Annotated in this window: 48 protein-coding genes (1 of these 48 running past the window's edge); 37 read left to right on the top strand and 11 right to left on the bottom strand. The window is 43.9% G+C overall.

Going from position 1 to position 57,671, the window contains the following annotated elements; genetic code table 11:
• A protein-coding gene (gene fabF, locus IE164_RS06175; RefSeq protein ID WP_189629347.1) for a beta-ketoacyl-ACP synthase II crosses the window boundary here: on the top strand, positions 1-781 show its 3' portion. The gene continues 461 nt to the left of window position 1, outside the view; only the last 781 of its 1,242 coding nucleotides appear in the window; its start codon lies off the left edge, out of view; it ends in the stop codon at positions 779-781.
• Positions 782-950: 169 nt separating this feature from the next.
• Here the strand turns inward: fabF and IE164_RS06170 are convergent, their stop codons facing one another.
• From IE164_RS06170 to IE164_RS06150, 5 genes are all read right to left on the bottom strand, one after another.
• The gene (locus IE164_RS06170; protein ID WP_189629346.1) at positions 951-3,386 is read right to left on the bottom strand and encodes a leucine-rich repeat domain-containing protein; all 2,436 of its coding nucleotides are present in this window, start codon (positions 3,384-3,386) and stop codon (positions 951-953) included.
• Positions 3,373-4,209, bottom strand: coding sequence for a hypothetical protein (locus IE164_RS06165; RefSeq protein ID WP_229838556.1), 837 nt, complete (start codon positions 4,207-4,209; stop codon positions 3,373-3,375). Before IE164_RS06165 ends, IE164_RS06170 begins: the two co-directional genes overlap by 14 nt.
• Positions 4,206-4,787 (bottom strand): hypothetical protein, encoded by a 582-nt coding sequence (locus IE164_RS06160; RefSeq protein WP_229838555.1) that lies wholly within the window; start codon positions 4,785-4,787, stop codon positions 4,206-4,208. Before IE164_RS06160 ends, IE164_RS06165 begins: the two co-directional genes overlap by 4 nt.
• A 7-nt stretch (positions 4,788-4,794) precedes the next feature.
• The gene (locus IE164_RS06155; protein WP_189629344.1) at positions 4,795-5,274 is read right to left on the bottom strand and encodes a nucleoid-structuring protein H-NS; all 480 of its coding nucleotides are present in this window, start codon (positions 5,272-5,274) and stop codon (positions 4,795-4,797) included.
• 309 nt (positions 5,275-5,583) lie between these two features.
• Positions 5,584-6,366 carry a DUF6503 family protein gene (locus IE164_RS06150; RefSeq protein WP_189629343.1) on the bottom strand — a complete coding sequence of 261 codons (783 nt, stop codon included), beginning with the start codon at positions 6,364-6,366 and terminating at the stop codon, positions 5,584-5,586.
• Positions 6,367-6,507: 141 nt separating this feature from the next.
• Here IE164_RS06150 and IE164_RS06145 point away from each other — a divergent pair, with 141 nt between their 5' ends.
• From IE164_RS06145 to IE164_RS06120, 6 genes are all read left to right on the top strand, one after another.
• Entirely contained in the window at positions 6,508-6,825 is a 318-nt protein-coding gene (locus tag IE164_RS06145) for a hypothetical protein (RefSeq protein WP_189629342.1), read from the top strand.
• Between the two features lie 106 nt (positions 6,826-6,931).
• Positions 6,932-7,540: an alpha-ketoglutarate-dependent dioxygenase AlkB family protein gene (locus IE164_RS06140; protein WP_189629341.1), complete on the top strand. Its 609-nt coding sequence runs from the start codon at positions 6,932-6,934 to the stop codon at positions 7,538-7,540.
• Between the two features lie 84 nt (positions 7,541-7,624).
• Positions 7,625-8,800 (top strand): trans-sulfuration enzyme family protein, encoded by a 1,176-nt coding sequence (locus tag IE164_RS06135; RefSeq protein ID WP_189629340.1) that lies wholly within the window; start codon positions 7,625-7,627, stop codon positions 8,798-8,800.
• A gap of 1 nt (position 8,801) precedes the next feature.
• A complete protein-coding gene (locus tag IE164_RS06130; protein WP_189629339.1) occupies positions 8,802-10,049 on the top strand; it encodes a competence/damage-inducible protein A in 1,248 nt (415 codons plus the stop codon).
• Positions 10,050-10,124: 75 nt separating this feature from the next.
• Positions 10,125-11,447, top strand: coding sequence for a dihydrolipoamide acetyltransferase family protein (locus tag IE164_RS06125; RefSeq protein WP_189629338.1), 1,323 nt, complete (start codon positions 10,125-10,127; stop codon positions 11,445-11,447).
• A gap of 141 nt (positions 11,448-11,588) precedes the next feature.
• Positions 11,589-12,374: a WG repeat-containing protein gene (locus tag IE164_RS06120; RefSeq protein ID WP_189629337.1), complete on the top strand. Its 786-nt coding sequence runs from the start codon at positions 11,589-11,591 to the stop codon at positions 12,372-12,374.
• Between the two features lie 693 nt (positions 12,375-13,067).
• Here IE164_RS06120 and katG read toward each other — a convergent pair.
• On the bottom strand, positions 13,068-15,305 hold the full coding sequence (gene katG, locus IE164_RS06115) for a catalase/peroxidase HPI (protein ID WP_189629336.1): 2,238 nt from the start codon (positions 15,303-15,305) through the stop codon (positions 13,068-13,070).
• A gap of 286 nt (positions 15,306-15,591) precedes the next feature.
• Here katG and IE164_RS06110 point away from each other — a divergent pair, with 286 nt between their 5' ends.
• The 5 genes from IE164_RS06110 to IE164_RS06090 all read left to right on the top strand — a co-directional run bounded on the left by IE164_RS06110 (position 15,592) and on the right by IE164_RS06090 (position 18,403).
• Positions 15,592-15,972 carry a GyrI-like domain-containing protein gene (locus tag IE164_RS06110; protein WP_229838553.1) on the top strand — a complete coding sequence of 127 codons (381 nt, stop codon included), beginning with the start codon at positions 15,592-15,594 and terminating at the stop codon, positions 15,970-15,972.
• Positions 15,911-16,564, top strand: coding sequence for a type II secretion system protein GspG (locus IE164_RS06105; protein ID WP_189629334.1), 654 nt, complete (start codon positions 15,911-15,913; stop codon positions 16,562-16,564). The genes IE164_RS06110 and IE164_RS06105 overlap by 62 nt, the downstream gene beginning before the upstream one ends.
• 23 nt (positions 16,565-16,587) lie before the next feature.
• The gene (locus IE164_RS06100; RefSeq protein ID WP_189629333.1) at positions 16,588-17,193 is read left to right on the top strand and encodes a short chain dehydrogenase; all 606 of its coding nucleotides are present in this window, start codon (positions 16,588-16,590) and stop codon (positions 17,191-17,193) included.
• Between the two features lie 195 nt (positions 17,194-17,388).
• Positions 17,389-18,030: a hypothetical protein gene (locus tag IE164_RS06095; RefSeq protein ID WP_189629332.1), complete on the top strand. Its 642-nt coding sequence runs from the start codon at positions 17,389-17,391 to the stop codon at positions 18,028-18,030.
• Positions 18,031-18,097: 67 nt separating this feature from the next.
• Complete coding sequence (locus IE164_RS06090; protein ID WP_189629331.1) at positions 18,098-18,403, top strand: SemiSWEET family sugar transporter; 306 nt, start codon at positions 18,098-18,100, stop codon at positions 18,401-18,403.
• Here the strand turns inward: IE164_RS06090 and IE164_RS06085 are convergent.
• A complete protein-coding gene (locus IE164_RS06085) occupies positions 18,400-19,323 on the bottom strand; it encodes a LysR family transcriptional regulator (RefSeq protein ID WP_189629330.1) in 924 nt (307 codons plus the stop codon). The genes IE164_RS06090 and IE164_RS06085 overlap by 4 nt on opposite strands.
• 87 nt (positions 19,324-19,410) lie before the next feature.
• On the opposite strand from IE164_RS06085, the gene IE164_RS06080 reads away from it, so the two are divergent.
• The 5 genes from IE164_RS06080 (at position 19,411) to IE164_RS06060 (ending at position 22,519) form a co-directional block, all read left to right on the top strand.
• Positions 19,411-19,671, top strand: a complete 261-nt coding sequence (locus IE164_RS06080; RefSeq protein ID WP_189629329.1) for a hypothetical protein — start codon at positions 19,411-19,413, stop codon at positions 19,669-19,671.
• Complete coding sequence (locus IE164_RS06075) at positions 19,668-19,958, top strand: hypothetical protein (protein ID WP_189629328.1); 291 nt, start codon at positions 19,668-19,670, stop codon at positions 19,956-19,958. The genes IE164_RS06080 and IE164_RS06075 overlap by 4 nt, the downstream gene beginning before the upstream one ends.
• A 33-nt stretch (positions 19,959-19,991) precedes the next feature.
• Complete coding sequence (locus tag IE164_RS06070) at positions 19,992-20,954, top strand: sodium-dependent bicarbonate transport family permease (protein ID WP_189629327.1); 963 nt, start codon at positions 19,992-19,994, stop codon at positions 20,952-20,954.
• 120 nt (positions 20,955-21,074) lie between these two features.
• Complete coding sequence (locus IE164_RS06065) at positions 21,075-21,434, top strand: nuclear transport factor 2 family protein (protein WP_189629326.1); 360 nt, start codon at positions 21,075-21,077, stop codon at positions 21,432-21,434.
• Between the two features lie 26 nt (positions 21,435-21,460).
• Positions 21,461-22,519 (top strand): adenylate/guanylate cyclase domain-containing protein, encoded by a 1,059-nt coding sequence (locus tag IE164_RS06060; protein WP_229838611.1) that lies wholly within the window; start codon positions 21,461-21,463, stop codon positions 22,517-22,519.
• A 53-nt stretch (positions 22,520-22,572) separates the two neighbouring features.
• Here IE164_RS06060 and IE164_RS06055 read toward each other — a convergent pair whose 3' ends face one another.
• Entirely contained in the window at positions 22,573-24,024 is a 1,452-nt protein-coding gene (locus IE164_RS06055) for an NADP-dependent isocitrate dehydrogenase (RefSeq protein WP_189629324.1), read from the bottom strand.
• Between the two features lie 165 nt (positions 24,025-24,189).
• Here IE164_RS06055 and IE164_RS06050 point away from each other — a divergent pair, with 165 nt between their 5' ends.
• From IE164_RS06050 to IE164_RS05980, 15 genes are all read left to right on the top strand, one after another.
• Positions 24,190-24,975, top strand: coding sequence for an enoyl-CoA hydratase/isomerase family protein (locus tag IE164_RS06050; protein ID WP_189629323.1), 786 nt, complete (start codon positions 24,190-24,192; stop codon positions 24,973-24,975).
• Positions 24,976-25,077: 102 nt separating this feature from the next.
• Complete coding sequence (locus IE164_RS06045; RefSeq protein ID WP_189629322.1) at positions 25,078-26,562, top strand: oligosaccharide flippase family protein; 1,485 nt, start codon at positions 25,078-25,080, stop codon at positions 26,560-26,562.
• A gap of 33 nt (positions 26,563-26,595) precedes the next feature.
• Positions 26,596-28,335 (top strand): tetratricopeptide repeat protein, encoded by a 1,740-nt coding sequence (locus IE164_RS06040; protein ID WP_189629321.1) that lies wholly within the window; start codon positions 26,596-26,598, stop codon positions 28,333-28,335.
• Complete coding sequence (lolB1, locus tag IE164_RS06035) at positions 28,313-29,086, top strand: lipoprotein insertase outer membrane protein LolB1 (protein ID WP_189629320.1); 774 nt, start codon at positions 28,313-28,315, stop codon at positions 29,084-29,086. The genes IE164_RS06040 and lolB1 overlap by 23 nt, the downstream gene beginning before the upstream one ends.
• On the top strand, positions 29,070-30,272 hold the full coding sequence (locus IE164_RS06030) for a murein hydrolase activator EnvC family protein (RefSeq protein WP_189629319.1): 1,203 nt from the start codon (positions 29,070-29,072) through the stop codon (positions 30,270-30,272). The genes lolB1 and IE164_RS06030 overlap by 17 nt, the downstream gene beginning before the upstream one ends.
• 257 nt (positions 30,273-30,529) lie before the next feature.
• Entirely contained in the window at positions 30,530-30,730 is a 201-nt protein-coding gene (locus tag IE164_RS06025; RefSeq protein WP_189629318.1) for a Sec-independent protein translocase subunit TatA/TatB, read from the top strand.
• Between the two features lie 6 nt (positions 30,731-30,736).
• The gene (gene gatA / locus IE164_RS06020) at positions 30,737-32,158 is read left to right on the top strand and encodes an Asp-tRNA(Asn)/Glu-tRNA(Gln) amidotransferase subunit GatA (protein WP_189629317.1); all 1,422 of its coding nucleotides are present in this window, start codon (positions 30,737-30,739) and stop codon (positions 32,156-32,158) included.
• A gap of 8 nt (positions 32,159-32,166) precedes the next feature.
• A complete protein-coding gene (locus tag IE164_RS06015; protein WP_189629316.1) occupies positions 32,167-33,504 on the top strand; it encodes a lytic transglycosylase domain-containing protein in 1,338 nt (445 codons plus the stop codon).
• Between the two features lie 85 nt (positions 33,505-33,589).
• Positions 33,590-34,696, top strand: a complete 1,107-nt coding sequence (locus tag IE164_RS06010) for a DUF4837 family protein (protein ID WP_189629315.1) — start codon at positions 33,590-33,592, stop codon at positions 34,694-34,696.
• Positions 34,697-34,797: 101 nt separating this feature from the next.
• The gene (gene ruvA / locus IE164_RS06005) at positions 34,798-35,391 is read left to right on the top strand and encodes a Holliday junction branch migration protein RuvA (RefSeq protein WP_189629314.1); all 594 of its coding nucleotides are present in this window, start codon (positions 34,798-34,800) and stop codon (positions 35,389-35,391) included.
• A 63-nt stretch (positions 35,392-35,454) separates the two neighbouring features.
• Positions 35,455-42,531, top strand: a complete 7,077-nt coding sequence (gene sov, locus IE164_RS06000; protein ID WP_189629313.1) for a T9SS outer membrane translocon Sov/SprA — start codon at positions 35,455-35,457, stop codon at positions 42,529-42,531.
• 55 nt (positions 42,532-42,586) lie between these two features.
• Positions 42,587-42,967: a glycine cleavage system protein GcvH gene (gene gcvH, locus IE164_RS05995; protein WP_189629312.1), complete on the top strand. Its 381-nt coding sequence runs from the start codon at positions 42,587-42,589 to the stop codon at positions 42,965-42,967.
• A gap of 70 nt (positions 42,968-43,037) precedes the next feature.
• The gene (locus tag IE164_RS05990) at positions 43,038-43,370 is read left to right on the top strand and encodes a VanZ family protein (protein WP_229838552.1); all 333 of its coding nucleotides are present in this window, start codon (positions 43,038-43,040) and stop codon (positions 43,368-43,370) included.
• 25 nt (positions 43,371-43,395) lie between these two features.
• A complete protein-coding gene (locus tag IE164_RS05985) occupies positions 43,396-44,070 on the top strand; it encodes an energy transducer TonB (RefSeq protein WP_189629310.1) in 675 nt (224 codons plus the stop codon).
• A gap of 82 nt (positions 44,071-44,152) precedes the next feature.
• Positions 44,153-44,818, top strand: a complete 666-nt coding sequence (locus tag IE164_RS05980) for an energy transducer TonB (protein ID WP_189629309.1) — start codon at positions 44,153-44,155, stop codon at positions 44,816-44,818.
• Positions 44,819-44,988: 170 nt separating this feature from the next.
• On the opposite strand, the gene IE164_RS05975 is transcribed toward IE164_RS05980, so the two are convergent.
• Genes IE164_RS05975 through IE164_RS05965 form a run of 3 tightly spaced genes read right to left on the bottom strand, consistent with a single transcriptional unit; the run spans position 44,989 to position 50,275 of the window.
• Positions 44,989-45,870, bottom strand: a complete 882-nt coding sequence (locus IE164_RS05975; RefSeq protein WP_189629308.1) for a YicC/YloC family endoribonuclease — start codon at positions 45,868-45,870, stop codon at positions 44,989-44,991.
• Between the two features lie 46 nt (positions 45,871-45,916).
• Entirely contained in the window at positions 45,917-49,201 is a 3,285-nt protein-coding gene (locus tag IE164_RS05970; RefSeq protein ID WP_189629307.1) for a TolB-like translocation protein, read from the bottom strand.
• A 21-nt stretch (positions 49,202-49,222) separates the two neighbouring features.
• Positions 49,223-50,275, bottom strand: coding sequence for an NAD(P)/FAD-dependent oxidoreductase (locus IE164_RS05965; protein WP_189629306.1), 1,053 nt, complete (start codon positions 50,273-50,275; stop codon positions 49,223-49,225).
• 75 nt (positions 50,276-50,350) lie between these two features.
• Between IE164_RS05965 and IE164_RS05960 the strand changes: the two genes are divergently transcribed.
• Genes IE164_RS05960 through IE164_RS05940 form a run of 5 tightly spaced genes read left to right on the top strand, consistent with a single transcriptional unit; the run spans position 50,351 to position 57,541 of the window.
• The gene (locus IE164_RS05960; RefSeq protein WP_229838550.1) at positions 50,351-50,989 is read left to right on the top strand and encodes an MBL fold metallo-hydrolase; all 639 of its coding nucleotides are present in this window, start codon (positions 50,351-50,353) and stop codon (positions 50,987-50,989) included.
• Entirely contained in the window at positions 50,986-51,702 is a 717-nt protein-coding gene (locus IE164_RS05955) for a CDP-alcohol phosphatidyltransferase family protein (RefSeq protein ID WP_189629305.1), read from the top strand. The genes IE164_RS05960 and IE164_RS05955 overlap by 4 nt, the downstream gene beginning before the upstream one ends.
• Before the next feature lie 26 nt (positions 51,703-51,728).
• The gene (gene porU / locus IE164_RS05950) at positions 51,729-55,088 is read left to right on the top strand and encodes a type IX secretion system sortase PorU (RefSeq protein ID WP_189629304.1); all 3,360 of its coding nucleotides are present in this window, start codon (positions 51,729-51,731) and stop codon (positions 55,086-55,088) included.
• Between the two features lie 31 nt (positions 55,089-55,119).
• Entirely contained in the window at positions 55,120-56,271 is a 1,152-nt protein-coding gene (gene porV / locus IE164_RS05945; protein ID WP_189629303.1) for a type IX secretion system outer membrane channel protein PorV, read from the top strand.
• A 1-nt stretch (position 56,272) separates the two neighbouring features.
• Entirely contained in the window at positions 56,273-57,541 is a 1,269-nt protein-coding gene (locus tag IE164_RS05940) for a M16 family metallopeptidase (protein WP_189629302.1), read from the top strand.
• Positions 57,542-57,671: the final 130 nt, after the last annotated feature.

Below are 57,671 nucleotides of genomic sequence, written 5' to 3'. Positions count from 1 at the left end.
CATCAACTTTACCTGTATTTCGGCCTGCGCCACAGGCACTACCGCCATAATCGATGCTTTTAACTACATCCGCTGGGGCAAGGCCAACATGATAATTACCGGTGGCTCTGAAGCACCGATAACCGCAGCCGGACTCGGTGGTTTTACTGCCTCCAGGGCCTTAAGTACCAACAACGAGCAAGCAACCACAGCTTCCAGGCCTTTCGATAAAACCCGCGATGGTTTTGTGATGGGCGAAGGAGCCGGGGCTTTGATTCTGGAGGAGTATGAACATGCCCGCGCTCGCGGAGCCAACATAATTGCCGAAGTGGCAGGGGGCGGAATGGCTGCAGATGCCTATCACCTCACCGGCACACACCCTGAGGGTGAAGGAGCCTTTCTGGGCATGAATGAAGCACTGGAAGATGCCGGAATTACCGCCAATGACATTGACCATATTAACCTTCACGCCACCTCCACCCCTATTGGAGACCAGAGCGAGTTAATAGCCGTTGAAAGAGTTTTTGGAACAGAGCCAAACCTAAAGCTATCGGCCACTAAATCTATGACAGGCCATTTGCTTGGAGCAGCGGGAGCCATAGAGGCAATTGCCAGCATTAAGGCAATTGAAGACGGTACTGTTCCTCCGACCATTAATACCAAAGAAGTAGATGAGGACTGGGACAAGAAATTCGATCTGACCTTAGGCAAGGCGCAGGCTCACGATATTCGTTACGCCATGAGCAACACATTTGGCTTTGGCGGTCATATTGCCACCGCTATTTTTAAACGCTTCGAATAATCGCTTGTGCACCTTCTCTCTGGCGGCTGAACCAGGCCGCCAGGGCCGTGTAAGGCACATCAAATGTAGAAACCCTCTACATCTCCGGCTTTTTAAAAGTCCGCCCGGAATAATGGGTGCCCAACTGTTGGCAGGTAATTCGCTGTAAACAAGCACGATGAACGGTGCCTTAATAGAACACTACTTCCACATTGGGGAGGCTTTCCAGAAGTTTATCAATATCGTTTTGACGCAACCCGGTATTAAAGCAGGTAATTTTCTCAAGCTTCTTAAGGGCGGTAAGTTTATCCAACTTGAAAACTTTGGTGTTGGAGCAATCTATTTCTTTTAGATTAGTCAGCTTTTCCAGTCCTCTGAATCGTTTGACGGGTGTTCCGGAAAAATTGATATACTCCAGACTAACCAACGATTCCAAAGGTCGTAAATCCTCCACGGCCGTGTTGGTAATGTTGAGTCGTTTAAGCTGCGGGTATTTTGCTGAAAGCCCCGTTAAGTCTTTAATAGGCATTTGCAAAAGCGCCAACTCCTGCAATGCAGGCAACTGCGGCAAATCAGCTACTTGCGACACTCGAGACTGCTGAAGGGTTAGGGACTTTAAACGGTAGAAATGATCAAGGCTTGCTTGAAAGCTCTCGGTCAACGCTATGTTTTGGAAAACAAGCTGCTCTCTGGCAATTAGTGCATGCAACTCGTCCGGATTTGGCTTATCGTCCAGAGCAGCCTGATCTCTCAAAGACTTTTTTACACTTTGCGGCATAGACGACCACCAGCTCACTAGTTCTTTGGTCTTAAAGCGTATATTCACCTGTGGCCTTCGGGCCAATAGTTCGGCCACTTCTTTAGTACCTGCCTGAGCACCATCTACATCTATCAACCTGATTTTTGGAGTCTCCACAAACGGCTTTAGGTCTTTCAGCGCGGTGTTCCTTGCTTCAAACACTTCCAGTTGCGGTAGCCTGGACAAGTTTACCAGGGCATTCAGGTCGGTATTATTCATTTGAATTTCCACCAGGCGACTCGATAACCTCGCTCCATCCAGTTGATTGATTCGGTTTCCGCTCAGGTTAAGGTATTGCAAGGATTGAAATCGCTCCAAAAATTCCAGATTTTGAAGACCGGCATCTTCGGCATTCAAAGAGTCAATGCGTGTGAGAGCCGATAGTTCTTCTACTGAAGGAAACATGGTATCGAGAAGTGGTTGCAATCTGGCCTTCAAACCCACGGGCATGTTTTGCCACCAGGCAAGGAGTTGATCTGCGTTGGTGATGAGTAATGCCTTGCTCTTTGCTGTAAATTCAGCCACCATTTCGTTAGTCATGCTGGTTCCATTGGCGTACACACGCTTTAATTGGGGCAACCCCATGAGAGGAGTGATATCGTGAATTTCGGTATTATCCAACCGAATGGTTTTTAGTTGCCTGAGTTGACCCAGCGCATCAAGGCTTTGCACCTCTGTACCTGAAATATCCAGTTCCTCCAACAGGGTAAGTCGCTCAAAACCATTGAGACCGGTGAGATCGCTGTTCTTTAAATAAAGAGCCTTCACCTTCGCGAGTCGGCCGAAATCAAATCCATTTAAGCCTTTGGCGTCTTGAAGTCTGACAACCTCCAAATTCTTAAGATCGCCCAAAAATGTAAGGTTGGTCCCGGCTATACCATTCAGATTGAGCTCTGATAGCTTTTCGAACTGTTTGAGAACACCGAAATCTTCTACATGGCAGTTGCTCAAATTGAGTTTTCGAATGTCTTTGTGGTATTTGAGGTATTGCAGATCGAAAACTGAGGTATTGGAAACATCGAGCGATTGCAGCTTATTAATGGACAGCAATGGCCGCAGGTCGTTCACCCAGGTATTACTTATCTTCAGGTGTTTTAGTGCGGTAAGCTGGTAAATGGGCTCTATATCCAGAATAAGATCATTACCACTTATATCGAGTGAATCCATGGTAACCAGCGAAAAGAGTTCATCATTGGAGAGGCTATCATAAAAAACACCCAATTTCTTTTGAAAAACCTTTTTCCAGGCAAGAGTTAAGCCTGCCCACCACTCGCGCAATTGCTTCTCTTTGCTCATTTTGGTGGTGTATATACTGGCAATTTTTAGTTCCTGTCCTTTGGTGTCGAGATTGAGTTCTATGTACCGTTTGCGTGTGGTATTTACCGAATCGCCCAATAAACTAACAGCGCTTAGGTTGCGTATGAGTTCCACCCGATAGTAAGGGGTGCTATCGGCTTTGAGCAGGCGCTGCACAGTATCGATTTCAAACTCAAAAAGGGCATCTTCAAAAAAGAAGTCAATGTCTTTCAAATATGCCTGAACATCTTTGTAGATAACGGTAGACCTGTCTTCCTGCAAATCATCTTCTATCTGCACTTTTTCATTGGCAAACAGTTTAAGGTAGCTGGAATTGATTATGGTCTCTTTTTCGGCCAGAGAGGTTCGCTGGCCTCCAATAAGGTTGAAATAATAGGCCAACGTATTGACCATACCCTTGGCCTGTTCGATCTTAGGATCGGACTGAGCTCCGGGACCAAATTCCTGTGCCTGAAGACCAGGAAAGCCCAGCATCAGTACTAGTAAAGCAAAAACCTTAATTCTTGTCATACAACAACTTTAACAGATCTTGTTTCTGCTGTGCATTAATTTTTAGCAGGTCTGAAATGAGCCAACCGGTATTGTAGCCCGGCCTGTTGAAATTGCTGAGTGAGAAATACCAGCCATCAACGGTAAAGAAATGAAAATTAACCCTGTTTACGGTTTCGAATACAAGGTGACCCATCTTAACCTCATAGAGAAAAAGGGTTAAAAAATCGGGTTTAAAGTCTGCGAGTGTATAGGACTCAGGGCTTCCGTTTTTTACCATAGCCTTGCGCAGATTCATAAAGTCCAGCTCGTGACTCATGGGGTGTAAAAACTCCTTAGTTTGACCACGCTGTTTGTTAAACAGGCTCTTGTAAGGTTCGAAAGAAAGGTCGGAAATCACCCACTCATACCCCAGCCCTTCTTGCTGAATTTGCATATAGAGTGTGAGCGGAACGGACTTTCCCTTGTAGGCAAAAGTGGTATTGACCACCGCAAACCAGTTGTCTGAGCGTAAGCTCAAAAAAACCGGATCAGCATCACTGGTTACCCTATCTACAAACTCCTGAAAGAGAGATTCAGAAAACCCGGCATTCTCTTCATCGAAGAGAATGCTCAGGTATCTTTTTCTTAATCTTGAATTTCGATATTGCCTGTCATCCGGTTCAAACTCTCTTCCCCTGGTATCTTCTTCACCATTAAAGCGGCTGAAGAACTGATTGAGCTGCTTTGTACTTGCCAGTAATTGCTCCTCCACTCTTTGATTATCGGTAATAATCTGTGCAGATAGTGGTTGAATGGCCAGGAAAATGAATATGCCCGAAATGAGCAGTACTTGCTTTATCATATGGTTGTTTCAGATACTCGAATATCACCCAAAATTACATCCCAGAACTCAATAGTTCGTCCGGCAATCTGGGTCTCTTTTTTCTCCACATAGATGGTAATGTCCTTTTTGGTGGTATCCTTATAGGCGAGTTTATCACCATTTCTACCTTCAAACTTCTGGTAAATGGTTACCACCCCTACATAACGACCATCGGGTTGTCTTTCCAACTTAGAGATGTAGTGAATATCGTACCATTCAATGGTCACTTTGTCGTAGTTCAGAGCCATCAGGCGTCTGAAGTACTCTCTCACCTTATAGTATTCAATCTCTTCTTTGGCTAAAGACGAAACCCCCATTTCACTGCCCGGAGCAAAGAGCTCTTCTGCCCTGTCCATCACACGGGTAGCTTCGGTATAAGGAGTGTTTTTGTTGCCAATAATTTTAATGTACTTACCCAAATCTCTAACCTTTTCTAAGGCTAGTGAATCGATGGCCTTTTCCCTGTTAGGATCTACTGCATTTTGAGCTACAGCCGAAAATGCTGTAAGCACTGTCAATAAGGCAACGGCCAATATTTGATTATATCGTCTGTTCATCTTCATTTTATTTTCTCACTAACACCAATTCTTTGATTTTTCCGCTCGGGTCGCGAACCACTTCTTTCACTTTGTGCACATTGTTACCTGTGTCTTTAATGTAATTGAGGTACTTGGTAATGTCCGTTGGCTCGTCATAGTCTTCAGTACCATTGGCCTGATAAAAAATAATGAGAACAGGGGCATTGCCACTGTTAAACAACCCTAGTGCTTCACGAATATTTCGGTTGGCCACATCGGTTGAACTGGCATTGGCAATGGCTTCAAAGTAATTATTGAGGCGCATGTCCAGCGAAGGTTCCGGAGCACTTCTTACATCTTTTTTGGGTTCGGGCTCCGGTTCCGGCTTAGGGTCTGGTTTAGGAGCAGGTTGTTCTACTTCCGGCTCATCCGGAGTGGCATCTACCACTGCTTTCTGGCTCTTACAAGAAGCCACAAAAACGAGGAGAAGCGCAAGTAGCGCTAGGTTTCTGATTGTTTTGTTCATCTGAATTTAATGGGTTTTAGAATTGCTCTTTTTTTTCATTTTTCTGTTTCGATCGGACAAATAGTGTTCCAATCAGCGCGTTAAACGTAAAAGGCACTGAAAGTGGATGTCGAAAATGAAAATATTTTCTAAATGAGAAAATCATTGTCAGTTTGACAATGAAAATGCTTTTATCGGAGGTATAAAAGTGTAAGCTGAAATTGACAGGAAAGTTTGGCAGAAATAACTCCCACCACTCTTGGTTGTGGGGCCTCGACCTTCCACACAAATAAAACAATAACCCCTCCGGGCAGAGGGGGTATTACAAAACTATTCTCCGGCCGGGTCTTTGGCCACCACAGCACCTTCGGGCATTCTAAAATTATCCATCGAAGGGTACTCTACCGATACGCGCACATTTTCAAACACCGTGGCCGAACCGCGAGGGGCTCCGGCTACGCCATCGGCAAACCGATGCCACTGCAAAGACGTAGCTAACTTAACACCCCCCACTTCTTGCCATCCACTATAGCGAATTAGGTTGAACCGGTCGCTAGGCTCTCCTCCAAAAGTTGCGGTATACATTAGCCATTCCATCTGGTTGGTCTCCTGATCGGAAAGAATGATGTATTGATCATTCGGGGCATCTCCAACACCTGCGTTATAGGTTATTTTCACTGCGTTATAAGTCTGTCCGGCAAGCTCTATTGGCTCCAAAGGCTCATAATTCACTCCGGGGTCACCAACCACAAACGGGAAGGCATAGAAGTAAAACATCAGGTTGTAAGTCATGCGCTGACGGTCAGCATTTTCGCTGGGCGGATTTACCCATACCTTTTCGCCATCAAAACCTACTGTCTGGTTTTCCGAATCAATACGAGTATAGCGGTTTTGCAAATCAACCAGAGTTTTGCTTCCGCCCATTTCGTAAGCAAGGGTTTTGAGCTTGCTCCATTGCTCATAGCCACCATGAGCTTCAAATACTTTATCTATGGCTTCAACGTGGTGCGCGGTATAGTCTACCTTAGCTGTTTCTTCCTTTTTCTGCTCTACTTTTGTCCCTTCACAGGCCCATAGCAGCGTCATTAAAGAAAAAAGCACAATCTTTTTCATAGTTTAACTTTTTACAAAGTTGAAGTTCTTACCACTCATAGTGTGTCAGTTAGCCAACATACAGCCCATTATTCTACAAACGGTTGATGCAGGCAACCAAACACAGCGGAAGAACAGCATATTTTACTCATACAATGTAATATGAATAAGGCAGAACAATTTTTCGAAACACTCGTCAGTCACTTTGCTACCCAAGCTGACGTGACGGAGGGCAAAATGATGTCGTCTCGTGGCCTGCAATACAAAGGCAAAAACTTTCTATTCAACTGGGACAACAAAATGTGTTTCCGGCTCGGGAGAGACTTCGACCCGGCTTCCGAGGGTATTCATCACTATACTCTTCTCAATCCTTTCAAAACCAAACCGCCACTAAAGGACTGGTTTGTTTTGACCACCGACATGGACAAATGGATTGCTCTGGCCGAAATTGCTCTAGCCAGAATGAAAAGCGGCCGATGACTTCTTTGGCCTCCCGGGCACATGAGTTGTTTAAAAACCGAACCGATTTCACGCATTTTTTGATCAACTTGCAACCATTCAATTGGCAAACCCCTGAACACGAGCGATGCAATTATTTGACTTCACTCCCGAACCGGAAGAAAACATATTGCCGGAAGACGGTATAGTTCATTACTACCGGGCTCTCATACATCCTGACGATGCCTACCGTTATTTTCGCAAATTGCTCGAGAAAATAGCCTGGAGAAACGATGAGTTGCTCATGTTTGGCAAGCGGATTACCACTAAACGAAAAGTAGCCTGGTATGGAGACAAACCCTTTGACTACACCTACTCTAAGACCACAAAAAAGGCCTTGCCGTGGATTAACGAACTCATTGAGCTGAAAAAAAAGGCTGAACTGGCTACCGGAGAAACATACAACTCCTGCTTGCTTAACCTGTATCATTCGGGAGAAGAGGGCATGAGTTGGCACAGCGACAACGAGCCCGAATTAAAACGAGAAGGCGCTATAGCTTCTATAAGCCTGGGAACCGAACGAAAGTTTGTATTCCGACACCAACACTCGGGCAACAAAGTAGAACAACTATTGGAAAATGGAAGCCTGTTACTCATGAAGGGATCTACACAAGACTATTGGCAGCATGCCCTGCCTCCCAGCAAAAAAGCCGATGGTGCACGAATTAATCTCACCTTCAGAACCATAGTCGGTTAGACAAGCTATTTTTGAGCAAACAACAATGCTTTTGTCTTAGCATAACTATAAAACTCAATTAACTTTGAACACACAAGCACAGCCATGAGCAAAGACCAGAAATTCGAAACACAGGCCATAAGAACTCAGATTGCACCCACCCATGCACAGGAGCACTCCACGCCCATGTATTTGACTTCCAGCTTTATTTACAATGATGCCGAAGAAATGCGGGCTGCCTTTGCCGGTGAAAACGACCGCCATATTTATAGCCGGTTCAGCAATCCCAATTTTGGGGAATTGGCCGACAAGTTATGTCAAATGGAGGGTGCAGAAGCAGGCTATGTTTTTGCTACAGGTATGGCTGCCGTGTTTTCTACTTTTGCAGCCCTGGCCAATGCAGGAGACCACATCATAAGCTGCCGTTCGGTGTTTGGCTCTACTCATACCGTTTTCACCAAAATATTGCCTAAGTGGAAAATAGAAACCACCTATGTAGAGGTAAACTCCACTGCCGACTGGGGAAATGCCGTGCAGCCCAACACCAAGTTGTTTTACCTGGAAACACCAACCAACCCGGGTGTAGATTTGGTGGACCTTGAGTTTGCCGGGCAATTCTGCAAAGAGCATGGACTAATACTTATTGTAGACAATTGCTTTGCTACCCCTTACCTTCAACAGCCTATCCGCTTCGGAGCTGATTTGGTGATTCACTCTGCCACTAAGTTTATAGATGGTCAGGGACGCGTTTTGGGAGGAATTACGGTTGGTCGAAAAGACCTTATTGAAGAAATTTACGCCTTTAGCCGAAGTACGGGACCAGCTCTCTCGCCTTTCAATGCCTGGGTCCTTTCCAAAAGTCTGGAAACACTGGCTGTGCGCATGGAACGACACTGCGAAAATGCACTTGCTCTGAGTGAATTCCTGGAAGCTCACCCCAAGGTAAACTGGGTTAAATACCCCGGCCTTAAAAGCCACCCTCAATTCGATATTGCACAGAAACAAATGAGTAAGGGCGGAGCCTTGGTTGCCTTTGGTATTCAGGGTGGGTTAGAAAACGGACGCAATTTCCTGAATCACCTTAGCCTTTGTTCACTCACTGCCAATCTGGGCGATAGCCGAACCATTGCCACACACCCATCATCTACCACCCACGCCAAGCTAACCGAAGAGGAGCGATTAAAAGTAGGAATCACGCCAGAACTCATTCGCGTTTCGGTGGGTTTAGAACACATTGACGACATTATTTCAGACATTCAACAAGCTTTAGAAAAAGCATAAAATGAAACAGATACTGGCCGAGATTCTCACCATTGGAGATGAAATTCTCTATGGGCAAATCACAGATACCAATGCACAATGGATTAGTGCAGAGTTGGATCAATTAGGGGTTAGAGTAGTGCGAAAAACAACTGTTGGCGACCAAAGAGAGGCCATTTTAACGGCTTTTGCCGAGGCCGAAAAAAGAGCCGACATGGTGATAATTACCGGTGGCCTTGGCCCTACCAATGACGACCTGACTATGCCCATGTTGGCGGAGTATTTCAATAGTGAAATTGTACTCAACGAATCGGTCTTAAACCATGTAAAAAACTTCTTTGAAAGAAGGGGCAGACAGTTCACTGAACTTAATAAAAGACAGGCCCTGGTGCCTAAAGTAGCCCAGGTATTGCACAATGAGCTTGGAACTGCGCCCGGCACATGGTACGAACGCAACGGAAAAGTCTTTGTCTCGTTGCCCGGTGTTCCGCACGAGATGAAAAATCTTGTGAAGCAATTGGTGCTGCCTAAGTTATCCCGTCACTTTCAAACCCCGGTTATCTATCATAAGCTCATCAAAACGGTGGGTATTGGCGAGTCGTTTTTGGCCGATATTATAAAGGACTGGGAGGCCAACCTACCCGAACATATTTCATTAGCCTATCTACCGAGTGTAGGGCAGGTAAAACTAAGACTGACAGCCGTAGGTGAAAACAAGCAACAATTGGTAGAGGAAGTCGGGCAGCAGGTTGAAAGGCTTCTTCCGTTGGCAGGGGAATTTATTTACGGCTACGATGAAACCTCTCTGGAAGAAGCCGTAGGCCAATTGCTCAAAACCAAAAACAAAACCATAGCATTGGCCGAAAGCTGTTCTGGAGGCTACGCCCAACACAAACTAACCACAGTGGCCGGTTCTAGTAATTATTTCCAGGGTGGAGTTGTACCCTATCACAACCAGTTTAAAATGCAAATACTTGGTGTACGGCAAGAAACTCTGGAGGCCTATGGAGCCGTAAGCGAGGCCTGCGTAAAAGAAATGGCTGAAGGCGTACGCAAGCTATTTAATGCCGATATTGGTGCTGCTTCGAGTGGAATTGCCGGCCCAGGAGGGGGAACAGACGAAAAACCAATAGGTACAGTTTGGATTGCTTTTGCCGATGGCGAAAAAACCATCACCAAAAAACTGCAATTAACTCAGAACAGACTATTAAATATTGAATTGACAGAAATTGCAATATTAAATTTGGTTAGAAAAAGTTTAAGCCAATAAAACTTTGATAATATTTGGTAATTCGTTTACTTTTGCGAGTTAGTGCAAACGTTTTAATTCACTAAAAATAAGGAAATGGCTATAGTAGAAATGGTAATGCCAAAAATGGGCGAGAGTATAATGGAAGGTACTGTGCTCACCTGGCTAAAGAAAGAGGGAGACACCATAGAACCCGATGAATCGGTTTTGGAGGTGGCCACCGATAAAGTAGACACAGAAGTTCCTGCAACTCACGGAGGAATTCTTAAAGAAATTTTAGTGAAAGAGGGCGATGTGGTGGCCGTAGGTGCTCCCATTGCTAAAATTGAAACGGATGCCGCAGTGGAAACCGAAAGCCAGCCGACTACTGCTCCCGCTGCCACGGCTTCAGCACCCCAACCTCAAGCCGAAGCTCAACCAGCAGCAGTTTCAGCCTCCAGCAACGGACAATCAAGTAATGGACAAACCAGTTCAGACCGCTTCTATTCTCCACTGGTAATGAGCATTGCTCGTCAGGAAAACATCTCCATGGCAGAGCTTGAGTCGGTACCGGGTACCGGACGCGAAGGCCGTGTGACCAAAAAAGATATTCTGGCCTATGTGAAAAATAGACCAGCGGCCGGACAGGCCACTTCCAGCCCGGCACCTGCTGCCCAGCCTGCAGCCGCTCCGGCTCGTACCCCTCAACCAATGCCGGTAAGCATCTCTGGTGAAGATGAGATCATTGAAATGGATCGTATGCGTAAGATGATTGCCGAGCGCATGGTCGATTCAAAGCGCATCTCTCCTCATGTTACATCATTTGTTGAAGCAGACGTAACTAATATTGTGTATTGGAGAAACCGCGTAAAACAGCAATTCAAAGAGCGCGAAGGAGAGCCAATCACCTTTACCCCCATCTTTATAGAAGCCGTAGTAAAAGCCATTAAGGACTACCCAATGATGAATGTGCAGGTAGATGGTACGCGGATAATCAAGAAGAAAGACATTAACATAGGTATGGCTGTAGCCTTACCCACCGGCAACCTCATTGTTCCTGTAATTCACAATGCCGATCAGTTAAGCCTTGTGGGTATCACCAAAAAAGTAAATCAGCTGGCTAAGAAAGCCCGTGAAAACAAGCTTTCGCCAGACGACTTGCAAGGAGGCACTTACACTGTTTCTAACGTTGGCTCTTTTGGCAACGTAATGGGAACCCCCATCATTATGCAACCACAAGTGGGTATTCTGGCACTTGGAGCCGTAGTTAAAAAGCCTGCGGTAATAGAAACACCAAATGGAGATGCTATTGCAATCAGACACAAAATGTTCCTATCCCACTCCTACGATCATCGGGTTGTAGATGGCTCATTGGGAGGAATGTTCGTTCGAAGAGTAGCCGACTACCTCGAAAAGTTCGATTTAAACAGAGGGCTATAAATACAAGCACTCTTTAAGCTATAGACCGAATTAAGCAGGGTTTCATGTCACATGAAGCCCTGTTCTTTTAAGGAGCAATATCAAATGACCATTTGTACTAAAAAAAATGTGTTAAATTATGGTTTTAAAACTGATCTCCTTATGAAAATAAAACACACCAATTGGCTACCCGGCCTATTCATGCTGGTCATTTCCGCCCAAATCTTTGCGCAGGAAGAAAACCTCAAAACACTCAAACAGTTCGACAGAATCTATGATTTTGGAGCAAATGGTATTTCCTGGGCTATGGTTGAGTCTGAAAATAAGTTCGGATTTATAGACGCCAACCACAAGTTGATTGTTGAGCCCAAATACGACAGGATTTTCGTCTTTGGTTCTAATGGTATTTCCTGGGCCAAGGTAGAAAAGAACGGTAAGTTTGGTTTTATCGATAGCCAGGGCCGGGAAGTTGTTCCCCCTATATATGATCGAGTATTTTATTTTGGTTCTAATGGCATTTCATGGGCCAAAGTGGAAAAAGGAGGTAAAATAGGTTTCATAAATGCCCAGGGAGTAGAGGTTGTGCCCACAGTTTATGACCGAATCTACAATTTCGGAGCTAATGGAATCTCATGGGCTAAAGTAGAGAAGGGTGGAAAGTTTGGTTTCATCAATTCATCAGGTATAGAAGTAGTCGCCCCAATCTACAGCCGAATTTTTGATTTTGGCACTTGCGGTATATCATGGGCAAAAATAGAAAAGGATGAAAAGTATGGATTTATTGATTCATCGGGAAAAGAAATTGTGAAGCCAATCTATAACCGCATTTTCGATTTTGGGTCGACAGGTCTCTCGAATTATGCCAAATACGTGAAAGGTAACAAGGAAGGACTAATAGACTCCAACGGTAAGGAAGTAGTCTTTTCGTCCGCCAACAGAAAAAAGTAAAACCACCTGAACGGCAGCCCGTCATAAAACACTGACACATGCTCTAAAAAGGTGATATCGGTAGCCACCTATTCTCGATGGCCCCGGTCTTCTGCTAACTATAGTTTTTTAACAGGGTGTCTGAACGGGTTATAGAGACAATTAAAAAATTCCCGATCGAAGCCGGGAACTAGAGGTAGTCAGGAGCTTTAAGGCTGCTAACTATTGTTATGTTTTACTAATGGCTACGCCTGCGGAGCCCAGCTAGAACAGAGCATGCCCTCACTCGCTTTGTTTGGATGTGCACATGCATCGGTTTGATGACGGGCACAGTTGCCGCAATGCCTGGAAGTATCAAGCTTTGGTATGAGTGAAAACCTATCGCAGGTATAGTTTTCATTGACTTTAAGCTTATGAACCGAACATATATTATCTGAAGTAAGAGACTCACAATGAGAACAACTGGAAGCTAATCGTATAGACATATCATTATTTCGTTTACGCTACTCTCAATATACCTCAATAAGACTTTAAATGTTTGATAATCAGTCAATTTCAATTTAGACTGAATTCAATCTATGCAATGAGTCGTGCATAAAAAGGATCCACTCCCCCATACATGACTGTACAGCCAACCACCAACGACCAAACAAAAAAGGTGTCTTTCAGGCTTTACCCCTCGAGACACCTTTCGCTCTAGTTCTGTGCCGTTTTTCAGGCAATATCGAACCGGTCATTCATCATTACTTTATTCCAGGCTGCTACAAAGTCTTTGACAAACTTCTCTTTGCTATCGCCTTGACCATATACTTCGGCCAACGCCCGTAGCTCGGAGTTTGAACCAAACACAAGGTCTACCCGGGTACCGGTGTATTTCACTTTTCCGGTAGATCTGTCGCTACCTTCAAATAAATCCTGATCGGCACTGGTTGCCTTCCAGCTAATGTTCATATCGAGAAGATTGACAAAAAAGTCGTTGCTCAACACTCCGGGCTTGTCGGTAAACACTCCGTGTTTAGAGCCATCATAGTTTGTATTGAGCACACGCATTCCACCCACCAATACTGTCATTTCCGGAGGTGTAAGCTTTAGCAATTGTGCTTTATCGACCAACAGCTCTTCGGCCGATACGGAATACTTCTGTTGCTGATAGTTTCTGAAACCATCGGCTCTTGGTCTTAGCCACTCAAACGATTCGGCATCGGTCTGCTCTTCCAGAGCATCTCCCCTGCCCGGGGTAAATGGCACCTCAATGGTTACGCCTGCATCTTTGGCCGCCTTTTCGATAGCCGCGCAGCCACCAAGCACTATCAGATCGGCCATAGAAACCTGCTTATTGCCCGACTGTGCACTATTAAACGCTTTTTGTACCTCTTCCAGAGCATTGAGCACTTTATTTAATTGCTCGGGATTATTTACCTTCCAACTTCTTTGAGGTTCAAACCTAATTCTGGCGCCATTGGCTCCTCCACGGTTGTCGGAACCTCTGAAGGTAGAAGCCGAAGCCCAGGCTGTCGACACCAACTCAGAAACTGACAGACCTGTAGCCAGTATTTCTGCCTTCAGGTGCTTAATATCAGCCGCATCGATAAGATCATGTTCAACTGCCGGAATGGGGTCTTGCCAAATCAAATCTTCGGTGGGTACTTCCGGCCCCAGGTATCGGTTTTTAGGCCCCATATCTCTGTGCAATAGTTTGAACCAGGCTCTTGCAAATGCATCGGCAAACTCATCGGGATTTTCTAAGAATCTGCGTGAGATTTTCTCATATTCCGGATCCAAGCGCAAGGACAAATCGGTGGTGAGCATAAATGGTTGATGAAACTTGCCTTCTATGTGAGCATCGGGTACGGTTCCTTCGCCACCACCATTCTTAGGCCTCCATTGGTAGGCTCCTGCCGGGCTCTTGTACAGCTCCCACTCATATTTAAAGAGATTTTCAAGGTATTTCATGCTCCACTGGGTTGGTGTATCGGTCCAAATACCTTCTAAACCAGAGGTAATGGTATTTTCGGAGTGTCCGCTGCCCAAAGTATTTCTCCATCCAAAACCCTGCTCTTCCATAGTGGCTCCTTCTGGCTCAGGGCCAACATATTTGGTAGGATCTCCCGCTCCATGCGTTTTACCAAACGTATGACCTCCCGCTATCAAAGCCACGGTTTCCTCATCGTTCATAGCCATTCGTCCGAATGTCTCGCGAATGTCTTTAGCGGCTGCAATGGGATCGGGGTTACCATTAGGGCCTTCCGGATTTACATAGATAAGGCCCATTTGAACGGCTGCCAGCGGATTCTCCAACTCTCTGTCTCCTGAGTAGCGTTTATCATCCAACCATTCGCCCTCCGAACCCCAATAAATATCTTGCTCAGGTTCGTAGATGTCTTCTCTACCACCACCAAAGCCAAAGGTTTTAAATCCCATGGACTCCAGCGCCACATTACCGGTTAGAATGAGCAGGTCTGCCCACGATATTTTGTTACCATATTTTTGTTTAATAGGCCATAGCAATCTTCTTGCCTTATCCAGATTGGTATTATCGGGCCAACTGTTTAGCGGAGCAAAACGCTGTGAACCGGTGGCTCCACCACCTCTTCCATCGGCAATTCTGTAAGTACCGGCCGCGTGCCAGGTCATGCGTATAAACAACGGACCATAGTGCCCCCAATCGGCAGGCCACCAGTCTTTAGAATCAGTCATTAGTGCATGAAGGTCCTTTTTTAGTGCCTCGTAGTCCAGCTTCTTAAACTCTTCAGCATAGTTAAAGTCTTCTCCCATTGGGTTTGAAAGACTGGAATGCTGCCTTAAAATATTCAGCTTAAGAGCATTGGGCCACCAGTCTTGATTTGAGGTACCTCCTCCGGCACTATGATTGAGCTTTCCTCCTAGAAAAGGGCAATTGGCCGCGTCATTGGTATTGTAGCTTGCGCTGCCGTGTGGGTTGTGATTTTCCATATATCGTGTTTTTTAAATTTCAACAGTGACTTCAATTTGCAATAAAATTTATAAATAATCGACCGTATCATATTTATATAATCTATACCCTATCAACATGATAAATGAAATGAAGGATTTTCCATCCAAGCTTTTAACGGTACTAGTTTTCATCTCCGGCATACGTAATGCTCCCTCATTTTTGTATTATTGATCATTATTGTTTTCACTTGTTATGACACACTCATCTTTTGAACTAATCGGCCTTAGGCTAAAAACAAAAACAAGCAATCAAAATGGCCAGTCCATGCAAGACTGTGGAAGTCTCTGGCAAGAGTTTGAAACACAAGAACTAGCTCAGACCATACCGAATAAGCTAAATGAGGCTGTATACGCAGTGTACTTCGATTACGAAAGCGACCACACGGGAGCGTTCAATTATTTTGTTGGATGTCGTGTAAAAAGTGGCACTGAGGCACCAGAAGGATTGAGCAAGCTGGCCATACCCGAACAAACCTATGCACTGATACAAGCTAAAGGTAAAATGCCCGATTGTATGGCAGATAGCTGGAAAAACATTTGGTCTAGCGACTTGAAGAGAGCTTATACCTTCGATTTTGAAGTGTATGACGAACGAAGCCACAATTGGGAGCAGGCAGAAGTGGATATATTCGTTGCTGTTCGATAAAATGAATAGTCTAATTCCGTTTATTCTTTCAGCAATTATTCCTGGCACTGGTCAGCTTTATATGGGTAGGTATACTTCGGGCCTGCTAAACTTACTATTGCCCATTCTCCTTATTTTTCTATTACCGTATTTTGCACTTTTTATATACCCCACTTTTGCGATCATCTCCTTTATCGAAATTTATCAGGTGGTCTCTAAATCGGAGGGCAAAAAGAAAGCCATGATTCAGCTTATTTTTGGATTAATCACGGTGATCATCATTATTCCTACATTGATTTTTTTGTTTCAACTCTCTGTAATTAATGGAAATCAATATGTTCGTAAGCAGTATCTCAATGAGGGTTTTACCCGCGATGAAATGCAGGAAATCCAGGAAGCCCTGAAATGGTATAAAAACAACACCGACACCTTTCCTGACAGTTTCTCTTCATTTGTACAAAGTAAACCGATTTGGCAAGGCTGGCTGAACGATGCCTGGAACCAAAATTACAAGTACGAACGTACCGACTCTTCTTACACGCTCACATCGGCCGGTAAAGACGGTCTCTTTGGAACTGAAGATGACATAATTGTGTACGATAAGAGTGATTAACCATTTTTTAAACCAACTGAATTATGAAAATATTAATAGTAGGTGGTCATGGCACTATAGGAAAGCCTGTTGCAGAGCATTTCAGAAAAGAGCATGAGGTATTGATTGCCGGAAGGTCGGCCGGAGATGTAGTGGTAGATATTGCCAATAGCGCTTCAATTAAAAACATGTTTGAACGAACTGGCCCTATTGATGCCTTTATATGCATAGCCGGTGAGGCCAAGTGGGCTCCGTTCGATTCGCTGAGCGAAGAGGATTATTACATTGGTCTGAGGAGCAAATTAATGGGGCAGGTAAACCTGGTGAGAATCGGAAGACAGCACTTAAACGCCAACGGCTCCATTACTCTTTCTACCGGTATTTTGGCTGATGACCCGGTAATAAAGACTACCAGTGCGGCTATGGTAAACGGTGGCATTCACAGCTTTGTGAAAGCGGCCGCTCTGGAAATGCACAATGGTATCAGGCTCAATGTGGTTTCGTTGGGCATGGTAGAAGATGCCTATGCGAAATACAAGGATTACTTTCCGGGCCACAACCCCGTGCCCATGCACAAAGCCGTGAATGCATACGTAAGAAGCGTTATGGGGAAAGGTCATGGAGAAGTGATTCGGGTCTATGAAAACTAAGGCTAATACCAGAGAGGCCCGAAGTTTCCCATTTTTTTAGGGTTATTCCGTTGTCTGTAAGAATCGGCTTTAGGCCTGATTTATCGATATTATTTCTCCATCCCTAATAAATCGGCTTTCTTTTAAAGAGTTTTCGAACACGACTTACAACCCTTCTTTGAGAGGTGTTGTCTAAAGCAAAACTCAAAAACTCAAATGTACTATACATTCAGTAACAGGCTTATCCGCAAGTTGTCGGATAGGCCTTTCTTTAGCCTTTTGGCTCTACTTGGGCTAACCATTGGGCTATGGGGCTGCTCTAACGATGACCCCCAACCCATTGCACCTTCTGAAGTTATTCGGGTGATAGACGGGCGCACCGCCAAACAGGGAAGTGGCAACCCTCTGACCATAGACATGAACAAAGACGGCATAGTAGATTTTACCGTGTTTGCAGAACTTACGGCCAACCAGGAGGGCGACGAACTCTATGTTGGCGTAAACCCAATTGGCCCTCATAAAGTCAAATCGGGGCCATTTTCTGACGATAACTTTTTAAACATGGGGCTTCTTATTGCAGAGAATCCCCCCACCACACTGGACTTTAGCCTCAAACCTAATGAACAGTGGACCAGTGAACATGGCGCCATAGCCATACGCAAGACCACCAATAGCGGTTCGGTAAGCCATGAAGGTGCGTGGATAGGACGTAGCAAAGTATTGGCTATTCAGCTCTACCAGAATGGTCAGTATCATATCGGGTGGCTCAAAATTCATTTCAATGCAGAAACCGAGGTAGCAACCTTGCTTGAATACGCGCACCACAAGAGACCTCAAACACCCATTGCTTTACAATAAGCCAGCTAAACTAATGCAGCGATGCAACACGGTGCATTAGTTTTCCTTACTTTTCATATCGTAGATTATGAATTATTCTACCTTTGGCCAATTCCTTAAATACACCAGAGTTATGGAAAATTTGGGTATACTGGCTGCAATACTTACCACCGGAGCGTTCTTGCCTCAGGCCATAAAAACCATTCGAACAAGGCACACCGAAGACCTGAGCCTCACAACGTTTGCCATGATGTTTTTAGGTACTCTTTGTTGGTTGGCCTATGGATTATCCATTGATAATCGCCCACTCATAATCGCCAATATTATTACGGCTCTACTGGCGGGCATCATTCTGTTTATGAAGTTACTCTCTTACCGAAAACCCAGAGATTAATATTGCTCGTACCAGTGAAAATGTTCCTCCACCAGTTTCTTTCTCTTCTGCTTTAGAAAATCTAAATATCCCTGTGCTACCGGAGAGAGGTTTTTGCCTTTTAACCATATGAGATTCCAACGGGTAACAATCGGCAGGCCCTTCAATGGAATTATTTCCAATTGCCCATTTCTGAGCTCATTTCTGAGCCCTATAAGGGGCATAATAGAATAACCAAGTCCTGCAATTACTGCCTGCTTAACGGCTTCATTAGAAGTAAGCTCAAGCTTCTTATAAGTAGAAATGGATTTTGAACGAATGAACGACTCCATGGCATTGCGTGTAGCCGAGCCTTGTTCTCTATATATAAGAGGGTATTGTTGCAGAAAATCCTTTTTATCAGAATCGGCCAAAGCCCTGAGTTGCGGACTGCCCACCAGATATAGCTTGTTTTGAAGCAACTCTAGCCTATCGATACTCAGGTGGGCAGGCAAAACCGACACCAACGAAAAATCAACTTCATTTTCCTCCAGGTTAGAGATCACCCTACTTTTATTGGTTACGTCCATAATCAGATCGACACCCTTGTGTTTTCGCATGAATTCAGACAGAAAATAGGGCATTACGTACTTCCCTGTAGAAACTACAGAAACCTTGAGCCGACCTGCCAATTGCTGGCTGTAGGCCAAGGTTCTATAATTAATGGCTTCTACCTCGTTGAGAATCCTTTCTGCAGCCACAGCTATTTCCTTTCCAAAATCGGTGATGTACAATTGCCTACCGACTACCTCAAATAGCGGTACAGAAAACTGATCCTGAAATTTTCTGAGCTGAATAGAAACTGCTGGTTGAGTTAAAAAAAGCTCTTCTGAAGCCTTAGTAACGCTTTGTGTATGAACTACCTTAAGGAAAACCTTGAGCTGATGCAGGGTATAATCCATAAATTATGTTTATGATTAACATATGAAAGATAAATAAAAATTTATCAATCACAGCCTTCATCTTTGTGCCGCATTAAAAAAAGAACTATGCGCACAACATCGACAACCGAATGGACTGAAAAGCGAGCCAAGTCAGAAAATGCTTCTCCTGTCAAATCAGAAGCTTTCATAGTAAGTCAAAGCCTGGTTTTCATAGGGACAGTTTTGTTGGCTTTAGCTTGCTGGATTATGCTGGTCTTCACCTATGCCAGCGCCCTAAAGGCCCCCGCCATAGCCTCAGGAGCCATCGTTTTCTTCGCTTCTATTATTCACCTGATACAATCAAGTAAAACCAATCAAAAGTCATGATTCACGAAAAAGAAAATCAAATACAGCTAATGAACCAAACCCTGTCTCCTTCACAAGCCTTTGAACAAATGGCTGCCATGGTAGACGGATTGATAAAGCAAATAAACCTTCAAAACCTTAGGGCCTTTGAGCAACCAAATCAGCTAAAATCCAATGCCGATACAGAAGCTTATATAGACCATCTAAAGCAACAGAAGCAAGAACTTCAAGAACGGTTTATGTTAGCAGAACAGCTGGGTTGCCATATTGAAGCAACGGTCTCATTCAACATTAAACTAACCCGATAGACTGGGCCTACGGCCCGGATTTGCCAAGCCTTCATGGAATTACAATTATTGTTCGATAACCTGACCAACCCGGCCTTGCTCTTCTTCTTTCTGGGTCTGTTGGCCGTTCAGCTAAAAAGCGATCTGGAAATACCAGCCAATTCGTCCAAATTCATCTCCATATACCTTCTCTTCTCCATAGGATTTAAAGGAGGTCAGGAGTTGTCTCACGAAACCATAAATGCGGAAATCCTCTGGTCGTTGGTTTTTGGGGTAGTTATGGCTCTTATTGTACCTATATACTCCTTTTTCCTACTAAAAAAGAGACTTGGGGTACAAAATGCGGGGGCCATAGCCGCAGCCTACGGATCGGTAAGCGCAGTAACTTTTGTAACGGCCGTTTCCTTTTTGGAAATGCAGCAAATAGCTTTCGATGGCCACATGGTGGCTGTAATGGCACTTATGGAGGCCCCCTCAATTGTTATAGGAGTACTGCTTATGGCTCTTTTCAGAGAAGAAAGTGAGCACAAAGTCTCTTTCAGCCATATCCTAAAGCATTCGGTAACCAATGGCAGTGTGGTACTCATACTGGGTAGTTTGGTCATTGGCTTTCTTGCCTCCGACAAACAGGCTCAAGGCATAGAACCCTTTACTACCGATATTTTCAAAGGCTTTTTGGCGGTTTTCTTACTAGATATGGGAATAACCAGTGGCAGGAAACTCTCCACATTCTTGAAAAACGGCTGGTTCACTTTGTGTTTTGCTGTGCTGGTGCCTTTAATTAACGGGTCGGTAGTTGCCTTTGTGAGCCAATACATTACAGATAACGTTGGCAACCAACTGCTGTTTTCCATACTGGCAGCCAGTGCTTCTTATATTGCTGTGCCGGCCGCCATGAAGCTGGCTGCCCCTAAAGCTAACCCCGGCATATATATACCTATGGCACTGGCCATTACCTTTCCTCTCAACATTACCTTAGGCATGCCCTTGTATTTGTCTATCATTCACCTCAACTGATCTGCAGACAAAAAACAACCCGGCCTACGCAACCAAAGCACTTTTAGAAACGATAGTAAACCTATGATTACCTTCTGAGCAGAAGAAAATCATAGGTTTTTACTTTTTAATCACCAATACATGACTCCAAAAACACTGGTTGAAGAATGGGTTAGGCTTTTTAACGAAGGCAACGCCCAGGCATTAGGCCAACTATATGCCGAAGATGCTATAAACCATCAGGTAGCCAATAGTCCCTTAAAGGGCAAAAAAGCCATCATCAACAGTTTTGAAACCGAGTTTGCTACGGCCAAAATGACTTGTATAGTTGAGCATATTTTCGAAGATGGAGACTGGGCTATTTTAGAATGGAAAGACCCTCTGGGACTACGAGGTTGTGGCTTTTTTCAGGTTTCGGAAGGAAAAATAGTGTTTCAAAGAGGCTATTGGGATAAGCTTTCATTCCTTCGCGTGCACAATCTTCCTCTTCCAACTACCTAAACTGCCCAATCTTACTAGCTTTGAACGTGCAATTTTCCAAGCCACTCCGCAACCGAAAGAAGACCATCATTCGCCAGTATACACTGGGATGGATGGCAGGCCTTATATTTTTGGTTTTTATCAGGAGTGTGGGCACTGTAGAGGTAAGTCGCTTTAACCCCAGCCTGGACGTAGCTATTTTCTTTGCCGGACTACTGGGAGGCTTCTTTGGTATGATCTCAGGCTACTTTCAGTTTCTGCTGGAAGAAAAAATCTATCGGCAGACCTCCATTAAAAAACTCCTTATAATCAAGGGGGTATACCTATTGGCTTTTGTAGTCGCCATGATATTTGTGGCCTACTTAATGTCTGTACATATTCTAAAATTTGAGATTGGTCTGTGGGAGTTTGCTACCGATGCCGGTAGTGGCGTGGTGTATCTTTACATCATTGTTTTCGATCTGTTTATGTTGGTTTTACGACAGGTTAATTTAATGTTGGGCGAAGGCAACCTCACCAAGTTACTGATGGGCGAATTCTACGAACCGCATGAAGAAGAGCGTATATTTATGTTTCTGGATCTGCAATCTTCTACCCAGCTTGCTGAAAAACTTGGCCACATTACCTATAGCAACCTGATCCAGGACTGCTTTTACGACTTAGGAGTGGTATTGGCCTATGAGGCCGAAATTTATCAATACGTGGGCGATGAGGCCATACTCACCTGGCCAACCCCTGCCGGCATTCGAAACAACAACTGCCTTAAAGCTTTTTATGCTTTTCAACACCAAATAGAATTGCGCAAAGAGCATTATGAAAAAGCCTATGGCATTGTGCCGTTTTTTAAAGCCGGTGTAAATCTGGGCAAAGTTACCACCACCGAAGTGGGCAAATACAAAAGAGAAATAGCTTACCACGGAGACACGCTCAACACAGCCGCTCGTATTCAGGCCAAATGCAATGAGCTGGAGAAACCGCTTCTGGTTTCTCAACATCTCAAAGACCGAATTCTTGGTAGGAAATTCGTTTTTCATTTTATGGGAGAAATGCCCCTAAAGGGTAAGGAAGAGGCGGTGGCTATTTATGCCGTAGAGCCTGCATCATAAAAAAACACGCTAGCCCAGCAGACCAGCGTGTTTTCTCCAGACATTCGTTTCAATTATTCTCCCTGGCTTAGCGAGTAGCCTCGCTCACCATCAAACTGATAAAGGTGCTCCGTCTTAATAAAGTCGAAACCGACCTTCTGCACATTTTGGAGCAGTTCAATTACATCAGAGTTTTGTAAAACCTCTCCATTTGGATTGGTAAACCTGCACCTCCAATGATCGGTTTTGAAAGTCTCAGGCATACCATTAGGGTATACCAACACCCCACGGTTAGAGATAAGCTTTAGCTTTAGGCGCTCGGTAGAAGCTTCGTTGAGCAGCTTATCGCCTATTTCATTGGCATCTCTGTTTTCGCCCCTCCAGTCGATAAACACATCTACCCCAACAAGCTCTTTCTTCTTAGCCGGTTTTTCCTTTACATCTATACTAATAGAAACATTTTCATCGTAGTGTACAGGCTTTAGCTTAGTTGGTTTCTGGCCTAGTCGCTCTATCACCGCATCGGCAAATTCTTTGGTACCTACACGCTCCACACTGCGCTGCGCTCGATAGATATCACCGGTATGAATACCATCTTCCAATGTCTTGAGCCATGCATTCTGAATAAGCTCGGCTTTATCGGCCTTGCCTAACTGCACAAGCATCATGGTAGCTCCATTCAGTAGGCCTGATGGGTTGGCTATGTTTTGTCCGGCAATATCAGGAGCCGAGCCGTGAATGGCCTCAAACATGGCATGGTTCATACCAATGTTGGCCGAACCGGCCATTCCCACAGAACCAGCCACTTCAGCAGCAATATCCGAAATCACATCGCCATATAAATTGAGGGTTACCACCACATCGAGCGACTCCGGACGAGCTGCAACAACAGCCGACCCAATGTCTATAATCCAGTGATCGGCAGCAATATCAGGGTACTCCTTAGCCACTTCATTAAACACCTTATGGAACAATCCATCGGAATGCTTCATAATATTATCCTTGGTCATACAAGTCACCTTCTTGCGGTTATAGGCTCTTGCATACTCAAAGGCATATCGGATAATTTTTTCAGAGCCGGGTTCAGAAATCAGCTTCAGGGTTTGCACCACTTCACTGGTTTGCTGGTGTTCAATACCGGCATATAAGTCTTCCTCGTTTTCGCGCACTATTACCACGTCCATGTGGGGGAAATGAGACGGCACGTAAGGCGGGTAAGCTCTAAACGGACGCACGTTGGAAAAAAGGCCGAGCGATTTTCTAATGGTTACGTTCAAACTTTTGTAACCTCCACCCTGAGGGGTAGTGATTGGAGCTTTGAGAAAAACAGGGTTTTTACGCAGTATATCCCAAGACTCAGGGCTTATGCCCGACTTATGGCCTGCTTTATACACTTGTTCTCCAATTTCTATGACATCGTAAGTTAGGCCAACTTCTGCGGCATCCATAATACGAATGGTAGCATCCATAATCTCAGGACCAATACCATCGCCATAGGCAACTGTAATTCTGTCTGTTTTACTCATTCTTCTGGGGTTAGTCTTTCGGCCGCAAAGGTAGTGACCATTGTTTGTTTTCGGAATTTAAACCCCAAAATCTGCCAATTGTTAGATCATTTTTTATAGGAATGGATGGTGCCGTTTTAGTTTACCACCTATGGCTATTATCTTTGGCACCTAGCTCAAACGAATATGACTGCTTTTAGCAACATCCTTTTCGAAAATAAAGAGGGCATTGTTTACCTAACCATTAACAGGCCCGACAAAATGAATGCGCTCAATGCCCAAACCATTGACGAAATAAAATTGGCCTTCGAAACCATTTATGACGACAACTCCATAAGAGGAGTGGTTATTGCCGGTGCAGGAGACAAAGCCTTTGTGGCAGGAGCCGATATTTCTGAAATAGCCAGTCTTTCTGAGGTAAATGCCAGAAAATTTGCAGAAAGCGGACAAGAGGTTTTTGCTGCCATAGAAAACTGTCATAAGCCGGTTATTGCTTTGGTCAATGGTTTTGCCCTTGGTGGCGGTTGCGAACTGGCCATGGCTTGCCACATGCGTGTAGCCACAGCTACGGCTAAATTTGGACAGCCCGAAGTGAAGCTTGGCATAATTCCGGGCTATGGAGGTACTCAGCGCCTTACCCAACTGGTTGGTAAAGCGAAAGCGTTTGAACTCTGCATGACTGCCGATATGATTGGTGCCGAAGAGGCCAAAAGTCTTGGACTCGCCAACCACGTGGTAAACACCATAGAAGAAGGAAAGGCGAAGTGCGAAGAAATATTGGGCAAAATTGCCTCCAAAGCACCCATAGCCATTGGTTTGGTTATAGACTGTGTCAATGCCGTTTTCAATGAACAGGAGAATGGTTACCAGACCGAGGCCAATAGCTTTGCAGCTTGTACCAAAACCGCTGATTTCAAAGAAGGCACCACTGCATTTCTTGAAAAACGACCGGCAACTTTTAAAGGAGAGTAACTGATTCCAACACCATTTTTGCTTTTTTTACGTTGAGTGATGGTGGTGAAAATACATGACCAACACAACTCACATGTTGGGCCTTAAAAGCCCGGGCTTTCTATGAGTCAACTCAGAAAACTGGCAGGACAAACCGCCTATTATGGCATTAGCAGCATTCTCGGAAGGGTGCTCAACTTCCTGCTTTTACCTATATGGACCGCCCGTTTGGTCACCGAGGAGTATGGAAGCGTTACCTATCTTTATACATACCTGGCTCTGGGGCTGGTAATCTATACCTTTGGTATGGAAACGGCCTTTTTTCGTTTTAGCCGAAAAATTGATGCGCGCCAGGCATACCATAATGCGGCTACGGCAGTCTTACTGGTCTCCGGCTTACTTTCAGGCCTGCTGTATGTAGGAGCACCGGGCATAGCCCGCTGGCTCGATAAGGGAATTCAAACGGAGTACATTCAATACATGGCCGCTATACTTTTTATAGATGCGGTAGTGGCCATTCCGTTTGCCAAGCTACGGTTGGAAGAACGACCACTAAAATTTGCGCTCATCAAAACCGGGGTGATTACCATTACTATTCTGCTCAACCTTCTTTTCATAATTGTATTCCCGGATATACTACAAGGCAAATACCTCTCATCTCTTTCAGGCTTTGTAGAGAGTTTCTATAAAACCGATTATGGAGTTGGCTACATCTTCCAGGTAAACTTAATGGCCAATCTACTCTACATACCCTTTTTGTGGTCAGAGTTCAAGTCGTTAAGGCTGAGAATCCACTGGCCAACCTTCAAACCCATGCTCAATTATGGCCTTCCCATCTTCCTAATGGGCTTGGGTGGCATCTTCAACGAACAAGGTTATAGCCTGATAATGATTGAGTTACTTGGAGAATCGGAGTTGGGTGTTTTTTCCAGTGCTGTAAAACTCAGTGTAATTATGATGTTGGGTATTCAGGCCTTCCGCTATGCTGCCGAACCCTTTTTCTTCAACCATGCCGAAAACCGCGAAGCACCCGCTCTTTTTGCTAAAATCATGCACTACTTTATAGTGTTTAACATCTTTATGATGGTGGCCGTAGCCTTGAACATAGACCTTATTAGCGATCTTTTTTTGCGCAAGCCCGAATACAAACAAGCGCTTTATGTATTGCCCGTATTGCTTTTAGCCAAACTATTATATGGTATTTATGTCAACCTCAGCGTATGGTTTAAGCTAAAGGACAAAACCATTTTCGGAACCTATTTTGCGCTTATTGGTGCTGTGGTTACCCTCGCAGGCAATGTACTCCTCATTCCGCTATTGGGTTACTACGGAAGCGCCTTTGCTTCCTTGCTTTGTTATGCCGTAATGTCTTTTCTATGCTACCAAAAAGGCAAAAGTGAGTTTGCTATCCCCTATCGTTTCAAACCACTGGCCGGCTATCTGCTTCTGGCCATGGGGGTAATTTATGGTGTGGAGTTCATTCAATTGACTAATGGGTGGCTTTCGTATGGATTAGACTTGTTTGTTACTCTAATTTTTGCGGTATTTATGTATCTCAGGGAAGGTAAATCGTTGAACTACAAAACCGTAAGCAATCCTACACGGTAGTTAGATCAAGTATTTACAACCAACAGCTAAAGAATGTCGTTGCGTGAACAGATTGTGAAGCAGATTAACAAACTCCTTTTTCTTGCACTTATCTGGATTTTGAGTGCCTTTAGCCTTAAGGCCTGGCAGGTTGAAAGTACGCTTAAAAAAGAGACCAGCAAGTATGACCAGGCCAATGCAGAATACTTGCTCATTGAAGCCCAAAAATACTTTTTGCTCGAAGACTATGAGCGAGCCATTGCCTTTCTGGATAAATCCATTGACGTAGATGAAAAAAACCACGCTGCCTGGTTTAAAAAGGCCGAAATTTATTTAGCGAAAAACGACACTAAGAAAGGTGTGGAGGCCATTCAAAAAGCCATTGCCTTGTCGAGCAACAACAAGTACTACTACGTATTGGCTGCTGAACTGGAAAAAGCAAACCGAAACCCCGAAGGTGCTGCGCGCTACTACGAACTCATGGCTTCTTACACCCCTGACTATCAGGTATACCTGGTGGAGCTGGCTAATGTTTTTCAGGCCGTGGGTAAAACCAGAGAAGCCATAGAACTCTTCCGCAAACAGGAAAGCCTAACGCTGGATCAAAGCATGAAGTTGGTTGAAATGCTCATGCAAAGCTCAAAAGAAAAAGAGGCCATTACACTCATGGAGCAGTTGGTCATAGACTATCCGCTCGATATGGACATCAAGTACCAGTATGCCAATGTACTGAGTAGCTCAGGCCAACAAACGGAAGCCATACAGTTTCTGGAAAATCAAACATCCATGAATGCCGCTATGCGCCTGCTACTTTCCGATCTTTATGCTTCTCAGGGGCAATCGGACGCCAAGTTTCAACTATTAACCCGCTCGTTTAACGATCCAAATGCTTCACTTTCAGATAAAGTACTGTTACTCGGGCAACTGATACTAGAAAATAGCAGCCAACCTCCGGTTGGTCTCATAGACAGTTTACAGACCGCTCTGGAAAACCAATACCCTAATGAACCTCTGGCTATAGAAAACGGAGCCTACGTTTACACCAAACTAGCCGAACAAACCAGCGATCCACAACGCGCCCTCTTCAGAACAAAATCCATAGAAAAATATCAGCGACTCAAAGATTTAAAGCCGGGCGATTTTAAAGTATGGGATAAAGTATTAACCCACGCCTACGAAAACGAAAACTGGAAGCAACTCAATATTGATGCTGAAGAAGCGCTAAGCCTATTCCCTAATCAGGCCATTTTTTACATTTATCTGGCCAGCGCTAAAATAGAGCTGAACGAATTGGATGAAGCCAGCGACTTACTTGGTCAGGCCACCCGAATGACTCGTGCAAACACTTTGCTTAAAAGTCAGATACTGGCCAAACAAGCCCAAATAGCTTTCCTCAACGGACAAACCGAAACTGCCGACAGCCTATTGAAAGAAGCCGTGAGCCTGGAGGAAGTTCACCCCGATGCGTTGAAGCAAAACGGAGAAATACTCCTCAGCCGGGTGGAAAAAAATGCAGCCCCTGTATCCGAAAAAAGTGCAGAGCTCAAAAAAGTGAAAGAGTCGGCCGAAAAGTTATACGCCAACGGACAGTATAATCAAGCCCTTATTACACTCTTACATTATATTCATACATTTGAAGATTTGAACGATGGCGCTACTCTTGAACTGTTTGGAGATACCTACTTTCAGATCAAGTTAAACGCGTTGGCAGTCAAGTACTGGAAAATGGCAAAAGAACTCGGTGGGGGTTCAGAAAAATTAGATCAGAAAATTGCAAGCGGACAAATCAATTAAAAAGGCATTATATCTGGGCATGCTAGCCATGCTAGTGCTTTTTAGCAGTTGTAACAAACGATTCTTAGGGTTTAAGTTTTCACCCAGAGAGGTGCTTACTATAGAAGAAATTGACTACGAATATATTTCTACCCGCTCCAAAATCAGGTACAAAAATCAGGAAGATAAAACCAAAGCTACCGCCAACATACGCATTAAGAGAGACAGCCTTATTTGGTTCACGCTGAGCAATGGAGTGGGTATTGAGGGGGCTAGAGGGCAAATTACCCGTGACTCTGTGATTATTCTGGACAGAATAAACCGAAACATATATGCCTATAGTTTTGAGCAACTAAGCGAACAGTTTCAGTTTGAGTTTAGCTACTCTCTTTTTCAGGCCATAATTATTGGTGATTTACCCGTACCACTTTCCAAAAACGATGACATTGTAGAAAAAAACAACAATTTCTATGTCACTCAGCGCGTAAGAGATTTGAGGGTTAGCAATATGGTAAGTTCAAAAAACAGAAGACTGGAGAATGTGTTTGCCACCACACTTAGAAATGACAACACACTGGAACTCAAATATGGCGACTTCAAACCCTTAGAAGACAAGCCTTTTGCTTACAAAGCCCTTATGATTCTCACCTACTATCAGGACGGCAAAAAACAGGAGGCCGAAATTGACATTGAACACAACCGTGTGAAAATTGAAGACGAATCGCTTAGCTTTCCTTTCAATATCCCAGACCGATATGAGAAGCGCCAATAAGTCTGTTTTACTTACCCTGTTTTTTGTGCTGGCCTTGAGCTGGAGCAATACCTTATTGGCTCAAAATGAGCGTGATAAACTCGAAAAACAGAAAGCAGAGATACTGCGAAAAATTAAGGAAAACGAAAAAATACTAAATCAGACTACCGAAAAAAGAAGCACCTCTTTGGGTAGACTCAAGGCTCTAAACAATCAAATCTCTTCGCGTGCCTCCCTCATTAAGGCCATTAATTCTGAGGTAGACCTACTCGATGCTGAAATTGCCGAAAATCAAAGCATTGTCAATGCTATGGAAAGGGATCTTCAGGCCTTAAAAAAAGAGTACGGCCAAATGATTTACGCCACACAAAAAACCAGTTCCGGCTTTAATCAACTCACGTTTTTGTTCTCCTCCAGTACATTCAACCAGCTTTTCATGCGCATGCGCTACATAAGGCAATATGGAGATGCGCGTAAAAAACAGGTTCGGCAAATTGAGATTGTTCAGCAAAACCTCAATGAGCAAATAGCTGAGGTGGCTCGACAAAAAGAACAAAAACAAGCCCTCTTGAATGATGAGTTGAGCGAAAATCAAAAACTACAAGGCTTGCAGTTGGAGCAAAAGAAGCTTATCGCCCAACTGGAGCAGCAAGAGAACCGCATTAAAAAAGAACTTGAGAAACAACGGGAATCCGAACGCGAACTCACCAGCCGCATAGAAGATATAATAGAAGCCGAAAGAAGAGCCGCTGCCCTGGCCAACGTAGACATGAAAGCCCTGAGTACGGCTTTCGAACAACAGCGAGGCAAACTCCCCTGGCCGGTAGATGAAGGCTTTGTTTCTTCGAAATACGGACTACACGCCCACCCTACACTCAAAAGAGTAGAAATCAATAACAAAGGCATAGACATACAAACCTCAAGCAATGCAACCGTCAAGGCCGTTTTTCCCGGCAAAGTAATTGGCGTAATGTCTATTCCGGGTCAGGGAATCACCGTTATACTCCAGCATGGCGATTACTTTACCTCATACTCAAAACTAAAAGCTGTAACCGTCAAAAAAGATCAGCAGGTGCAGGCAGGAGATGTATTAGGGCAAGTTCTCACCAACAATGAAAATGTGTCGGAAATGAAGTTCCGCATCAATGCCACCAACGGAACAGTTAACCCCGAAACCTGGTTGCAGCGTAAAAATAATAAGCCTTAAGCCGCATATCATATTTGTGGGTTACTTGCTTAGATCGGATAGAACTCTCCCGGCCGCAAGCGGTCTGTTCACAGCTATTTGCGAAGACTAAATGATAGTAGACCGTAGAAACATACGTCATACGACCTAAGTAAGTAGTCTATCGTATTTTTTAGGCCATCTGTCAGCAAAAATCAGGAACTACCATTAAAGTAGTTGGTTTTCTAGGCTTAGAATCATAGTTTTTGCCTATCTTTGACGAATTGAAATTTATGTCCATGGAAACAATTTTAGCGCTAGGAATGCCGGGAGGACCCGAAATCTTTGTCATCTTATTTATCGTGCTTCTTTTGTTTGGTGCCAAAAAGATACCTGATTTGGCACGTGGCCTTGGCCGAGGCATCAGAGAATTTAAAGATGCTACCAAGGAGATTAAGAAAGAAGTAGACGAAGCAGGTAAGGAAATCGATAAGCAATAGGTTTCAATGAAGGAATATCATCGACTGGATGAGATTCAGGAAGACCTTTCGCTTGGAAAAATAACTTGTTCACAGTTGGTAGACTACTACCTGACCAACATTGAGCGAGATAAACAACTCAACGCCTTTGTAGAGGTATATGCAGAAGAAGCCAAACAACGGGCGCGCGAGTTAGATAAAAAAATTGAGCTAAAAACAGCCGGCCCGTTGGTCGGCTTAATTTTTGGCCTCAAAGACCTCATATGCTACAAAGACCATGAAGTATCGGGGGCCAGCCACATCCTTAAGGGTTTCGAATCTCAGTTCTCCGCAACTGCTGTTGAGCGATTACTCCAACAAGACGCAATACTCATTGGCAGGCAAAACTGCGATGAGTTTGGTATGGGTTCTTCCAATGAAAATTCAGCCCATGGCCCTGCCAAAAACCCTGTAGATCCCGCGCGTGTTCCAGGAGGCTCATCAGGAGGTTCAGCTGCTGCCGTAGCCGCCAACATGTGTCATGTAGCACTCGGTACCGACACCGGAGGCTCGGTAAGACAGCCCGCTGCCTTTTGTGGCATCTATGGTTTAAAACCCACTTATTCTCGTATTTCCCGCTGGGGGCTTCTGGCCTACGCCTCATCGTTCGATACCATAGGCATATTTTCCAGGTCTGTTGAAGATAATGCCCGAATACTGGAAGCCATAGCCGGTAGAGACGAAAAAGATGCTACCAGTTCATCGCGTCAGGTTGCACAATATAGTAATGCACAACCCCACGGTACTTATCGAATTGCCTATTTCCCCGAACTGTTTGACCACAACGGACTACAGCCCGAAATACAAGAGGCTTATAAAAACTGGGTGCGTGAGTTAGAAAAAGAAGGTCATTCATTAGTAGAAGAAAGTTTTCCTTTTGCCGAATATATACTACCCACTTATTACATACTTACAACGGCCGAAGCCAGCACCAACCTTGCTCGTTACGATGGAGCTCACTATGGCTTAAGAAGTGGTACCTCCAACGATTTGGAAGCCATGTATAAAAACTCGAGAACGGAGGGCTTTGGAGACGAAGTAAGGCGAAGGATCATGCTCGGCACTTTTGTGTTAAGTGCCGACTATTACGATGCTTATTTTACTCAGGCGCAGAAACTAAGACGCCTCATTAAAGAGGCCACGGAAGCAATATTGCAAAAGGTAGATTTCATAATTACTCCCACTACCCCCACCACGGCTTTTGAACACAAGAGTCACGCTAGTCCATTGGCTATGTACATGGCCGATTTGTTCACAGTGCAGGCCTCTATTTGTGGGTTACCGGCCATTTCCGTTCCTATGGGCAATGATGCTAAAAACTTACCAATAGGGATGCAAATTATGGGAGCGGCTTTTGAGGAAGAAAAACTTTTCGCATTTTCGAAAATCCAGCAAAACAATTCGCGTTAAAGCAGTCTATGAGAAAGTTGATTAGCGTCTTTTTGTTGCTATGTTTCACAGTTACAGCCTTTGCTCAAGAAGCTTTGGCTCCTCATGAAGTATATGATTATGCGCCTGATCTTCCTTATGAAGAAATAGAAAGAAGGTACAACGAGCTAGATCTTGAAATTGACATTGCCTTTAACGATCGTGTGCATGCCTTCATCAACTACTTTACGGTTCGCGATCGGGATTACACCCGCGAAATGCTGCGGAGAAAAGAAGTCTACTTCCCCATTTTTGAGAAATACCTGGCCAAGTACAACCTGCCTCAGGAACTCAAATATTTACCCATAATTGAAGCAGGCCTCAACCCAAAAGCAGTTTCAGGTCCTCAGGCCGTAGGCCTTTGGCAATTCATGTCTCCAACCGCTCGAGAGCAGGGTTTACACATCGACTGGTACATTGATGAGCGAATGGACCCGGAAAAATCTACAGAAGCTGCCTGCAAGTACATTGCCTGGCTCTACGGTATTTTTAAAGACTGGAAGATGACCCTGGCCGCATACAACAGCGGCATTGGCAATGTTTGGAGAGCCATGAGAAGAGCAGGACACAAAGAAGACTTCTGGGAGGTTTACAACTACCTGCCTAGAGAAACACGCTCTTACGTACCCCAGTTTGCCGCCATACTGTACGCAATGGAATATGCCGATGTGCACAACATATACCCCACCGAGATACTCTACCCTATAGACTACGATGTAGTAAAAACCAATCAGTTTGTTTACCTGAAAACTTTAGCCGATGAAGGTAGAATTGACATAGAGGAGATAGAACGGTTGAATCCGGCCATTAAAAAGGGGGCCATTCCGGCCAATCTCAAAAACTTTGAGCTTAGAATACCGCGTTATCAATCGCGCTACTTCCAAACCCACAAAGAATCTATTTTAGCCAAAGCAGAGGCCGATAAAGTGGAGTTCGAAAAAATTGCCAAGAATATGCCAGGCAGTACGTTTGGCAAAGAAAAGGTAGTATATCGGGTAAAAAGTGGCGATGTTCTGGGAACAATTGCCCGCAAACACAACGTACGGCTGGAAGACCTAAAAAGCTGGAACAACATAAGAGGTTCACTCATTCGGGTGGGCCAGCGCCTCGATATTTTTATTGGCCCCGATTTCTACGATGCCTCCTCTGTTACGGCCAATCAACGCGATCAGCCCATCCCTGATTCCAAACTGCATGTAGTGCAACCGGGTGACACCCTTTGGGATATTTCTCGTATGTATAAAGGCCTGAGCATAGACCGGATTAAGGAGCTCAACAACTTAAAAGGCAACTCCATTAAGCCCGGCATGAAGCTCAGAATAGGTTAGCCAAATTAACAACTAAACTTTTAGTAGATTTATCTTGTTAATACAGGCAGAATTCATTTCCTTCAAAACAACTAATTAGAGCGCTATGAAAAGACTATACGCAATACTCGTTTTTACAGCACTGCTCACCGTGGCCTGTAACCAAAGAAAAGAAGGAGCCAATGTAGATGCTGAGGGCAATGCCACTGCCAAAAATGAGAATTTTCTTCCGGAGGCCTCTGGGGAGCCCGGTGAGATTGTTGTCGTAATGAATAAAAACAAATACGATGCAGAACTTGGCGAGGCTATAAAGGAGGTATTCAGAGAGCCGGTTCCAGGGCTTTCTCGTTCAGAACCCATGTTTACCATTCGGGTTATCGAACCCTTTGAATTCAACCGTATATTTAAGATTGCGCGAAACCTGGTATATGTAGTGAGCTATGAAGGCCAATCTGCGGCCGACAAGTGGCTGCAAGCCACCTTTAGTGAGAGTTCGAAAGAAACTATTTTCAATAACCCCGACCGGTTTATGCAAACTTCTGACAATCAATTTGCCAAAAATCAAAAAGTACTTCAGCTCTTTGGTAAAGACGATAAAACCCTTGCTAAAAACATTCGGGAAAACGCCCAGCTCATTCAAAACTATTTCAATATAGCGGAGAAAGAGCGTCTGGCGGACAAACTCCAAATGTCAGTAGCTTCACGAAATATTGTGAATAAGGTCATCGATCAGTTGGGAGTGAGCATTAAAATCCCTGCCAGTTACGAATTGGCCATGCTAGAAGATGATTTCATGTGGGCTCGTTATTTACCAGCCGTAGGTCCGAGTAAAAATCTGTTCGTTTATACCAAAGACTATACCTCACAAGATGAGTTTAAGCAAGAGAACATTATTGCTCTGAGAAATGAAATCGCAAAAAAGTACATCTATGGAGACCCTGAGAATCCTGAGTCTTATATGATTACGGAAACCAATTACATGAAGCCTGTTTTCCGAAACATAAACTTCAGAGATAAATACACCGTAGAAATGCGCGGTGCATGGAAAACCAACAACTTCTCCGTGGGAGGTACTTTTGTGAGCTACACCTTTGTAGACGAAGCCAAAGGTAAACTTTACTACATCGAAGGTTTCGTAATTCATCCGAATGAAAGTCACAGAGAACTCATTCGAGAAATGGAATCCCTACTCACCACCTTCAGAACAACCTAATAGAAACACAACAACCTTAGGGTTGAATTGAGGAATCTTATTAATTTTAGGAATGGCAAGGGTAACTTGCCATTTTTGTTTTTCATAAGACTACCTCCACTATGTTTGCTTACTTAAAAGGTAAACTTGCTTTTCAAGATCCCACCTATGTAATTATAGATATACAAGGTGTGGGCTATGAAGTAAAGATTTCACTAAACACTTTTTCCCGGATTAAAGACAAGGAGAACATTCAGTTGTTTACCTACTTTCATGTAAAGGAAGATGCCCAAACTCTTTTTGGATTTGCCGACCCACATGAAAAGAGCATTTTCATGCACCTTATCTCTATTTCAGGAGTAGGGCCATCGACCGGCTTAATGGTATTATCTTCTCTTAGCCCCGAAGAGGTGGAACAGGCCATACTTGGAGAAGATGTACGAACCATTCAAGCGGTAAAAGGTATAGGAGCAAAAACCGCTCAGCGCATTATTTTAGAGCTTAAAGACAAAATTGGTAAAGCGGCCAATGCTGGCGACCCGATAAACATTCCATCTTCTTCTAAAGGCGCCATAAGAAATGAGGCTCTCGCAGCGTTAGTAACCTTGGGCATTGCCAAGGCGGCCGCACAAAAGAGCATTGACAAAATTTTAAAGGAGCAGACAGGAGATATTAGCCTGGAACAATTGATAAAACTAGCCCTCAAAGCGGCTTGAGGTATTTCTGAGGTCTTGATCGGCAAACAGCACAAAATATTATTTCTCTTATTTTTTGGCCTGATGGTACAAGGCCTTCTCGCGCCTAAATCAGTTTATGCTCAGCGTCAGGACAGCACCCGTTCGGTACAAGACACTACCAGATACACCCCTTCCCCCTACCCACTTTTTAGACCAAGATATCCTTTTGGAGACCCACTATACAGACGTCCGCTCAACTCACCTTTGCTCTTTAATAATGCAGGGTTTTATAACAGACAATATCAGGTAGACACGAGTAAAAACATTATCGTATCCGAAAAACTCGACAATCAGTTTATTCGCCCCCCAGCCTATGTACCTTTCAATCAAGCCCTCCGAAAGAAAATAGAACAGGGTAATAAAGAGTTTCTAATGGAGCGCTCTAAAGCGCGCGATGGAGAAAGTGCCGTTAGTAACAGAGGGCGTCTCATCCCTCCCATTGCCCTAAACCCCTTCTTCGACCGGCTCTTTGGTGGCGACCAGATTCTCATTAATACCAACGGAACCGTTCAGCTCGATTTTGGCGGCAGGTTTCAGCGCGTAGACAACCCCGCCATCCCTATCAGGCAGCAACGCAACGGAACCTTTGAGTTCAACCAAAATATTCAGATGTCACTCGATGGCACCATTGGCACCAAACTGCGAATGAATGCCAATTTTGACAACAACAACTCATTCGACTTCGAAAACGAGCTTAAGGTAGATTTCTCAGGACTGGAATCGGACATCGTTAAAAGCATGGAAATTGGTAACGTAAGTCTGCCCATTGACAATAGCCTGATTGCCGGGGCTCAAAACCTGTTTGGGTTCAAAACGCAGCTTCAGTTTGGAAGACTCTATGTAACCGCTCTTGCCGCTTCGCAAAGAGGAACCTCCGAGTCTATTGAGATAGAAGGAGGTGTACAGCGCAATGAATTTCAGATTCGCGCCAGTGACTACGATGAAAACAGACACTTCTTTCTGGGGCATTTTTTCAGAAACAACTTTCAGAATTGGCTCAGAAGCATCCCAACAGTCATCTCAGGGCTACAAATAAGCCGATTAGAAGTTTATGTTCTCAACCGAACGAACAACACGCAAACCCTTAGAAACTTTGCCGCTTTTATGGACCTGGGTGAAGGCGATGTGATATTTCAGCAAGGAAATAGTTTTGTGGGCAACGGGAATAGCGGCAGCCCTACCAGCAACGCAGCCAACAACCTGTTTGAGAACCTGTTGGCGAATCCCAATCTCAGAAGACCAGATCAGATTAGTTCCATACTGGAAGGGCAGCATGGATTAGAAAAAGGACAGGACTTTGAGAGAGTAACCGGTGCCCGGAAGTTAGATCCTTCTGAGTATTACTTTAACCGAGAACTAGGCTTTATTTCACTCACCAGACAATTACAGAATGACGAAGTGTTGGCTGTATCATTCGAATACAACTATCAAGGCAGACGCTACAAAGTGGGAGAACTTACTGAAGACTATCAGGGAAGATCGGAAGATGACGTCATTTTCCTCAAACTCTTGCGCCCCAGCAAAATTAATACGAGGGTACCTACCTGGGACCTTATGATGAAGAACATTTACAACCTGAATGCTGCAGGAGTAGATCGCCAGTCCTTCCAGTTAAGAGTAATTTACCGCGATGATAATACTGGAATAGACAACCCAAGTTTACATGAGGGACAGCGCACTAAAGATATTCCACTAATTGAGATTATGGGACTCGACCGGCTGAACCAAAATGGCGACCCACAAAAAGACGGAAATTTCGACTATGTGGAGGGAGTTACCATCAATCCGGAAAGAGGCTATATTATATTTCCTTACCTGGAACCTTTTGGTCAGCGACTGGAAAGTCAGTTTTTAGATTCTGAGCAGTTTCTCAAAGAAAAGTATGTCTTCGATACCCTATACAGAACCACCCGTGCCGATGCTCAACTGGTATCAAGACTCAATAAGTACTTTATAAAAGGTAGCCTACAGTCAGGCTCTACCAACGAAATCAACCTCAATGCCTTTCAGGTGGCTGAAGGCAGTGTAGTGGTGACTGCCGGAGGCACCCCGTTGGTAGAAGGTACCGACTACACAGTAGACTATGTGCAGGGAAAAGTCACCATCATTAATCCACTCATACTCAATTCCGGAAAAAAAATTCGTGTGTCTTACGAAAAAGCCGACCTGTTTAGCTTTCAGGCCCGCAACCTCCTAGGTACCCGATTGGACTACGTGGTAAATGACAAAACCAACGTGGGACTTACTTTGCTTCACCTCAACGAACGCCCCCAACTCACCAGAGTGAATATCGGTAACGAACCGGTAAGCAACACCATGGTGGGGCTTGACTTTAATTACAGCGCCAATTCGCGCTTCCTCACACGGATGGTTGATGCCCTACCCTTTATTGACACAAAAGCACCATCTAAAATTACCTTGCGAGGAGAGTTTGCCCAACTGTTTCCGGGCACTTCCAACGAAGTAGACGGCACCAGCACATCGTATATCGATGACTTTGAGGCAACTGTAACTCCCTTTAGTTTAAGCAATGCGCAAAGCTGGAAACTGGGCTCTACCCCAAAGACCGATGACAACAAGTTCGATCTTTCCAACCAGGCCGGTACACGTCTGGGCACTAACTATAGAAGAGCAAAAATTGCCTGGTATACTATAGACAACGTTTTTTACCGATCCTCCGGCAGAAACAGACCTCAGAATATTACTCCCGAAGACCTACAAAACCACTACGTACGATCGGTAGGCCAAACGGAAGTGATTAAAAGAGATCCTCAGCAAATCGTAGTCAATGAGCCTTCGTTCGATATTGCCTACTACCCCGCAGAAAGAGGCATGTACAACTACAACCCCAACCTACAAAGGGATGGCTCGCTACCTGAACCGGAGAAGAACTTTGGGGCCATAGTACGCGCCATTACCAACGAGGTAGACTTTGACAAAACCAACATTGAGTACATCGAATTCTGGATGATGGACCCCTTTATAAATGTGAGCAACAACACACCTCAAAACCCTCGGGGGTTAATCGATGATGGAATCAATCCGGCAAAGGCCAACACTACAGGTGGAAAGATGTTTATAAACCTGGGCAGTATCTCTGAAGACCTGATGCGCGATGAAAGACATGCTTTTGAACAAGGTCTACCAGCCGATGGGCAAATAACCAATGACAACGTGATTGTTAACGAATGGGGAAGGGTAACCAACCAGCCTTACCTTAATCCGGCTTTCGACAACAGCCAGGGAGCCAGGGCCAATCAGGATGTTGGGCTCGATGGTCTCAAGTCTAGCGAAGAGGCTGAATTTTTCAGTGACTTCTTAAGCTCAGTAAACGTGGACCCTTCCATTAGACAAGCCCTTCAGAACGACCCCTCCGGAGACAATTTTCAATATTACCTTAGCGATGAGCTTGACGCTGCCGATGTAAAAATACTGGCCCGCTATAAAAACTTTAACGGCATGGAAGGCAATAGCCCCGTTTCTACGGGCAACCTTAATTTTACCCCCTCCAACTCTAACCTACCCGACAATGAAGACCTAAACAGAGACAATACACTGGCCGATTTAGAGGAGTACTATGAATATGCTATTGACATTAAGCCCGGGCAGTTTCAGGTAGGAAAAAACAATATTGTAGATAAAGTAACCAACGAGGTAAATGGAGATCAGGTGAGTTGGTACCTCTTCCGAATTCCGGTGAGAAAGCCCGATCGTGTACAAGGCAATATTAACGGATTCAAATCCATTCGCTATATAAGAACCTACCTCACCGAATTTAGCGAGCCAGTGGTTTTACGATTTGTGAATTTCCGAATGGTGGGCAGCCAATGGAGAACCTTTCAGGAAAGTCTGTACGAAAAAGGCCTTTTCGAAATTCCTGAACCTTCCGATGCCAAGTTTACTGTGGGTGTAGTAAGTATTGAAGAAAACAGCCAACCGGCCGATGGGCGTCCGCCTTATGTACTACCTCCCGGTATTCGAAGAGACAGAGACAACACCTCTACCATTGAAAGAAGGCGTAATGAACAGTCGCTACAACTCCAAGTGGAAAACCTTCGGGATCGCGATGCAAGAGCTGTATACAAAACGGTAACACAAGACATGATCAACTATGGTCGAATAAAGATGTTTTTACATGCCGATAGCCCAGACGACTTACAGCCTGGAGAAGTGACTGCTTTTATACGATTGGGAACCGATTTTACAGAGAATTACTATGAGATAGAGGTCCCGCTCACCATGACACAACCGGGAGAACTATCGCCCGAACAAATTTGGCCCGAAGCTAATGAGATAGATATAGCGTTTGACAGGTTGTATGAAGTAAAAGCGGCAAGAAACAGGCAAAATGCCAACCTCAACCTGCCCTTCACCCAAACAGTAGGTAAATACAATGTTACAGTGGTGGGTCGCCCTGACATGAGTTCGGTGCAAACCCTAATGATTGGTGTAAGAAACCCAAGCTCGCCCGATGCAGAACCCAAATCGTTCTATCTGTGGGCCAATGAGCTAAGAGTTACCGACTTCGACTCAAAATCGGGTTGGGCGGCCAATGCCCGACTAGATGCTCAATTGGCCGACCTGGGCAACCTGAGCGCAAGCTTTGCTCATTCTTCCATAGGTTTTGGAGGGATATCGGACAAGGTATCGGAAAGAAACCGCGAGAAAACTACCGCCTATGATATTTCTACCAGTGTGGCCCTCCACAAGTTTTTCCCGGAAGACTGGGGACTGGAAATACCTGCCTTTTTTAGTGTTGAACATGCCCGATCGGTACCTCAATTCGATCCTCTGGATCCTGATTTACCACTGGAAGATGTTCTGGACAGTTTTGAAGAAGAACAAGAAAGAGACGACTACCTGAACAAAGTAATAGACATATCTAAAAGAAGAAGCTTCAATTTCTCCAACGTAAGAAAACGAGCTACCGGAGAAAATCGTCTTAATCTGCCCTGGGCTATCGAAAACTTCAGCTTTACGTATGCCTACAATGAAATAACTCGCAGCAACATCAACACCGCTCTTTACGATTTTAGAAACTACCGTGGTGCGGTCAACTACAACTACAAACCCAAAGCCCTCAACATTGCTCCTTTTCAAAACGTAAGCCTTTTCGACTCCAAATGGCTGCAACTAATCAAAGACTTCAACTTCAACCCGATTCCTACCTCCATTTCCATTAATGGAGACGTAAACCGAAGTTTTCTAAAAACCCAACTGAGAAATGCCGACCTGGGTACAGATGGCATTGATCCTTATTATGAAAAGTCATTCACCTTCGACAGAACCTATGCCGTAAACTGGGATCTTGCGCAACGACTCACCCTCGACTATACGGCAAGAGTAAATGCTATTATTGATGAGCCTGAAGGTGATATAGACACAGAAGTGAAACGAGACTCTGTACTCACCAACTTTAAGAAGTTGGGGCGAATTAAAAACTATACTCACAACATACGCAGCACCTACACGCTGCCGTTCGATAAACTTCCGGCAACCAACTGGATTAACTCCGACCTGAGCTACACCACCAACTTCAATTGGAAAGCCGGTGCCATTGGGCAGCGAGATACGTTGGGCAACCTAGCCAACAACACCCGCGAAATTGGACTTTCGGGCAAAATAGATCTTGTAAAACTATACAATAACATTGGGGTGCTCAGAAAGATAAACTCTCCTTCGAGAAGCCGGACACGGCCAACCGGCAGAAATGCTGCGGCCGATACCTCGGCTAGAAAAAGCCTGGCAGACATACCCCTAACCAAGGGTTTCCTAAGAACTTTAATGGCACTGAGAAGCATAAACTTTAGCTATTCTCAAGGCGAAGGAACCGTACTACCGGGCTACATGCCAGATGTTTACCTGTTTGGGCTAGACCGTGATTTCGAAAATCCGGGACTGGGCTTCATACTTGGTTCTCAAGACAATGACATCCGGCATGTGCTGGCTTCGAACAACCTGTATGCACCAAGCGAGTTTCTAACGAATCCCTTCCAGCAAAACCGGGCTACTCAATTCAGCTACGAAGCTCTGGTTGAGCCCTTCCAAGACTTTAGGGTAACCCTTTCAGGCCGAAAGAGCTTCACAGAAAACTATCAGGAAATATTCCGCAACGACCCCGATACCGACAGTTTCATTAGCATTAACCCAAACCGAACAGGAACCTACGGCATCTCCTTCTTAATGATAAAAACAGCCTTTGATAAGGATAATGCCGACAACAGCTCTCCCCTCTTTCAAAACTTTGAAGCCTACAGAAGCAGTATTAAACAAAGACTCGATGGACTGAACAACAACGGAGAGTATGGAATTAACTCTCAGGAAGTGGTTATTCCTGCCTTCGTTGCAGCCTACAGTGGGCAATCGCCCGATAAAGCCGACACAAGCCCATTTCCCAAGTGGCCCATACCCAACTGGAGTTTGCAATACAACGGCCTGTCAAAAATACCGACCATCAATGAGGTGTTTAGCACCGTTTCTATTTCTCATGCATACAGTAGCAAATACGATGTCTCCAATTTTGTCAACTCCCCCCTTTATACTTCTGGGCTCACCTTAGACAACAATCTGAGAGAAGCCGGGCTGGCCTCAGAATTGAACGAAAACGGAGACCTGGTTCCCGTATATCTTGCCCAACAGGTTGTACTCACCGAAAGAATGGCTCCATTCATTGGCATTAACCTGAGAACAAAGTCAAGTTGGGGATTCAACCTGAACTATGACAGGGAAAGAAACCTGGCCCTGAACCTGTCTAACATACAAGTAACAGAAATGACCAATAAGGCCTTTAGACTTACTGTAAACTTTGCCCGTACAGGAGTTCAAATTCCTTTCAGAATTAATGGGCGCAAAGAATCGCTCCCCAATGAGCTGCGGTTTAACCTCACAATGAACATAAGCGACCGCAAGGTGGTGCAACGTAGAATTGGAGAAGAACCGATAATAACTGATGGTATTAGGGTTTTCCGACTAAACCCAACCGTAGACTACAAGATTAGTGAGGCCCTGCTAGTCACCTTCTATTTCGACAAGAATATTAATGACCCAAGAGTGTCTACAAGCTTCCTAAACGCCCGCACCACCTTTGGTGGAAGAATTCAGTTCAGTTTGTCACAATAAAGCCTGCAATTCTCATGAAAGCATGTAATTTTGGTGCAAATTGAGAATTGACCATATGAACGTTCCTGCAAACTTAAAGTACACAAAAGACCACGAATGGGTTAAGGTTGACGGTGATGAGGTTACCGTAGGTATCACAGACTTTGCCCAAGGCGAATTGGGTGATATTGTTTATGTAGAAATTGAAACCGAAGGAGAGACCATCGATACCAACGAGGTCTTTGGCACAGTAGAAGCTGTAAAAACAGTTTCAGACCTGTTTATGCCTGTAAGCGGTGAAATAATTGCCGTAAACGAAGACCTGGACGACTCCCCGGAAAAGGTAAACGAAAGTCCATACGAAGATGGCTGGATGATTAAGATAAAATTGTCTGACCCATCGGAATTAGATGGTCTGCTGTCGGCCGATGACTACAAAGCACATATAGGAGGTTAAGATGCTGGAACGTTGGAGGCCCTATGCACTATGGCCTGCCAGAGTTTGGGGTACCATTGTGGCCGTTTTAATGCTGCTGCCTCAAGACTCCTTTCCAGAGTCTAAACTTCTCTCATATGACAAATTAGCCCACTTAGGGGTGTTTTTCATATTCAGTATTCTTGTTCTGTCTGGTTATCAGCTGCAAGGAAAACTGGAAAGCAAGGAAACAAATTACAAGAAGCTATCGTTAACTATATGCTTAGTTTTCGGTGCAATTCTAGAAATTCTCCAGCAATGGATACCCGGCCGAATGGCAGATATTTACGATTTGTTGGCAAATTTTCTGGGAGCCTTGTTTGGCGTGATTGTTTTTATGATTTTTATCAAAAATAAGCTTGCGTTTGAAAAACTAATATTATAGTTTTAGAATCTAACTAAACAGTGTTATGGAATTAAAGAAGAGTCCAAAGGCGGACGTTAACAGAAAGGCCACCATGTTTATGGCACTTGGCCTCATCTTGAGCCTTTCGATCACTTTGGCCGCCTTCGAATGGAAACAATATGAAGAAGGTGAGCTAATGGATCTAGGTATGGCTCCGGATGATTTTGAGGAATTGACTGAGATACCTCCTACCGAGCAGCCACCACCACCTCCTCCACCAATCAAGCAACCTCAGATTATCGAAATCCCTGATGAAGAGGAAATCGAAGAAGAAATTGAGATTGACTTAGATGTGGAAATCACTGAGGAAACAGAAGTAGAAGAAATTGTTTTCGAAGAAGAACCAGAAGAAGAAGAAGCCGATCAGGTATTCATGATTGTAGAAGAGCAAGCTTCTTTCCCTGGTGGAGATGCTGAATGGTATAAGTATCTGAATAAAAACCTTGAGTACCCGCGTCAAGCAAAAAGAATGGGTATTGAAGGTGCCGTTTTCCTTTCATTCATTGTAGATAAAGAAGGAAACATTTCAGACATTCAGGTAATGAGAGGTATTGGCGGTGGATGTGACGAAGAAGCCGTTCGAGTACTTAAAGAGTCTCCAAAATGGAACCCTGGAAAACAAAGAGGTAGACCAGTAAAGTCCAGAATGCAATTCAGAATAGTATTTAAACTGAAGTAAATAATAAGCCCACAAATGAGTGGGCTTTTTCTTTGATGTGATTAACTAATTTATTAGTTTTAATACTATAAAATTAGTTAGTATGGAACTCAAGAAGAACAAATCTATCGACTATGCGAGAAAAACCAGCCTTTTCTTTAGCATAGGTCTCTGTTGCAGCCTTCTGCTCGTATTCTCAGCCTTTCAGATTAAGGCTACTGTAGAACCGGAAATCATTGTATTCAATGAGAACCAAGTATTCGAAGATCCGGTAATTCCTCCTACGGAATTTGAACAGCCCAAACCTCCTAAGGTACCACAGGTTATAAAACTCATTGAGGTAGAGAATAAAATTGACCTTCCCGAGCTGGAAGATCCTATTATTGACCTAAACAATGAAGAAGACCTAATGGAGGACTTCGTCTTTACCAAACAGGAAGATGAAGTAACTAATGATGAAATTGTCATTGCAGAAACTAACGCCAGCTTTCCAGGTGGTCAAGAAGCTTGGATCAAGTTTCTTAAAAAGAACCTTAACTACCCTAAGTTTGCCAAACGATCAGGGATTGAGGGCAAAGTACTTCTGAGCTTTGTGGTAGATAAAGAGGGTAATATATCTGACGTGCAAGTACTTCGCGAAATTGGTGGCGGCTGTGATGAAGAAGCCAAACGCGTGCTTGAGATGTCGCCCAAATGGAATCCAGGGCTTCAACGCGGCAATCCTGTTAAATCAAGAATGTCCATGTTTATACACTTTGTACTTAAATAAAAGATTCAGCAACGCTCCGGTAATATGAGGACAATATCCCAGGTTCTCGCATTACCGGGGCAATCCGCAAAAACTCACAAAAAGCAGTGTCAGGCCCTCAAGTAAAAAACACAGAAGTATTCGGAAAGCAAAAGAAGTACCTGAAGGCCCCTTTTGTTAGGCTGAAAAAACTATATAATGTTGAGTAACTGTTCTTTAATCTTCTCCAACTCATCTTTCATTCCAACCACTAACTTCTGAATAGGTGCATAGTTAGCCTTTGAGCCTATAGTATTTATCTCGCGACCAATCTCCTGGCTTATGAAACCCAGTTTTTTCCCTTGCGAGTCACTCTCGCCCATTACTTCCTTAAAGTAACTGAGGTGGTTACTCAGCCGAACCAGTTCTTCAGAAATATCAAGCTTCTCGATGTAGTAGATCATTTCCTGTTCAAACCGATTTTTATCAAATTCATCGGAGCTTTCTATCTCTTTCTGATGCTTCAGTATCCGTTCGCGTATGGCTTCTGCTCTCTCGGGATCCAGTGCTTTCACCTGTTCCAGAAAACTACCAATACTATCTATGTAGTTGGCAAGCTCGGCAGCCAAACTTGCACCCTCCTGCTGCCTAAAGTTATTACAAGACACTATAGCCTCGGCCAATAACTTTTTTACTCCCTTCCACTGTTCTTCAAGTTCTTCTTCATCTAAAGCAGATCCATTCATTACATCGGGGCTATGTAAAGCCAAACGAAAAAGATCGGATTGGTTGGCATTTACTTCCTTTGCCAAAGCCTCAAACTCCTTGTAATACTTCTTAAATAATTCATGGTTTACCTGGTTAGAGCTATCGGCTTCTGCATCCTGAACCATGTCTATGGTCACGGCCAGTTTACCCCGGGTAAGACCTTCGGAAAGTAAGGAACGAATCTCCAGTTCTTTGCTTTGAAACAGGCGTGGAACTTTAAGTTGAACATCGAGAAACTTAGAGTTCAGCGTTCGAATTTCAACATCTACCTGATAGCCTTTAACGGTACCTTTGGTGCGGCCGTAGCCGGTCATTGACTTTAGCATGCTTTCTAATTAATGCACAAAAATAGGTTAATTGACTTCTAATAAACTAAAAGTCGTAGCCAAAAGACAGTTGCAGTTTAGGGTTGAGCATTTCAAAATTGCGTATTGGGAACGAAAAGTCTATTCGGCTAAAGAAACCAAACAACATGGTTCTTACCCCCACCCCGGTACTTTGCAACCATGGGTTTGAAAAATTGTTGATTACGGCAGTAAACGGAGAACCTTCATTCCTGATTTCCTCAATATTCAGATTGTTCTTGGGCTTGAACGGAGAAAGGTCGTCCCAGGCCGAACCTATGTCATAGTATCCAATAACCTGAAGGTTCCTCAAAAAGTTGGACTTAAGCTCAGAATTGGTAAGCAATTGGTTGATTGGGAAACGTATTTCCCCTGAAAAGGTCATTACATTCTTACCCTGAAATGTGTTGTAGTTGTAACCTCTAAGGTTCGTAAACTGATGGAACAGCACATCGCTATTATCGAACAAGGTCTGGAAGTCCAACGGATTAACTTCGGCATTCGAAGATTCGGTACTGTTAAAGGCCCAGTTATCTACTCCACCCAACAAATACTTCTTAGGTGCATTGCCAAAATACGATCCATAGAAGAATCGACCGGCAAGGTATATCCCCTTGTTCACTCTAAAGTAATGTCTTAGGTCTACTTGTACATTACTGAAGCTTACAGCTTCAGAATTCATTTTCAGAAAAGACTCAAACCTCACCTTTGCACGAGTTCCCTGGTGAAGGTTAGTTCCCACCACCACGCTGTTGTCAAATACCAAAGAGGTATTAAAGCCTCCATATGTTGCTGTACTCTCCGAAACGAACTGGGAGGGATTATTACTTGGTATAAGTAAACGTATATCTCTGTCTATGTAGTTGGTTTGAGCCAAGAAGGGGTTAAAGTCTACGCGCAACTTATGGCTGAACGGATAGCTGGCTCCCACACTAAAAGTGCTTAGATTGAACCGTTGATTCAAGAAACGCTGCGGATCGATTCGTACGATGCTCTTGCGGTAGTATTTCACACTGTAGTCGAGTCGGTCTTTGAGATATTCGTACTCACCAGATATGTCATATCCCTGATTGAAGCTCAACGGCACCAGCAAACTACCTTTGAACCGATGGTTTTGTAAGTAATCATTCATTTGGATTTCCATGAGCTGGCTAAATGATCGTAACTGATCAATTACAAAAGATGTCACCAGATTGTCCGTCTGAAAACGGTTTTCATAAGGTGCCGGCCCTTGTATTTTATCTGTAGACCGCGTGTTCTGGTATATACTCAAAAAAGACCGGCTACTCACCGTTGGGTCTTCTGAAGGCTTCTCAAACTGATAGTCTTTGGTATTGACTTTAGACTCTATCTTAAATTCATATTCTTCCGTATTAATAGCTCCTTCTTTGAGGGAATCTAACTGCTGCAAAGGAGACCTTACATTCTGAGGCACCAACGGGCCGGCATTTCGCACAGAATCCAACTTATTGTATTGCTCTCCCAATCTCTCTCTTCTTCTTTGAGCCATAATCTTTGCTACCTCCAAAGCCCTTCGGGGAGTAACGGGGGTAAAAATGCTCTGAGTCAAATCAATAGATTGTGAAAACACAGCTTCTTTTCCTTCCAGATTAGACACAAAGGCCAACTGTCCACTCTGAGGGTGATAGTCATAGGTTTTAATACTATAAACAAAACTAGTAAGCTGCCTTGTGGTAGAATCTTGCAGACTGTATGAGTAAAGATTTTTAATCCCTTGTTGGTCGCTTACAAATACCACAGTGTGGCCACCAAAAGCTTTGGGTTGTTCATTAATAGCCAGGCTATTAGTAAGCTGTTTAAATGAGCTGTCGGGGTAGTCGATGTCATAGGTATATAAGTTGAACTGGTTACCCATTACATGTTCCAGACTGTCGGGGCCGGATACAAAAACACTATCCGTAGATCGGTTTGAAGAAAAAACCACCTGATTCGACCCCTCAAAAAAGCTTATATCTCGTTCGTCAAAACGATCGTCACTTATTTTCCTTACCTGACCTCTTACAAGATTGTATACATAGGCATTAGAAACATCATTGATTGAGCCGGTCATTACCGCAAGTCGTCCTCCATCTTTAAAATCAAAGCTCTGAATAATACCCAAAAGAGGTATCTTAAGCTTCTGCTCTCCTTTTTCGCCCAATCGCTTTACTGCCAAAACATTTGCGCCATTTTCAGCATAAACAATACCCAGTGTGGTCGTGTCGGCCCAGCTGAGGATAGGATAGTGTGTGTAAACTTCCTGATCGATTAGCTTAAGTCCTCCTTTAAATATCTCCCGCTCCTCATTATTGGTCATATTTCGTACCCTTACTTTAAACTGTCCCTCATTGGTCGCTGCATAGGCCAAAAAACGACCATCAGGACTAAACTTCACTGATGTGTAGCGGTCTTCGTTTTTATTTTTACCTGAAACCTTGGTGCCGGGATCGGGAGCAGAATAGTTATTCTCTTTAAGCTGAATGTTGGCGTTGTTATAAAAAATGCGCCACTCGTTCATAAACTGTTCGTAGGGTACTCCAAGAGTACGCTCAATACTGTTTTCTTCGTTCCGAATAATTCGGGCAAGGTTTAGAATGTTGGAAATACTGCGCTGTCCGTATTTCTGAGCAATATAGTTCCAAATAGACTGCCCCAGGAGTCTGTTCATTTCAGCACTCAAGCGAATAAACTTATCCTCTGAGGTGGTAGAAACATATTCTCTTACCGCATCGTCCGATTCTTTATCCCATCCGTAGGCCACATATTTGGCTATACCGCCTGTAAACCAAACCGGAATGGGGTTGGTGAAAGAGCTTTGGAACATTTCTGCAATGTTGCCACCGTACAACATTTCTTCTATCAGCATCTCGGTGACACTGTATAATGCCTTCTTCTTAAAAGAACTGTAGTCGCCTGAATAAGCCAACTCTACCTGAGATTGTACAAACTCGGTTTCTCCACCAACCGTAAAATCTCCGGCATTTACCCCCACATTGCTCTGCTGTTTGTCTGCCACAGAGTTGTAAAGAAAGATTCTGATTTTGGCATAAGGCGGGTAACCAATGGTTTCAGTTATCCTGTTAAACTCACTTTCGAGATATTCAATGGTTTTTCGAGCCAACCCCTGCCCGCCTTCATAATAATACACCTCAAAGTTTTCTGAGGCAAAATAACTCCAGTCGAAATACTTGTACTGAATTCTATTCTTACCAAATTTCTCTCTGAAGGCTTGTGCTTGTGCCTCATTCACCACAAACAGCACAGTGAAAAGCACAAATAGAAGCGGGTACGTTTTGGAATACTTTATAACCATATGTGGTTGTCGAAGAAACTCTTAAAATAACGAAAAAAACCTTTCAATATTGACTTCATCATCCAGTGCTCCGTTTTCTTCCATATGTAATGCAAGTTGTCTTGCATAATATGGGGCCAACGACACTCCCTTAGCTCCAAGCCCATTGAAAATCCAGATATTTCTCTCTTCAAAATGCCTGCCAACAAAAGGCTTTCGGTCTTTTGTGGCAGGCCTTATTCCTGCCTTCTGGTCTATCACCTCAAAGTCAAAATTCACCAGGCTCTTCACACGATCTATTAACTCACTTTTTGCGGCAATGGTTGGAATTTCGTCCAGTTGGCCATGATCGTAAGTAGATCCACACTTACACATTCCACTGCCCAAGGGTATAACAAATACACCTCTATTGTAAATTACCCTTGGCATAACGCTAGATTTAATGAAAAGTAACTCCCCCTTCACCGGCCGGTATGGCAACCAACTGAACCATGGATTGGTGGTTGAGAGGTGACCATCGCAAAAAACCAAATGGCGAAAGTCTATTCCTTCGTAGGTGTAGTTCCCTCCCATTTTTTGAAGCTTATTGGGGTTGAATTGGCTTTCCAGAAGCAAGCCCGACTTTACTAAATAAGCTCTGAAACTTTTCAACAGAGTAGCTGTGTCTAGGTATCCTGATTTATTCAGTAAAATTCCTCCATAAGGGTTCTGCACTTCATCTTCACAAAAAGGTTTTTGCTTAATACCGGCAATGTAAGAGATATAGGCTGGCTCAATACTCTTCGCCATCCACTCATTTTGTTCTTCTATAGAGAAGAAAGGCCTGTAAATAGGAATACTATAGAAAAAAGACTCGTCCAGGTCGTTTTCCCATTCCCGGTAAAAGCCATCCAGATATTCAAACAACACATCTCCATTCCAGGTCTTAACCATTTTTCTACCCGTAATGGGATTATACAACCCTCCTGCAACTTTCGAACTATTGGAAAGCGATGGTTCATCGATAACCATAACTCGTTTTCCCATCTCCAAGAGTTGTCTTGCTAATACACTACCGGCAATCCCGGCTCCAACCACAAGATAGTCCACCCTCATGCAGCGAAATTATCGAAGTATTCTTGATAACTCTTGAATAAACGGTGAAATTTAGAGCTTTTAAACGGTTAAAGTATGCACGTAAAAACATTCACGTTCAACCCTTTTATGGAAAACACCTATGTGGTATATGAAGAGGGCAAAGGAGTTATTATTGACCCGGGATGTTTCGATCCGGCCGAAGAATCTCAACTGGTTAGCTACATAGAACGAGAATCCATTCACATAGAAAAAATATTGAATACACATGGCCACATAGACCATGTATTGGGTAATGCGTTTGCTATGCGTCAATTTAACGCCCCACTCTACATTGGAGAAAACGATCTTGATACGCTCAGATCGGTAGAAGCCTATGCACCAAGCTACGGCTTTCAAAAGTATACCCCCTCGCAACCGGATTTCTTCCTTAAAGAAGGTGATACCGTAGAGGTGGGCAGTGGCCAACTCGAAGTACTTTTTGTACCCGGACACGCCCCCGGACACATAGCTTTTTATAACCGGAAGGACGGATTTCTTATTGGTGGAGATGTTCTGTTCCATGAAAGCATTGGCAGAACTGATTTACCGGGAGGGAATTACGACACCTTAATTGCCAGTATTCGGGAGAAATTCTTTAAGTTAAATGATGAAACTCTGGTGTATCCAGGTCACGGCATTCCCACCACCATTAGTCACGAAAAGAAGTACAACCCTTTTTGCGCCATCCAATGAAATGGATTATAAAAAACATACCTAACCTGTTTACGCTAACCAACCTGGTCCTTGGGGTTTTGGCTATAGAACATATACTTTCCGCCCCGGAGGGCAGTGAACCCAAAGTGCACTACTTTGTTTTTGCAGCTGCCTTTTGCGACTTGCTCGATGGTGCTTTGGCAAGAGCGCTTAAGGTGCCTTCAAAATTCGGTGTGCAGCTCGATTCACTAGCCGATTTGGTCACATTTGGGGTGCTCCCCACCTTTATATATGCATCCTATTTCCCGATAGAAGGTTGGGGATATCTCATTTTACTAGTTCCCGTTTGTTCGGCCATACGACTGGCCATTTTCAATATCTCAGATAATCAAAGTGCCGTTTTTAAGGGCATTTCTACTACGGCCCATGGACTGTTTGTTTCCGCACTCCCCATAGTTATATACAATCAATCGAGCTACTTTGGGCAAACCCTTCATGAAGCAAGCTATTGGTTCATAGTACTGGCCGTATTTTTTTCATTTCTTATGGTAAGCCCCATGAAAATGATCTCATTAAAATTCAAAGGATTTGCTTTTAGGCATAATTGGGAGAAATATACACTACTACTTTCAACTATACCCTTGGTAGCCGTGTTTAGGTTCGACTCGGCTCCTTACCTAATGATGCTTTATTTGCTGCTGTCGCTCACCGTTAATTTTAGAAGCTCCGAAAATACAACCCACAAAGTTTAAACGTTATAAATCAGCAACTTAAAACATTGAAAGCCAAACACCTCATTATTGCGCTCCTCTGTTTCATGCAGCCTATACTGCATGCCCAGCAAGCAAGTGTTTTGGCCGAAGGGCACTGGGTGAAGATGGGCTTTACCTCTCCCGGTGTATATAAAATCTCATGGAACAAACTGCGCGAAATGGGCTTTTCTCCGGAAAGCATAGACCCTCGCCAATTGGCCGTTTACGGAAATCCGGGAGGCATGCTCCCTCAATCTAACAGCGACCAACGACCGATTGACCTCACTGAAAACGCCATAGTGGTGTCGGGAGCAAACGATGGTGTGTTCAACGAAAACGATTTTATCCTGTTCTATGTAGATTCACCCCACAAAACCATCTACGATGGCACTACGGAAACATTTCAGGTAGAAAAAAATCTCTATTCCGACAGTGTATTTTATTTCCTTACACATAAACCTTCTGCCGGAAAAAGGGCTCGACAGACTCCCAATCTAGGCACCGAACATCAAAAAATCACTCAATCCAGGTATCTGTTTTATCATGAAAATGACCTAATTAACCTGCTGTCTTCCGGTAGAGAATGGCTTGGCGAAAGCATTACCTCCGTTCCAATCTCCTTTCAGCACAGCCTAACCGGTTTAGCTGAAGCAACCCAGGCCACAATTCATGCAAGCCTTGTGGCACAGGCCTTTACCACTACCCAAGCCTCCATAAAAGTGAATGGATCGGAAGTCGGACAAATGAACTTCAATGCCATACCCAACTCACAATACACCATAAAAGGCAATATCCAGCAAAACAGCTTCTCTATTCCGTTAAATCTACTCAGTTCTGGTGCTTTAGAAGTTAGTTTCTCTTATGACAGAAATAGCTCAGGCAATGCCGTGGCCTATTTAGATAAATACCTTGTAGAGGTAGAGGCAAAAGCTGCATTCCAAACTGAGCAGAAAACACTCCGGTTCACCCCCGACCATTCGGGCTTAGTTACATATCAGTTAGAAACTTCAGGCAACGATCTGGTCATTTGGAATATTTCGGACCCATCCAATATTGCTATTCAGGAATTCAGCCGATCGAACAACCAAGCCCAGTTTGGAGCTTTTGCAGAAGAACAAGTTACATATCAGGTTTTTAATCCATCAAGTTTACCAGAGCCCCTTCAGTTTAAGTCCATAGCTAATCAAAACCTCAGAGCAACCCCTTCGGTCGACTTTTTAATTGTTACTCATGAGAGTTTAATATCACAGGCCGAGCGTTTAGCCACATTTAGAAGAACGCACGACCTTATGAGCGTTCAAGTAGCTTCAACCTCACAAATCTACAATGAGTTTAGCAGCGGCCGCCAGGATATTGTGGCCATTCGCGATTTCATTAGACACAAATACGATCAGGGCAACTTAAAGTATGTGCTCTTTTTGGGAAAAGGCTCATTTGATTATAAAAACAGAGTATCAGACAATACCAACTTCGTACCCACTTATGAGTCGAGAAACTCCATACACCCGCTATTGTCTTATTCCTCAGACGATTTCTTTGGCTTTATGGATAATGACGAGGGCTTCTGGGAGGAGTCTACATCAGGAGATCATCAACTAGACATTGGTATAGGACGCATACCTGCACGCAACTACGATCAGGCCAAAAAAGCTATAGATAAAATCATTCTATACCATACCCATCCAAACACTATGGGCAACTGGAAAAGTAAAATTCTCTTTGTTGCAGACGATGGAGACAGAAATATTCACCAGCGCGATGCCGATCAGCTCGCTACTCTGGTAGACACTACTTATCATCAATTTCGGGTAAACAAGTTCTATCTCGATGCATTCGAACAGGAAAGAAAGCCTAATGGCGAGTTTTCTCCGGCTGCAGAAAAAGCATTGCTCGATGCCGTAAACCAGGGAAAACTGATCATCAACTTTACAGGTCATGGTGCTGAATTTGGTTGGACCCAAGAACGCATACTCACATTCAATCATATAGATCAGTGGCGAAATACCTACAAAATGCCTTTTCTGATTACTGCCACTTGCGAGTTCGGACGAAATGACGATCCTAATACAGAATCGGGAGCGGAACGATTGATTTTTAAAAACACCGGTGGAGCTATTGGACTCTTAACAACCGCCCGGCCTGTATTTTCCAGCACCAATTATCGCCTGAACGAAGCTCTTTACGGTTCCATGCTCAAACAAAACAACGGAGAGTACCAACGACTCGGGGATGTCATCAAATTCACTAAAAATAATTCACTACAAGGAAGCCTAAACCGAAATTTCATCCTCCTTGGCGACCCAAGCATGAGGCTTGCATATCCTCAGAATCAGGTAGAAATAACACACATAAATGAAAAAGAACCCACTGAAACAGATACACTAAGGGCGCTTCAACCGATTCAAGTTCGTGGCCGAATTATCTCCAATGGTTCTGTTGCCCCCAACTTTAACGGAATAGCCACCATAGAACTATTAGACAAGACCCAACCGAAAATTACCCTTGGTTCAGAAAATGCTCCTTTCGAATATAAGGAAAGAGACCGGGTATTATTTAGAGGAGAAGCCACAGTAGAAGCTGGCCATTTTACCATAAATTTTACAATCCCTAAAAACATCGACTACTCTTTCGGTCATGGAAAAATTCAGGCCTATGCAAAAACCAACCATCAAGAGGCTTTAGGTAGCACTCTTTCCTTCACACTTGGTGGCACACACCCCAGTCCGGTCACAGATACCGCCCCCCCTGAAATCAGAATTTTCCTCAATGATACCCTGCCCCCCCCTCAGAGTCCCTTCGACCCTGATGTTTTAGCCATTGTAAAGCTTAGAGACCAAACCGGTATAAACATTTCCAATGCCGTACTGGGTCAAAACCTATTGCTCATTCTTAATGACACACTACAGATAGATCTGGGAGAAACCTTCACCACTCTGCCAGACAAAGCGGGGCGTGGTATGGCAACCACTTTGTTGCAAGGTCTTCCAGAAGGCAAACACCGCATAGAAGTAAGAGCAAGAGACTCACACGGAAATGCAGCCGTTGAATACCTGGAGTTTGAGGTAATGGAGAATTCATCGTACATCACAGAAATAAAATCCTATCCGAATCCGTTTATAGAGGAAACCTTTTTTAAAGTATCTCACAAATTGGTACAGGAAAACCTTCTGGTAAGTGTTGATATTATCAGTAATCAAGGCAAACCTGTACACCGAATAGAACAAGAAGTGCTCAGTGCAGAAGCTACATTAGAGATAAACTGGAACGGAAAAGACAGTAACCAACAACGACTAAATGCCGGCATTTACTTTTATACACTCAAAATAGTTTCAAAAACAACGGGAAAAAGCGACTTTGTACGCAGAAAACTCATAATTTCAAATTAACTATTACGTACTATCTTTGAACAAAAAATTCATGCAACATAGGATTTTCATCTTCACCATACTCCTCTCCTACATCACTCTCAATACCTTTGGACAAAACTCAGGAAACATAAGTGGCCAGGATACAGATAGAAATGTAATTGGAACAGCCGTACCTTTTCTCACCATTGCTCCAGACCCTGTATCAGGAGCCATGGGAGACGTTGGTGTAGCTACTAACCCAGATCTTAATGCCACATTTTGGAATCCGGCCAAACTATCCCAAATAAACCAAAACTCAGGACTCGGCATCACCTTCACCCCATGGTTAAAAAAATATGTAGACGATATGTCGCTCTCCTACCTCTCCGGTTTTAAAAAAATAGATGATGAACAAGCCTTTGGTGTAGCACTTACCTACTTCAATCTTGGCGATATAGAATTAACCAATGGAGCCGGACAACCCATAGGAAGTTTCACTCCAAGAGAGTTCTCCATTGCCGCAAGTTATTCACGTAAACTAAGCGACAACCTTAGCCTTGGCGTAACCGGTAAGTACATTCTCTCCAATCTCTCAGGCAATATTACCACCAGCCCTGTTTCTGACCCTAAACCAGGAACCAGCATTGCAGCAGACATTGGAGTATACTACAGAACACAATTAACGGTATTAAACAAACAGTCTCAAATATCTTACGGAGCCACCATTACCAATATAGGCTCTAAGATTTCATACAACAGTGCTGATGAAGAAGACTTCATACCTACCACCTTGCGTTTAGGTACTGCACTTTCTTCATTCCTCGACCCCTACAATAAAATTACTATTGCCTTAGATGTCAGTAAGCTGATGGTTCCAACCCCACAACCCGATGGATCACATAGAGATAAAGGCCTTTTGGATGGAATTTTTAGTTCGTTCGGAGATGCCCCCGGAGGATTCAATGAAGAGCTGCAAGAAATAATGTTTTCAATTGGTGCCGAATACGAATACAATGAAAAATTTGCCCTCAGAACCGGTTACTTCTACGAACACGAAAACAAAGGAAATAGAAAGTATTTCACAGCCGGGCTTGGCTTCAAGCTGGAGAAGATCGAATTGAACTTCTCCTATCTAGTACCACAATTACAAGAGCATCCATTGGCCGAAACGTTGCGGTTTGGTGCCATAATCAATTTCTCAAAGAAAAAGGAGGATAATTAATATGCTCGACAGAACTCAGGCCCCCTCGGTTCAGCAAGTTCAAAAAATATCTTTACCACCGATCGAAAAGTTCTCCCTTCCTGGAGGAGGTAACCTGTATGCATACCCTGAAAAAAACACAGAGGCATTTCGAATAGAGTTACTTACAAAAGGAAGCAATCTTAATGCGCAAAATGCAGCTGAGGTTCAACTGGCCATCAAGATGCTCCTGGAAGGCACAAATAGATACAGCGGAGCACAACTGTCGGAGAAAATAGATGAACTGGGTAGCTTTGTCGAAATAACCCCCGGCTTCGACCACTCTTCTATCTCAATCTATGGTCTCAAAAAGCATTTCAATGAGAATATAGGCCTTCTTAGCGACATCATATATGAAAGCTCATTTCACGATCAAGCACTAAATACACTCAAAGAAAAAGAGCAAAACAGGCTTAAACTGAATATGCAAAAGGGAAGTTATACTTCCTCAGTAAACCTTAGGAACGCCCTTTTCAAAGACCATCCCTATGGCTACCGCCTCTATCCTTCAGATATCAATTCAATCAATTCTCAACAGCTACAAACATTTCATAAAAACTATACTTGCTCATTCGACATCTTTCTTTCAGGAGATCTTCCAAGCAACTACTATCAAATAATCTCAGGCTACTTTTCCAAAAGACAGCCTGAAGTACCCAAGCAGTTTGAGACTCCCTCATTTAAAGAAAGTAATGCTCCCAAAGACACAAGCCACAGAGACTCAAAGTTTGTACAAAGCTCCATTAAATTAGGTAAAAGGCTATTTACACGTAGCAGCCCCGATTACTTTCGCTTCATGGTGGCCAACGAACTACTTGGCGGTTTTTTTGGCTCAAGACTAATGAAGAATATCCGAGAAGATAAAGGCTACACCTATGGTATATACTCTAGCCTTTATCCCTTAAATCACAGTGGCTATTTCGTTATTTCTACTGATGTCAAAGCTGAATATGAACAAGAAACTATCCGCGAAATCTACAAAGAAATTAAACGGTTACAAGAAGAGCCCGTCTCAGCACAAGAGTTAGAAGTGGTCAAAAATTACATGATAGGCAACTACCTGAATGCCATATCGAGTCCATTCTCAATTATTACCAAATACAAAACCCTTGCCACGCAGTCCCTTCCCACTGATTTCTATAATAATTACCTTGAAGCAATAAACAACACCAGCAGAGAAGATATACAGCAGGTCCTCTCTACGCATCTTCAAACCGAAAGCCTGACAAGAAGTATAAGCGGGTTTATATAGTGCGAGTGGGATATGGAGTTGAGATAGGGTATGTTTAAAAAATAAGGGCATAAAAAAAGGGACCCTTTGATAAGGATCCCTATAATAAGATCGGCAGCGACCTACTCTCCCACCTGTAAGGGCAGTACCA

The sequence above is a fragment of the Roseivirga thermotolerans genome, from assembly GCF_014653175.1.
Classification (GTDB): Bacteria; Bacteroidota; Bacteroidia; order Cytophagales; family Cyclobacteriaceae; genus Roseivirga; species Roseivirga thermotolerans.
Note: the sequence above shows the minus strand (reverse complement) of the source record. Positions and strands in the feature narration are given on the sequence as shown.

Coding starts and splice junctions, on each gene's coding strand:
- IE164_RS06170 (WP_189629346.1), bottom strand. CDS start 3,386: ATGACAAGAATTAAGGTTTTTGCTTTACTAGTACTGATGCTGGGCTTT.
- IE164_RS06165 (WP_229838556.1), bottom strand. CDS start 4,209: ATGATAAAGCAAGTACTGCTCATTTCGGGCATATTCATTTTCCTGGCC.
- IE164_RS06160 (WP_229838555.1), bottom strand. CDS start 4,787: ATGAACAGACGATATAATCAAATATTGGCCGTTGCCTTATTGACAGTG.
- IE164_RS06155 (WP_189629344.1), bottom strand. CDS start 5,274: ATGAACAAAACAATCAGAAACCTAGCGCTACTTGCGCTTCTCCTCGTT.
- IE164_RS06150 (WP_189629343.1), bottom strand. CDS start 6,366: ATGAAAAAGATTGTGCTTTTTTCTTTAATGACGCTGCTATGGGCCTGT.
- IE164_RS06145 (WP_189629342.1), top strand. CDS start 6,508: ATGAATAAGGCAGAACAATTTTTCGAAACACTCGTCAGTCACTTTGCT.
- IE164_RS06140 (WP_189629341.1), top strand. CDS start 6,932: ATGCAATTATTTGACTTCACTCCCGAACCGGAAGAAAACATATTGCCG.
- IE164_RS06135 (WP_189629340.1), top strand. CDS start 7,625: ATGAGCAAAGACCAGAAATTCGAAACACAGGCCATAAGAACTCAGATT.
- IE164_RS06130 (WP_189629339.1), top strand. CDS start 8,802: ATGAAACAGATACTGGCCGAGATTCTCACCATTGGAGATGAAATTCTC.
- IE164_RS06125 (WP_189629338.1), top strand. CDS start 10,125: ATGGCTATAGTAGAAATGGTAATGCCAAAAATGGGCGAGAGTATAATG.
- IE164_RS06120 (WP_189629337.1), top strand. CDS start 11,589: ATGAAAATAAAACACACCAATTGGCTACCCGGCCTATTCATGCTGGTC.
- katG (WP_189629336.1), bottom strand. CDS start 15,305: ATGGAAAATCACAACCCACACGGCAGCGCAAGCTACAATACCAATGAC.
- IE164_RS06110 (WP_229838553.1), top strand. CDS start 15,592: ATGCAAGACTGTGGAAGTCTCTGGCAAGAGTTTGAAACACAAGAACTA.
- IE164_RS06105 (WP_189629334.1), top strand. CDS start 15,911: ATGACGAACGAAGCCACAATTGGGAGCAGGCAGAAGTGGATATATTCG.
- IE164_RS06100 (WP_189629333.1), top strand. CDS start 16,588: ATGAAAATATTAATAGTAGGTGGTCATGGCACTATAGGAAAGCCTGTT.
- IE164_RS06095 (WP_189629332.1), top strand. CDS start 17,389: ATGTACTATACATTCAGTAACAGGCTTATCCGCAAGTTGTCGGATAGG.
- IE164_RS06090 (WP_189629331.1), top strand. CDS start 18,098: ATGAATTATTCTACCTTTGGCCAATTCCTTAAATACACCAGAGTTATG.
- IE164_RS06085 (WP_189629330.1), bottom strand. CDS start 19,323: ATGGATTATACCCTGCATCAGCTCAAGGTTTTCCTTAAGGTAGTTCAT.
- IE164_RS06080 (WP_189629329.1), top strand. CDS start 19,411: ATGCGCACAACATCGACAACCGAATGGACTGAAAAGCGAGCCAAGTCA.
- IE164_RS06075 (WP_189629328.1), top strand. CDS start 19,668: ATGATTCACGAAAAAGAAAATCAAATACAGCTAATGAACCAAACCCTG.
- IE164_RS06070 (WP_189629327.1), top strand. CDS start 19,992: ATGGAATTACAATTATTGTTCGATAACCTGACCAACCCGGCCTTGCTC.
- IE164_RS06065 (WP_189629326.1), top strand. CDS start 21,075: ATGACTCCAAAAACACTGGTTGAAGAATGGGTTAGGCTTTTTAACGAA.
- IE164_RS06055 (WP_189629324.1), bottom strand. CDS start 24,024: ATGAGTAAAACAGACAGAATTACAGTTGCCTATGGCGATGGTATTGGT.
- IE164_RS06050 (WP_189629323.1), top strand. CDS start 24,190: ATGACTGCTTTTAGCAACATCCTTTTCGAAAATAAAGAGGGCATTGTT.
- IE164_RS06045 (WP_189629322.1), top strand. CDS start 25,078: ATGAGTCAACTCAGAAAACTGGCAGGACAAACCGCCTATTATGGCATT.
- IE164_RS06040 (WP_189629321.1), top strand. CDS start 26,596: ATGTCGTTGCGTGAACAGATTGTGAAGCAGATTAACAAACTCCTTTTT.
- IE164_RS06030 (WP_189629319.1), top strand. CDS start 29,070: ATGAGAAGCGCCAATAAGTCTGTTTTACTTACCCTGTTTTTTGTGCTG.
- IE164_RS06025 (WP_189629318.1), top strand. CDS start 30,530: ATGGAAACAATTTTAGCGCTAGGAATGCCGGGAGGACCCGAAATCTTT.
- gatA (WP_189629317.1), top strand. CDS start 30,737: ATGAAGGAATATCATCGACTGGATGAGATTCAGGAAGACCTTTCGCTT.
- IE164_RS06015 (WP_189629316.1), top strand. CDS start 32,167: ATGAGAAAGTTGATTAGCGTCTTTTTGTTGCTATGTTTCACAGTTACA.
- IE164_RS06010 (WP_189629315.1), top strand. CDS start 33,590: ATGAAAAGACTATACGCAATACTCGTTTTTACAGCACTGCTCACCGTG.
- ruvA (WP_189629314.1), top strand. CDS start 34,798: ATGTTTGCTTACTTAAAAGGTAAACTTGCTTTTCAAGATCCCACCTAT.
- sov (WP_189629313.1), top strand. CDS start 35,455: ATGGTACAAGGCCTTCTCGCGCCTAAATCAGTTTATGCTCAGCGTCAG.
- gcvH (WP_189629312.1), top strand. CDS start 42,587: ATGAACGTTCCTGCAAACTTAAAGTACACAAAAGACCACGAATGGGTT.
- IE164_RS05990 (WP_229838552.1), top strand. CDS start 43,038: ATGCTGCTGCCTCAAGACTCCTTTCCAGAGTCTAAACTTCTCTCATAT.
- IE164_RS05985 (WP_189629310.1), top strand. CDS start 43,396: ATGGAATTAAAGAAGAGTCCAAAGGCGGACGTTAACAGAAAGGCCACC.
- IE164_RS05980 (WP_189629309.1), top strand. CDS start 44,153: ATGGAACTCAAGAAGAACAAATCTATCGACTATGCGAGAAAAACCAGC.
- IE164_RS05975 (WP_189629308.1), bottom strand. CDS start 45,870: ATGCTAAAGTCAATGACCGGCTACGGCCGCACCAAAGGTACCGTTAAA.
- IE164_RS05970 (WP_189629307.1), bottom strand. CDS start 49,201: ATGGTTATAAAGTATTCCAAAACGTACCCGCTTCTATTTGTGCTTTTC.
- IE164_RS05965 (WP_189629306.1), bottom strand. CDS start 50,275: ATGAGGGTGGACTATCTTGTGGTTGGAGCCGGGATTGCCGGTAGTGTA.
- IE164_RS05960 (WP_229838550.1), top strand. CDS start 50,351: ATGCACGTAAAAACATTCACGTTCAACCCTTTTATGGAAAACACCTAT.
- IE164_RS05955 (WP_189629305.1), top strand. CDS start 50,986: ATGAAATGGATTATAAAAAACATACCTAACCTGTTTACGCTAACCAAC.
- porV (WP_189629303.1), top strand. CDS start 55,120: ATGCAACATAGGATTTTCATCTTCACCATACTCCTCTCCTACATCACT.
- IE164_RS05940 (WP_189629302.1), top strand. CDS start 56,273: ATGCTCGACAGAACTCAGGCCCCCTCGGTTCAGCAAGTTCAAAAAATA.